At 44.8% G+C, this 57,671-nt stretch carries 49 protein-coding genes, 1 rRNA gene and 2 riboswitches (1 of these 52 running past the window's edge); of the genes, 39 read left to right on the top strand and 11 right to left on the bottom strand.

Annotated elements, in window-relative coordinates:
• Window positions 1-121 carry the 5' portion of a CPBP family intramembrane glutamic endopeptidase gene (locus tag B1A98_RS16605; RefSeq protein ID WP_063384122.1) on the bottom strand. Its footprint begins 617 nt before the window's first position, so the window shows 121 of its 738 coding nt (coding positions 1-121); the start codon lies at window positions 119-121; its stop codon lies off the left edge, out of view.
• Window positions 122-390: 269 nt separating this feature from the next.
• Here B1A98_RS16605 and groES point away from each other — a divergent pair, with 269 nt between their 5' ends.
• From groES to B1A98_RS16585, 3 genes are all read left to right on the top strand, one after another.
• Window positions 391-678, top strand: coding sequence for a co-chaperone GroES (gene groES / locus B1A98_RS16595; protein WP_063384120.1), 288 nt, complete (start codon window positions 391-393; stop codon window positions 676-678).
• Between the two features lie 54 nt (window positions 679-732).
• Window positions 733-2,361, top strand: coding sequence for a chaperonin GroEL (gene groL / locus B1A98_RS16590; RefSeq protein ID WP_063384119.1), 1,629 nt, complete (start codon window positions 733-735; stop codon window positions 2,359-2,361).
• A gap of 226 nt (window positions 2,362-2,587) precedes the next feature.
• Entirely contained in the window at window positions 2,588-2,929 is a 342-nt protein-coding gene (locus B1A98_RS16585; RefSeq protein ID WP_063384118.1) for a hypothetical protein, read from the top strand.
• 176 nt (window positions 2,930-3,105) lie between these two features.
• Here B1A98_RS16585 and B1A98_RS16580 read toward each other — a convergent pair whose 3' ends face one another.
• Entirely contained in the window at window positions 3,106-3,558 is a 453-nt protein-coding gene (locus tag B1A98_RS16580) for a hypothetical protein (RefSeq protein WP_063384117.1), read from the bottom strand.
• 434 nt (window positions 3,559-3,992) lie between these two features.
• Between B1A98_RS16580 and B1A98_RS16575 the strand changes: the two genes are divergently transcribed.
• Complete coding sequence (locus tag B1A98_RS16575) at window positions 3,993-5,207, top strand: MFS transporter (protein ID WP_063384135.1); 1,215 nt, start codon at window positions 3,993-3,995, stop codon at window positions 5,205-5,207.
• 113 nt (window positions 5,208-5,320) lie between these two features.
• On the opposite strand, the gene B1A98_RS16570 is transcribed toward B1A98_RS16575, so the two are convergent.
• Window positions 5,321-6,016 (bottom strand): hypothetical protein, encoded by a 696-nt coding sequence (locus B1A98_RS16570; protein WP_240492425.1) that lies wholly within the window; start codon window positions 6,014-6,016, stop codon window positions 5,321-5,323.
• A gap of 219 nt (window positions 6,017-6,235) precedes the next feature.
• Between B1A98_RS16570 and B1A98_RS16565 the strand changes: the two genes are divergently transcribed.
• The 12 genes from B1A98_RS16565 to B1A98_RS16510 all read left to right on the top strand — a co-directional run bounded on the left by B1A98_RS16565 (window position 6,236) and on the right by B1A98_RS16510 (window position 15,255).
• Window positions 6,236-6,937, top strand: coding sequence for a hypothetical protein (locus B1A98_RS16565; RefSeq protein ID WP_063384116.1), 702 nt, complete (start codon window positions 6,236-6,238; stop codon window positions 6,935-6,937).
• Window positions 6,938-6,963: 26 nt separating this feature from the next.
• Window positions 6,964-7,569 carry a hypothetical protein gene (locus B1A98_RS16560; RefSeq protein ID WP_063384115.1) on the top strand — a complete coding sequence of 202 codons (606 nt, stop codon included), beginning with the start codon at window positions 6,964-6,966 and terminating at the stop codon, window positions 7,567-7,569.
• A 319-nt stretch (window positions 7,570-7,888) separates the two neighbouring features.
• Entirely contained in the window at window positions 7,889-8,227 is a 339-nt protein-coding gene (locus tag B1A98_RS16555; RefSeq protein WP_063384114.1) for a YmaF family protein, read from the top strand.
• A gap of 209 nt (window positions 8,228-8,436) precedes the next feature.
• A complete protein-coding gene (locus B1A98_RS16550) occupies window positions 8,437-8,697 on the top strand; it encodes a FeoA family protein (protein WP_041101376.1) in 261 nt (86 codons plus the stop codon).
• On the top strand, window positions 8,694-9,419 hold the full coding sequence (locus tag B1A98_RS16545) for a FeoB small GTPase domain-containing protein (protein ID WP_063384113.1): 726 nt from the start codon (window positions 8,694-8,696) through the stop codon (window positions 9,417-9,419). Before B1A98_RS16550 ends, B1A98_RS16545 begins: the two co-directional genes overlap by 4 nt.
• Window positions 9,391-10,788, top strand: coding sequence for a nucleoside recognition domain-containing protein (locus B1A98_RS16540; RefSeq protein WP_063384112.1), 1,398 nt, complete (start codon window positions 9,391-9,393; stop codon window positions 10,786-10,788). The genes B1A98_RS16545 and B1A98_RS16540 overlap by 29 nt, the downstream gene beginning before the upstream one ends.
• Window positions 10,789-10,915: 127 nt before the next feature.
• The gene (locus B1A98_RS16535; RefSeq protein ID WP_063384111.1) at window positions 10,916-11,647 is read left to right on the top strand and encodes a ZIP family metal transporter; all 732 of its coding nucleotides are present in this window, start codon (window positions 10,916-10,918) and stop codon (window positions 11,645-11,647) included.
• A 193-nt stretch (window positions 11,648-11,840) separates the two neighbouring features.
• Entirely contained in the window at window positions 11,841-12,389 is a 549-nt protein-coding gene (locus B1A98_RS16530) for a GNAT family N-acetyltransferase (protein ID WP_063384110.1), read from the top strand.
• A gap of 59 nt (window positions 12,390-12,448) precedes the next feature.
• Window positions 12,449-12,997, top strand: coding sequence for a flavodoxin family protein (locus B1A98_RS16525; RefSeq protein WP_063384109.1), 549 nt, complete (start codon window positions 12,449-12,451; stop codon window positions 12,995-12,997).
• Between the two features lie 85 nt (window positions 12,998-13,082).
• The gene (locus tag B1A98_RS16520) at window positions 13,083-13,505 is read left to right on the top strand and encodes a YugN family protein (RefSeq protein WP_041101364.1); all 423 of its coding nucleotides are present in this window, start codon (window positions 13,083-13,085) and stop codon (window positions 13,503-13,505) included.
• Window positions 13,506-13,843: 338 nt separating this feature from the next.
• Window positions 13,844-14,026, top strand: a complete 183-nt coding sequence (locus B1A98_RS16515) for a hypothetical protein (protein ID WP_063384108.1) — start codon at window positions 13,844-13,846, stop codon at window positions 14,024-14,026.
• Window positions 14,027-14,220: 194 nt separating this feature from the next.
• Window positions 14,221-15,255, top strand: a complete 1,035-nt coding sequence (locus B1A98_RS16510) for a YdcF family protein (RefSeq protein ID WP_063384107.1) — start codon at window positions 14,221-14,223, stop codon at window positions 15,253-15,255.
• 249 nt (window positions 15,256-15,504) lie between these two features.
• Here B1A98_RS16510 and B1A98_RS16505 read toward each other — a convergent pair whose 3' ends face one another.
• The gene (locus tag B1A98_RS16505) at window positions 15,505-16,623 is read right to left on the bottom strand and encodes a VanZ family protein (RefSeq protein ID WP_241536575.1); all 1,119 of its coding nucleotides are present in this window, start codon (window positions 16,621-16,623) and stop codon (window positions 15,505-15,507) included.
• A gap of 753 nt (window positions 16,624-17,376) precedes the next feature.
• Between B1A98_RS16505 and B1A98_RS16495 the strand changes: the two genes are divergently transcribed.
• Genes B1A98_RS16495 through B1A98_RS16485 form a run of 3 tightly spaced genes read left to right on the top strand, consistent with a single transcriptional unit; the run spans window position 17,377 to window position 18,545 of the window.
• Window positions 17,377-17,649, top strand: a complete 273-nt coding sequence (locus B1A98_RS16495) for a hypothetical protein (protein ID WP_063384105.1) — start codon at window positions 17,377-17,379, stop codon at window positions 17,647-17,649.
• A gap of 30 nt (window positions 17,650-17,679) precedes the next feature.
• Window positions 17,680-18,321 carry a hypothetical protein gene (locus B1A98_RS16490; RefSeq protein WP_240492424.1) on the top strand — a complete coding sequence of 214 codons (642 nt, stop codon included), beginning with the start codon at window positions 17,680-17,682 and terminating at the stop codon, window positions 18,319-18,321.
• A gap of 20 nt (window positions 18,322-18,341) precedes the next feature.
• Window positions 18,342-18,545 carry a hypothetical protein gene (locus B1A98_RS16485; RefSeq protein ID WP_063384104.1) on the top strand — a complete coding sequence of 68 codons (204 nt, stop codon included), beginning with the start codon at window positions 18,342-18,344 and terminating at the stop codon, window positions 18,543-18,545.
• Between the two features lie 123 nt (window positions 18,546-18,668).
• Here the strand turns inward: B1A98_RS16485 and B1A98_RS16480 are convergent, their stop codons facing one another.
• The 4 genes from B1A98_RS16480 to ccsB all read right to left on the bottom strand — a co-directional run bounded on the left by B1A98_RS16480 (window position 18,669) and on the right by ccsB (window position 23,169).
• On the bottom strand, window positions 18,669-19,550 hold the full coding sequence (locus B1A98_RS16480) for a DMT family transporter (RefSeq protein WP_063384103.1): 882 nt from the start codon (window positions 19,548-19,550) through the stop codon (window positions 18,669-18,671).
• A gap of 77 nt (window positions 19,551-19,627) precedes the next feature.
• Window positions 19,628-20,818, bottom strand: coding sequence for a PucR family transcriptional regulator (locus tag B1A98_RS16475; protein WP_240492422.1), 1,191 nt, complete (start codon window positions 20,816-20,818; stop codon window positions 19,628-19,630).
• 200 nt (window positions 20,819-21,018) lie between these two features.
• Complete coding sequence (locus tag B1A98_RS16470; RefSeq protein WP_063384102.1) at window positions 21,019-21,798, bottom strand: sulfite exporter TauE/SafE family protein; 780 nt, start codon at window positions 21,796-21,798, stop codon at window positions 21,019-21,021.
• A gap of 177 nt (window positions 21,799-21,975) precedes the next feature.
• Window positions 21,976-23,169, bottom strand: a complete 1,194-nt coding sequence (ccsB, locus tag B1A98_RS16465) for a c-type cytochrome biogenesis protein CcsB (RefSeq protein ID WP_063384101.1) — start codon at window positions 23,167-23,169, stop codon at window positions 21,976-21,978.
• A gap of 386 nt (window positions 23,170-23,555) precedes the next feature.
• Between ccsB and B1A98_RS16460 the strand changes: the two genes are divergently transcribed.
• On the top strand, window positions 23,556-24,845 hold the full coding sequence (locus B1A98_RS16460) for an MFS transporter (RefSeq protein WP_063384100.1): 1,290 nt from the start codon (window positions 23,556-23,558) through the stop codon (window positions 24,843-24,845).
• A 197-nt stretch (window positions 24,846-25,042) separates the two neighbouring features.
• On the opposite strand, the gene B1A98_RS16455 is transcribed toward B1A98_RS16460, so the two are convergent.
• The gene (locus B1A98_RS16455; RefSeq protein WP_063384099.1) at window positions 25,043-26,395 is read right to left on the bottom strand and encodes an APC family permease; all 1,353 of its coding nucleotides are present in this window, start codon (window positions 26,393-26,395) and stop codon (window positions 25,043-25,045) included.
• Between the two features lie 485 nt (window positions 26,396-26,880).
• Between B1A98_RS16455 and B1A98_RS16450 the strand changes: the two genes are divergently transcribed.
• From B1A98_RS16450 to B1A98_RS20545, 10 genes are all read left to right on the top strand, one after another.
• On the top strand, window positions 26,881-27,147 hold the full coding sequence (locus B1A98_RS16450) for a hypothetical protein (protein WP_063384098.1): 267 nt from the start codon (window positions 26,881-26,883) through the stop codon (window positions 27,145-27,147).
• Window positions 27,148-27,393: 246 nt separating this feature from the next.
• Window positions 27,394-28,842 carry a Na+/H+ antiporter NhaC gene (gene nhaC / locus B1A98_RS16445; protein ID WP_063384097.1) on the top strand — a complete coding sequence of 483 codons (1,449 nt, stop codon included), beginning with the start codon at window positions 27,394-27,396 and terminating at the stop codon, window positions 28,840-28,842.
• Window positions 28,843-28,913: 71 nt separating this feature from the next.
• Window positions 28,914-30,002, top strand: a complete 1,089-nt coding sequence (locus B1A98_RS16440) for a C45 family autoproteolytic acyltransferase/hydrolase (protein ID WP_082821655.1) — start codon at window positions 28,914-28,916, stop codon at window positions 30,000-30,002.
• A gap of 24 nt (window positions 30,003-30,026) precedes the next feature.
• Window positions 30,027-31,304, top strand: a complete 1,278-nt coding sequence (locus B1A98_RS16435; protein ID WP_063384096.1) for an NAD(P)/FAD-dependent oxidoreductase — start codon at window positions 30,027-30,029, stop codon at window positions 31,302-31,304.
• Between the two features lie 264 nt (window positions 31,305-31,568).
• A complete protein-coding gene (locus B1A98_RS16430) occupies window positions 31,569-32,939 on the top strand; it encodes a putrescine aminotransferase (protein ID WP_205632190.1) in 1,371 nt (456 codons plus the stop codon).
• Window positions 32,940-33,100: 161 nt separating this feature from the next.
• Window positions 33,101-34,582 carry an aldehyde dehydrogenase family protein gene (locus B1A98_RS16425; RefSeq protein WP_063384130.1) on the top strand — a complete coding sequence of 494 codons (1,482 nt, stop codon included), beginning with the start codon at window positions 33,101-33,103 and terminating at the stop codon, window positions 34,580-34,582.
• Window positions 34,583-34,885: 303 nt separating this feature from the next.
• Complete coding sequence (locus B1A98_RS16420; protein WP_063384094.1) at window positions 34,886-36,448, top strand: bifunctional GNAT family N-acetyltransferase/carbon-nitrogen hydrolase family protein; 1,563 nt, start codon at window positions 34,886-34,888, stop codon at window positions 36,446-36,448.
• 175 nt (window positions 36,449-36,623) lie between these two features.
• Complete coding sequence (locus B1A98_RS16415; protein WP_082821654.1) at window positions 36,624-38,450, top strand: sigma-54-dependent Fis family transcriptional regulator; 1,827 nt, start codon at window positions 36,624-36,626, stop codon at window positions 38,448-38,450.
• A gap of 153 nt (window positions 38,451-38,603) precedes the next feature.
• Entirely contained in the window at window positions 38,604-40,556 is a 1,953-nt protein-coding gene (locus B1A98_RS16410) for an aconitate hydratase (protein ID WP_063384093.1), read from the top strand.
• A gap of 43 nt (window positions 40,557-40,599) precedes the next feature.
• Window positions 40,600-40,776 (top strand): hypothetical protein, encoded by a 177-nt coding sequence (locus B1A98_RS20545; RefSeq protein WP_169713116.1) that lies wholly within the window; start codon window positions 40,600-40,602, stop codon window positions 40,774-40,776.
• 677 nt (window positions 40,777-41,453) lie between these two features.
• Here the strand turns inward: B1A98_RS20545 and shc are convergent.
• On the bottom strand, window positions 41,454-43,334 hold the full coding sequence (gene shc / locus B1A98_RS16395; protein ID WP_063384091.1) for a squalene--hopene cyclase: 1,881 nt from the start codon (window positions 43,332-43,334) through the stop codon (window positions 41,454-41,456).
• A gap of 92 nt (window positions 43,335-43,426) precedes the next feature.
• Here shc and B1A98_RS16390 point away from each other — a divergent pair, with 92 nt between their 5' ends.
• Window positions 43,427-44,584, top strand: coding sequence for a DUF2515 family protein (locus B1A98_RS16390; RefSeq protein WP_063384090.1), 1,158 nt, complete (start codon window positions 43,427-43,429; stop codon window positions 44,582-44,584).
• A 249-nt stretch (window positions 44,585-44,833) separates the two neighbouring features.
• Window positions 44,834-46,792 carry a lipoteichoic acid synthase gene (gene ltaS, locus B1A98_RS16385; protein WP_063384089.1) on the top strand — a complete coding sequence of 653 codons (1,959 nt, stop codon included), beginning with the start codon at window positions 44,834-44,836 and terminating at the stop codon, window positions 46,790-46,792.
• A 94-nt stretch (window positions 46,793-46,886) separates the two neighbouring features.
• Here ltaS and B1A98_RS16380 read toward each other — a convergent pair whose 3' ends face one another.
• The gene (locus B1A98_RS16380) at window positions 46,887-47,339 is read right to left on the bottom strand and encodes a hypothetical protein (protein WP_063384088.1); all 453 of its coding nucleotides are present in this window, start codon (window positions 47,337-47,339) and stop codon (window positions 46,887-46,889) included.
• Window positions 47,340-47,613: 274 nt separating this feature from the next.
• On the opposite strand from B1A98_RS16380, the gene B1A98_RS16375 reads away from it, so the two are divergent.
• The 7 genes from B1A98_RS16375 to B1A98_RS16345 all read left to right on the top strand — a co-directional run.
• On the top strand, window positions 47,614-49,050 hold the full coding sequence (locus B1A98_RS16375) for a nicotinate phosphoribosyltransferase (protein WP_370511076.1): 1,437 nt from the start codon (window positions 47,614-47,616) through the stop codon (window positions 49,048-49,050).
• Window positions 49,047-49,874: an ammonia-dependent NAD(+) synthetase gene (gene nadE / locus B1A98_RS16370; RefSeq protein WP_063384086.1), complete on the top strand. Its 828-nt coding sequence runs from the start codon at window positions 49,047-49,049 to the stop codon at window positions 49,872-49,874. The genes B1A98_RS16375 and nadE overlap by 4 nt, the downstream gene beginning before the upstream one ends.
• 320 nt (window positions 49,875-50,194) lie before the next feature.
• Window positions 50,195-51,586 (top strand): alanine/glycine:cation symporter family protein, encoded by a 1,392-nt coding sequence (locus B1A98_RS16365; protein ID WP_041101318.1) that lies wholly within the window; start codon window positions 50,195-50,197, stop codon window positions 51,584-51,586.
• 67 nt (window positions 51,587-51,653) lie between these two features.
• Window positions 51,654-53,330 carry a M20/M25/M40 family metallo-hydrolase gene (locus B1A98_RS16360; RefSeq protein ID WP_063384085.1) on the top strand — a complete coding sequence of 559 codons (1,677 nt, stop codon included), beginning with the start codon at window positions 51,654-51,656 and terminating at the stop codon, window positions 53,328-53,330.
• A gap of 308 nt (window positions 53,331-53,638) precedes the next feature.
• Window positions 53,639-53,740, top strand: a riboswitch (purine riboswitch).
• Window positions 53,741-53,837: 97 nt separating this feature from the next.
• Window positions 53,838-55,391, top strand: a complete 1,554-nt coding sequence (guaA, locus tag B1A98_RS16355) for a glutamine-hydrolyzing GMP synthase (RefSeq protein WP_063384084.1) — start codon at window positions 53,838-53,840, stop codon at window positions 55,389-55,391.
• Window positions 55,392-55,473: 82 nt separating this feature from the next.
• Window positions 55,474-55,575, top strand: a riboswitch (purine riboswitch).
• Between the two features lie 210 nt (window positions 55,576-55,785).
• Entirely contained in the window at window positions 55,786-57,120 is a 1,335-nt protein-coding gene (locus tag B1A98_RS16350) for an NCS2 family permease (RefSeq protein WP_063384083.1), read from the top strand.
• Between the two features lie 460 nt (window positions 57,121-57,580).
• Window positions 57,581-57,671 (top strand): 16S ribosomal RNA (locus tag B1A98_RS16345); the annotation flags it as partial.

Genomic DNA, 57,671 nt, shown 5'->3' with positions numbered 1-57,671 from the left:
GAAGTGTTTGCGGGTCCATGTCCAGCGAAAGCCCGACCTCAAATAAGAGGCGGGGAGCAACCAGTCCCAATAGCTGCATGGAAATATAAATAATTAAGATATAGCCATATACCTTCTTCAAAATGAAAAGAGCTCCTTTATCCTCAAAATGAAAAGCGCTGACACTAGCGCCCAGTGCTTAAAGAATATTTTACTAATAAACCGTTCATCATTCAAACGGAAGGGATTCAGCTTGTTCTCCATGATCAATAAAATGATTTGCAAAAAAAAGATAGCTTCACTCTTGCAAAAAAAAATCATTTTATTTATTATATTAATTGGGTTAGCACTCTTCATGTTAGAGTGCTAATGATTAAAAACATTACATATATTCCAAGGAGGTTGTTTCACTTGTTAAAACCACTAGGTGATCGCGTAGTAATTGAACTGGTTGAATCAGAGGAAAAAACAGCCAGCGGCATTGTGTTGCCGGATTCAGCGAAAGAAAAACCACAAGAAGGAAAAATCGTGGCAGTTGGCAGCGGCCGTATGCTGGAGAGCGGCGAACGTGTTGCTCCTGAAGTAGCTGTCGGCGATCGTATCATCTTCTCTAAATATGCTGGTACAGAGGTGAAATACGAAGGCAAAGAATTATTAATCCTTCGTGAAAGCGACATCCTTGCTGTAACAGGTGAATAATAAACGACACTTTTATCGATTAAAATAATTTAACTAATCAGGGAGGTTTTTCATATGGCTAAAGAGATTAAATTTAGTGAAGAAGCACGCCGCGCGATGCTTCGCGGGGTAGACCAATTAGCTGATGCTGTAAAAGTCACTCTTGGACCTAAAGGACGCAACGTGGTTCTTGAGAAAAAATTCGGTTCACCGCTTATCACAAATGACGGCGTAACTATTGCGAAGGAAATCGAGCTGGAAGATGCCTTTGAAAACATGGGTGCAAAGCTGGTAGCTGAAGTCGCAAGCAAAACAAACGATGTAGCCGGTGACGGTACAACAACTGCCACTGTTCTTGCCCAAGCGATGATCAGCGAAGGCTTGAAAAACGTGACAGCAGGCGCAAATCCTGTTGGCGTGCGTAAAGGAATGGACCTTGCTGTTCAAACAGCTATTGAAGGATTAAAAGAAATCTCCAAGCCGATCGAAGGCAAAGAGTCGATTGCCCAAGTAGCTGCCATTTCATCAGCTGACGAAGAAGTCGGCCAATTGATTGCGGAAGCAATGGAGCGCGTTGGCAACGACGGCGTTATTACAATCGAAGAATCTAAAGGATTCACTACGGAGCTTGATGTAGTAGAAGGTATGCAATTTGACCGCGGCTACGCTTCTCCATACATGGTAACAGACTCTGACAAAATGGAAGCGATCCTTGACAATCCATATATCTTAATCACAGATAAGAAGATTGCAAGCATTCAAGAAGTGCTTCCTGTACTTGAGCAAGTTGTACAACAAAGCAAGCCGCTTTTAATCATCGCTGAAGATGTAGAAGGCGAAGCACTTGCTACACTTGTCGTTAACAAATTGCGCGGTACATTCAACGCTGTAGCTGTGAAAGCACCTGGATTCGGCGATCGCCGCAAAGCGATGCTTGAAGATATCGCTGTATTAACTGGCGGTGAAGTGATCACTGAAGACCTGGGCTTAGACCTGAAATCTGCGAACATCACTCAGCTTGGACGCGCAGCAAAAGTTGTCGTTTCTAAAGAAAACACAACAATCGTTGAAGGGGCAGGAGATTCTGCTCAAATCGAAGCGCGCGTAAACCAAATCCGCGTTCAATTGGAAGAAACAACATCTGAATTTGACCGCGAGAAATTACAAGAGCGCTTAGCTAAATTAGCTGGCGGCGTAGCAGTAATCAAAGTAGGAGCTGCGACAGAAACAGAATTGAAAGAACGCAAGCTTCGCATTGAAGATGCATTGAACGCTACTCGTGCAGCTGTCGAGGAAGGAATCGTTTCCGGCGGCGGTACAGCACTTGTGAACGTATATAACAAAGTCGCTTCATTAGAAGCAGAAGGCGATGTAGCAACAGGTATCAAAATCGTTCTTCGTGCATTGGAAGAACCAATTCGCCAAATCGCTTTCAACGCAGGCCTTGAAGGATCTGTTGTTGTAGATCGCTTAAAGCGCGAAGAAGTCGGCATCGGCTTCAACGCAGCAACTGGCGAGTGGGTAAACATGATCGAAACAGGTATCGTGGACCCAACCAAAGTAACTCGCTACGCTCTTCAAAATGCAGCATCTGTTGCTTCTATGTTCTTAACAACTGAAGCAGTCGTTGCTGACAAGCCAGAAGAAAACGCTGGCGGAATGCCTGATATGAGCGGCATGGGTGGAATGGGCGGTATGATGTAATAAGCCGCTTTAAAAAGAGCGCCAAATCTTGATGTATCAAGGTTTGGCGCTCTTTTGTTTTCGATTGAAAGCCCACAAGCGATTTTTGGCCTTGCAGAGAGGGGGTCCGATAATAACAGCCCGTTTATCAACACTGGCTAAACTTCTCGGAAACATTTTCTTTCATGATAGGAAGTACGGTAAGATAGGCAAGAAAGATAGTTAATTATGTTTGGAGGATGTAATGATGACGTTTGAAGAGCTTATCCAAAGCAAGCCGACAATAGCATGGAAGCAAAGAATGGATGAAGGAGATGATCTTTTCACTGGTGAGAATATCCAGGCTGTTGATGAGGTTCTTGATGCTTACATCAGCGGACTGAAAGAACTTGGAGAGAGGCCGACAGCGGAAGCTATACTGAAACAGGTTGAAGAGGCGGTTAGTCGATTGAATGAATGGAACGACGAATACGATTACTTTATTGAAACCATGGAGAGAGAAGAGTTGGCTGAGTTTATTGGGGAGGGAGCAAAAATAGCCGGGTTAGAATCTGAGGAAGATATAACCGAGGAATGGAGAGAATGGTAAATAACAAGGGGGATAACCAATGATCCTATTACCTTTTTTATAGCTAAAAAGACGGTCGAAGCAAAATAGAGCGCCCTTATCCGTGCATAGAGAATAAAAAGAGGAACCCCTTGTTGGATAAGGGGCTTTTCGGTCTGCTTGCGGGGGATGTTCAGGTGCATAGGGTGTATAAAGAATTACTCTTCAATGGGTTGCTTTGATCCGCCTTCGTCGTGCTGCGGTTCTACATTGGCAGCTTCTACATTATCACCAGATAGCATGAACAGATAGACTTGTTTTATACGGCTGTCTTTAACCGTGTATTCGTACACTATCGTTGGCTCGCTTTTGAATACGACATGCAAGGAGACCGCAGGACGTATGTCTATGACGTCTCTGCCGGAAATCTGCCATTGGTCATTTGGATATTTTTTGATTAAGTGTTTGTTTAATTCCTCGATCGCCTTATTTGTTTGGTGCTGTACAATCAATGGCCTCGCGCTGTAAAAGGCTATTCCTCCAATCAGCAATAAACCTGCAACGATCCATATAAATGTTCGTCTTTTCTTAGGAAACAAGAAGGCTAATAAACTGAGTCCGAGGGCAGCGCTAGTTAATATACCTAATTCAATGAGTGTAGTTGGAGACATATCTTGTCACTCCTTTAGTACTCTATTATATTTCTAACGTACATAACTTCGTTTTTAGTACTCTTAAGGAAATAACAGCCAAAAGGAGGGCGCTGTTCATGTATAAAGGTTATTAACTGGTTGGTTTTACGGACATCGGAGACGGCGCAAAGATCACTGCTTCCTGAATGGAAGGTGAATCAATCAACAGCTACCTGCCATCCTGTCTTTGAACAGATCCTCTGCCTGATGATGCCGCTTTTTATTTGTACATAGCCGTATAAGCCATCTGTTGTATTTATTTATTGATTCTACTTCTGTATCCTTGTTAATAGAAGGATAAAAGGGAGTCTTGAAAATGAAACTTGCTACAGTAAGATCTTTTGCCAAGGAATGGTGCAAAGGGCAGGAGGCATTCTCTTGTCGGATGGCAGGGAAAAGAAGCCGTGAGCGGGATGAGTAAGGAACAAGGAAGCAGCAAGAGATATATTCAACAGGGGACACCGGCTTTTAAGAAAGCGAATTTCGCTCTGTTCGCTGCGGCTTTTATTACGTTTGCCAATTTGTATGTAACCCAGCCGTTATTGCCGGTTTTTGCGGCGGAGTTTGACGTTACTCCGGCAATGGCGAGTTTGTCGCTGTCACTCACTACGCTTTCACTGGCCTTCGGACTGCTTATTTTCGGTTCACTTTCTGAAGCCTGGGGAAGAAAAAACATCATGTCCATTTGTATTGTGGCCGCGTCCGTGTTAACGGTAGTGATTGCCTTATCGCCGTCCTTTGAACTGCTGCTTGCGCTCCGCATTGTGCAGGGGGTTGCGTTTGCGGGCATCCCTTCTATAGCGATGGCGTATTTAGGAGAGGAGATCGAAGGAAAGAGCTTAGGCATAGCGATGGGGCTCTACATAAGCGGAAATACGATTGGCGGGCTTTCTGGCAGGGTGCTCATGGGAACGATGACGGACTTGCTTTCCTGGAAGGCGGGCTTGGTCTTCTTAGGAAGCATCAGTTTAATCGCTTGTATCTATTTTGTTTGGGCGCTGCCGCCGTCCAAGCATTTTCAGCCCCAGCCGTTAGCCTTAAAACCACTTTTTCGGTCGCTCATTTCCCACTTGAAAGATGCGGTACTCGTGCCTTTATTTTTAATTGCTTTTTTCTCCATGGGGAGCTTTGTGACCGTTTTTAATTATCTTGGCTTTAAGCTGGCTGCGCCGCCTTACGAGCTGAGCCTGACCATTATAGGCTGGATTTTTCTCGTTTATTTAGTTGGCACCTTCAGCTCCGCCTGGTTCGGCATGCTGGCTGATAAGCATGGGCGTCCTGTGCTTTTAATCATCGGCATGCTGCTCATGATAGCAGGTGTGTTAGTGACATTGCCTGTGCCGATCGTCTATCAGCTTCTTGGGCTTGTCATTTTTACGTTTGGGTTTTTCGGGGCCCATTCTGTGGCCAGCGGATCGGTCAGCCAGCAGGCCACGCATGACATGGCTCAGGCCTCTTCTTTGTATTTATTTGCCTATTATTTAGGATCGAGTATAGGCGGATCAGCCGGCGGTGTCTTTTGGTCGCTGTTTGGCTGGCATGGAATCGTGGGCTTTGCTGTCGGTTTATTGGTGGTTTCTATGCTTTTAGCGTTAAGGGTTAAACGATTATCGAAGACGCCAGCCTGATGAACAGGAACTGCTTTTTTATAGAGACGGGGCCCAGAGCGCACAGCATTTTACAGGCAAGCTCCCTGCCCTCGCTTTGCTTGAATAAGACGGCGGCAGGGAACTTGCTTTTCCTATTTAAACACAAATCGTCTTTCGCCCTGATGGTTTTGCAGCTGAAAGAATGAAGGGGTGCTGACAAAGCGCTGAAGCAAGCCATATGCCTCGTCATCTGTTAATTCAGCCGGGATGGCGATGCCGCTGAATGATGCTGCGGCGATAGAGGCATGAAAATCATACTTGAACTCATAATCGCCGACATAGGCAAGGGCCAGTTTGCCTTTCCAATCAATTTGGTACACAGCGCCTGCTTTTTTAGCGAAGGCAATCGTATGAAAGGCGGCGGCATCATGGCCGAGCAAGTACACATCAAAGGCAGTCTGGTCAAAGTCAATCAGCGCCTGCTCTTCTTGGGACAGGAAATCAACAGCAAATTCTCTCCCGTCTAACGTTTCCGGGTCAAAAGGAGCTTGGTCGCTGCCGACGAGAAAGCCTTTATCTCCCCACTCTTCAGAAGACAATGTACAGCTATGGTAATTTCCCCAAACAATTTTTGCCTGCCAATCACTTAGTGCCTCTTCTTCCTCGTCCTCTTCATCGATATCTTCCTCATAATAATCAGCCGTTTCTACATGTAAATCAAAATACAATCCGGCTCGGCCGGCTAATTCGGCTTCTTCGCCATATTTAAAATGCGCTCCCCATTTGAAAGCGGCAATTCGGTGACCGTTGGGCCACGGGTTGTCTGCGAAATAGATTCGATCCATCATCCTAAAGTCTCCTTTTATGCTATTATACAACAAAAATACCATATAACTTCAATTTATCTGCGCACGTTGAGAAGCGGCCAGCATGGCGAAGGAGAAGGGCTGGATTTGGCAGCTTGGCCTATAACCGCTCTTCTCCTTCGCCATTTTTAGTGGTTTTGATTGTATAATAGAAAGATGAAAAGCAGTAGCTGCATTGGAAAAACGGGGGAGGTGAGAGACATGAGCGATATGTATGCGCTGATTTTGGCGAGCCCAGGCATGGCCGGGTATCCATTATTTCAAGATTATTGCAGGCTCAAAGATCAAGGGCTTCGTCAAGCGTCCTTTCAAAAGCTGGATGCTTTCTTGCAGAAAACAAGAGAGTGGGAGCAGGCAGAGAAGAGAGTTTTTGTCAGCCGGCTATTCTCCTTATGTGAAACAGCAGAGAATAGCCGAGATCTGATTGTCTATCCATTAGAGCAAAGGCTGTTGAAGCCAGTGCTGGAGGGATGGATGGAAGAGAAGGACTGCGATGCCCGCCCGTTCAAATGGCACGGTTTATTTTTAAGCTCGGAAAGCCGGCTGGAATATTTAGAAGCAGCCCTTGAAAAAAGCGGAAAGAAGGACCAGCAGGTGCTGGAGGCGCTCATGGACTTTTATTCTCACTGCGTTTGGTACTCTTTTCACCACATTGCAGAAGATGCTTACTTAGGGGAGATCGAAGAGGACCGCCAAATGATCCAGCGGCTGAAAGCTTTGCACAAGTATATAACAGATGAAGAGCGGCAAAACGGGTGGAAAAAGGCAATTGCCGGGCACGAGGCGCTCCTGAATGACTGGACAGCGTTTATTAGCAGCGGTCAAACAGAAGGCTTCGCCGAATGGTGTGAAGAGAAGGGCAAAGCGTATAGCTTTACACAGGCGTTTTATTATGATGCTTAAAGCATCAAGAAGGGGAGGCGGGAAAGATGCCGGTTAGAAAATTATTTCAGAAAAAAGACCAAGCAGCGCTTTTTTGGCAATGGTTTGCGGAGGTGCAGCAGGACTACTATGAGCTTCCGGAGAGTGAACTGGAAAGACTGTTTGACCAGCTGGACAAGAGGCTGGGAAAAGTGAATAAGCAGCTTGTTTTTGAGTTTAGCGCAGAGCCTGTCGATGGAAAGCGGGAGTTTGTTATTAGTGCGGATGGGTTGGAGGAAGCGTTCCCCGCCGTTATAGAACTGGTGGATAAGGCCCCGCAGCTCGACGGCTTTCGTGTGACCGCCTTTCGCCAGCCATCTGATGAAGAGTATGAGGTGGCCCTTGGCGGGATAACGGTATCCAGCGAAGATGTGTACTTTGATTATCTGTATGATCCGGAAAGTGGTTTAGTGGACGTACGGCTGTTTATTAAGAACTTTGATCCAGAAAATGAAGCTTACGATGACGCTGCATTTATTATGCTGGACTCTGTGCTGGGTGAATATGACGCCGTGACGAAACTCGCTGCTGTAGAATTGCGGAAGCTTCATGAGACAGAGGGGCTGTATCCGATCCGGGAATTAAGAAGAAAGGTCATACAGTCAAGCAAATGAAAAAAATCCCGTTTGTATTCGCCAGCCTATTTTGATCTTGACGCTCGGCGCTTGCTTCCTTCCTGCAGCAGAGAGTCGGCTTCCCGGTTTTCCCTGCCTTCAAAAAGCAGTTAAGGAATAGGCTGTTTCTTGCAGGCAAACAACATAATCTTCTCTTTTGCGCCGTATAAATTAACAGGAAGGCGAATGACACGGAGGTGAAAGGGAAATCAGCCGGCCGCAGCTTTTTGAATATGCAAGCAGGCAGTTGTTTTTGAGAAGCGAGGCTCCAATAAGCAGCAACCTGGTCGTGAATATGTTCATAAGGAGTGAGTAGCTGATGCCGAAGATAAGCAGGGAGGATTTTGTCAAAGGCTTTGTGCCGCATCATAATCATGGTTCAGTTGATTACACGTCTGTTGAGGCTGGGCATGTTCATCAGTGTTTAGATGTGACTTCTCCGCCGATACAGACGCAAAACCATGGCCATATTCATTATACAGAGGGATACGTTGTTTTTGAAGACGGCCATACACATCACTATAAAGCCTATTCCGGACCCGCGATTCCAGTAGGGGATGGCATGCATGTTCATTATTATGATTTTTATACAACAGAGGATAGCGGACATCGGCACCGCGTGCGGGGAGTAGACCAGCCGGCTCCGGGGGATAAATAAACGAACGGGCCATCTGTGCCAGTCAGATTTGTTAGCGGGGCCTTCCATCCATGTGCTAAATGGGTGGAAGGCTTTTTTGTGTTTATTTTTAAAGCCCAATATGAATTTTCGTTGACAATTGTGTTTGCTTGCGCATATGATTAAACATAAAGTTGCATCAAGGAAACATTTAAAAATGGAGTAAACATTATTTTATGGGGGAATAAAATATGCCCGTTTCTAAAAAAATAGTGCCGCTTTCCGAATGTCAGCCTGGGGATTGCTTTTTGCTCCGAGAATTGAAAGTAGAAGGTGTGATGAGGAGGAGGCTGTTAGATTTAGGTTTCGTTGCAGGGGCTGAAATCTTAGTGCTTCAGAAAAGCCCTCTGGGTGATCCGGTTGCTTTCCGTGTGAGCCATACAACGATTGCTCTTCGCGAAGAAGAAAGCTCGTTGATTTTCGGAGAAATCATAAGGAGGGGGCCCGCATGAGCGCAATTAAAGTGGCGTTAGCAGGAAATCCTAACACTGGAAAAAGCACATTGTTTAATACATTAACAGGCTTAAAGCAGCATACGGGGAATTGGCCGGGAAAGACAGTGATCCGGGCAGAAGGCTCCTTTGAACATAAAGGTGAAGAATATGTGCTTGTGGATCTGCCGGGAACTTATTCATTGTTTTCTAATTCCGCCGATGAAGAAGTCGCCCGGGATTACATTGTCTTTGAACAGCCGGATGCGACCATTGTTGTGCTGGATGCCACATCGTTGGAGCGGAATTTAAATTTGGCTTTTCAGGTGCTGGAGATGACCGACCGGGTGATCGTTTGTATTAACTTAATCGATGAGGCAGACAAGAAAGGCATTGTCATTGATGAGAAAAAACTGGCAGCGAAGCTCGGCGTTCCTGTCGTAAAGATGTCTGCACGAAATAAAATCGGCATTGACCTTTTATTGAACACCCTGGATCATTTGGTGAAAGAAAAAATAACTCCCTCTCCTTACCGCATGACTTATTCAGAAGAGATTGAAAGAAAGATTTCACAGATTGAAGCGCAAATTACCGGCCTTTTCGGTGCGGAGCTGCCATCAAGGTGGATCGCTCTCCGTTTATTAGATGGGGACGACGCCCTTGTGGCCAAATTGAAGGAGTATATCGATAAGAAGAAGGATGGGGTGACAGCTAATGAGCTTCCAATCAGCGCCAACTCCTAGATTGCTAGAGCAAATCGCCAACGAAGCAAAATCGGCCTCGAGCCATGAAATTCGCGATCAGATTGTCAGCAATATTTATCAAACGAGCAGGGCTGTTTGTGAAGAGGTGGTTCATTACAAACAGCCGCCGCAAGCACAGACAGAAAAGCTCGACCGGATTTTCACCTCCCGCATTTGGGGATTTCCGATTATGCTATGTCTGCTTGGCGCGGTCTTCTATTTAACGATTGCCGGCGCTAATGTGCCTTCTAGTATGCTGGCTTCAGCCTTTGGATGGGCAGAAGGGAAGCTGACCTTGTTGTTTCAGGCAATCAATGCGCCTGCATGGCTGCATGGCGTATTAGTGCTGGGCTTGTTTCGCGGAACAGGCTGGGTGATCAGTGTCATGCTGCCCCCCATGGCGATCTTTTTCCCGATATTCGCCCTCTTGGAGAATTACGGATACCTTCCGCGTGTAGCTTTCAATATGGACCGCTTATTTAAAAAAGCCGGCGCGCATGGAAAGCAATCGCTGACCATGGCAATGGGATTTGGCTGCAATGCCGCAGCCATCATGTCTACAAGGATTATTGAATCCCCTCGTGAACGGATGCTTGCCATTTTAACGAATAACTTTGTTCCTTGTAACGGAAGATGGCCGACACTAATTTTATTAGCGTCCTTGTTTATGGCTGTCGGTTACACCGGCGCCGCCGGAACACTTGTTACAGCTGCTGTATTAATGGGTATGGTGTTATTTGGAATTATTGTGACTTTGACTGTCTCATGGGTGTTATCAAAAACCGCCTTAAGAGGCGTGCCTACTCATTACACATTGGAACTGCCGCCCTTCCGCAAGCCGAAGTTTTGGAACACCATTTTGCGGGCGAGCCTTGATAAAGCATGGTATGTATTAAAGCGTGCCGTCATGGTGGCCGCACCGGCATCTATTTTAACGTGGGTGTTTGCAAACATTTATGTGGGTGATACGAGTATATTAATGCATTTTATCCAGTTGTTGGAACCGTTCGGGCAAGCTTTGGGAATGGATGGATTCATTCTCGCTGCCTTTATCCTCGGCCTGCCGGCTAATGAAATCGTTATTCCAATTTTGATTATGGCTTATTTATCGCAAGGAGCGATGCTTGAGCTTGACGATCTGTCAGAATTGAAGCAGGTATTCCTCAACCACGGATGGACGTGGCTGACTGCGCTGAATATGATGCTGTTTTCCTTGCTTCATTATCCTTGCGGCACAACACTTTTTAATATTTATAAAGAAACGAAAAGCCCCAAATGGACATTTATGGCCTTTGCCATACCTACGGCCATTGCCATTGCCGTCACTTTCTTGACCGCTTCCATAGCAAGAGGCTTGGGCTGGGCCTAATCGAAAGCGTCCCCTTTATTGTCAGCGAGTGCTGATCGTGAAGAGGGCGTTTTTTGTATTCCTGCTTTTCTGTACTGTTATGAAAGGGTTGTACATACATTGGTAGTAGTAAACGCAGGGGGTATATATGGAACTTCTCTATATGACGAGCATTATTTATTCCTCTCTTTGCACATCATTAGGCGCTCTTCCGATTTTGTTTATCCGGAGAATGACCCACAGGGGGAAGGATAATTTACTTGCTTTCACCGCGGGAGTCATGGTGGCTGCTTCCACTTACGGATTAATTCCATCGGCTATTAAATTATCAAATGTGATTGTATTAACCATTGGCATATTAGTCGGCACCTTGTTTCTTACTATATTGGAAAAAAGCTTGCCCCATGTCGATCTGGAACATCGCTCGGGAGCACAAGTAACAGCCAGTGCTTATCTGTTAATGATTACGATGATTTTGCATAATTTGCCCGAGGGGTTATCCGTAGGTGTCAGCTATGCAAGCGAATATAAAGACCTTGGTCCGTTGGTGTCTTTTGCTATCGGCCTGCAGAATATCCCCGAGGGCTTTTTGATGGCCTTGTTTTTAGTCACTCAAGGGGCAGGCCGGTTGAAAGCGATTGTTTACACAACACTGGCAGGCTTCACTGAGCTTTTGGCTGCCTTATTTGGACTGGCATTTGGAGAAAAAATAGCAGGAGTGGTTCCTTACGGGTTAGCCTTTGCTGCCGGTGCGATGTTATTTATTGTCTACAAGGAGCTGATTCCGGAAAGTCACGGAGACGGCAACGAGCGCTCATCAACGCTTTCCTTTATCCTTGGTCTGCTCACAATGATTTTATTGACCAGCTATCTTCGGTAAGAGTCGGGAGATATACTCTCGCTCTTTCTTTTTTTAGAGGAAATGCGGAAGGATGTATAGAAGTTCCAACAGAGAGCGCAGGTGGTTTTGGCTGGGAAACGAGCCAGGGCCGTCATGTTTTTGAAAGCTGGTGTCCTCGTGGGAAAGTATCCTTCCTAATTTTTATGATAAATAGAGAGCTTGGTGAGAGAAAATGGTTTGTACAGACAAGGAAGTAATGATTCGGCCAATCGGAGAGCGGGATATGCCGCGGCTTTGGGAGCTGATGCATAAAGAGGAAGAGCCTGAATGGAAACAGTGGGATGCTCCTTACTTTCCTCATAGGCGCCTCACTTATGAAGAATTTCTCACTAAAAAAGAAGAGATGGTCAAGCAGGCACATCGCTGGGCGATAGAAGTCAATGAAGAGGTTGTTGGAACGGTCAATTATTACTGGGAACACAAGCCGTCAAAGTGGCTTGAGATGGGGATTGCTCTCTATGATCCGGCCTATTGGAATGGCGGATATGGCACAAGAGCTTTTCAACTATGGATCAATCATTTATTTGAGGATATGCCATTGGTTCGGGTGGGCTATACTACTTGGTCCGGGAATGGGCGGATGATAAAGCTGGGGGAGAAGCTTGGAATGAAAATGGAGGGCAGGATCAGAAATGTACGCTACTATAATGGTGAATATTTCGATTCGATCCGTATGGGGATGCTGAGAGAGGAGTGGGAAGCTGCCCCGTGGTCCCCTTAAAAAGAAATGCACATGCTCTCTAGCCGTATGAGCAGACAATAAGGAAAGGAATGAACTGAATGAAGATCACTACATTTATCGGCAGCTCCAGAGCAGAAAGCAATAGTGAGCTGCTGGCGGATTTGGTGACGAAAGAGGTCAAGCATCGCAAACTCTATTTGCGAGATTTAGCGATTCAGCCGATCCATGATTTGCGCCATAAGGAAGGCGGCTTTCAGCCTGTAGAGGATGAGTATGACACAATTATTCACGCCTTTCTTGAAAGTGATGTTCTTATTTTTTCTACGCCCATTTACTGGTACAGCATGTCCGGCAGCATGAAAATCATGATTGACCGGCTCAGTCAAGCGATCCGGGATGAACGGTTTCCTCAATTGACAGAGCGTATCCAATCGGCAGAGGCGATCGTGCTTGCCGTCGGCGGGGATGAGCCAAAAATCAAAGGGCTGCCGCTCATTCAGCAATTTCGTTATACATTTGATTTCTTGAAGCTGCCCTTTTCTGCTTATATATTGGGGGAAGGGAACCGGCCTGGCGATATTTTGCAGGACCGGGAAGCGTTAATGCAGGCTGACCTTCTCAATCAGCGGCTCAAAGGGGCCAACTAGCTGGATGGCCTCTCTTCTCTGACTAGTTGTTTAGAAGCTTTCCATGCGGGTAAATGGAAAGCAATAACAGCAGAGGAGAGATAACATGATTAAGCTTGATACGGAGCTCGAAGGAAAGCGCGCACTATATGGAGAAGTCTGCCGGCTATTTGGAGATCACGGATTAGTCATTGGAGGGAACTGGGATTTTGATCAAGGAATGTTTGATACGACATTGTACAGCGATGGCGGAGAAAGCATTTACCTGCGGCTGCCATTCGATGTCGAATCGGGCATGCTGGACGAAGAGGATGCTTTACTTGTCTTTAAAACTCCTTTTGTGATCAAGCATATTGCCAATATTGGTTTGGATGATGAAGAAAGCCCGGCGCTTGCCACAACAGGGCTCGATCAATTCCAAAGCCCGGAAGACAAAGATGCGCCGATTCATCAAAAAACAAACTGGGCAGTAGAAGGTGAACAGAAAGTAGCTGCCTTGATGGACGACATGCAATTCAGCCAGCTGTAAAGAATGGGGATTAGCAATCGGCTCGGTTGGTTGAACAGTCGATTCTTTTATATACACGTATGTCTATAGTTACCGGATTACGTAAACGATAGGAAACAAAGAGGACACTAACACTCTGGAAGAGCTTTGCAGGAGCTACTGAGTGTAGTGTCTTTTTTTATTGTAAATCCTGTGAAAAAAATAGAAGAAACGATCGTGAAAAACAGATGATATAGCTGAATTTGGTAAGAATAAATATATTTTTTTCTAAAAGCTTTCAATAAAATCCTAAGCAAGGGATTTCATATACCGATCGTAATCGTGCGATAGAATACATCTGAATCTGCTAGAGGGATATCATGTTAAACATTCAGTCTTTAAGTAAGCAAGGAGCATGGAGAGACGGGAAAAACATGAACAAATTAGGTGATCAGCTGATTACGGAATTTCAAATGGCCGATGTTTCCGATGCGGACTCAGCTTATCAGGCGGCATTACGTGCCAAGGAAGAATGGGCTAAGGTGAACCCTTACAAAATATGACGTAAAGCATAAAATTTCCGTTTGGAAACTTTATGCATGATTTCTATAAATAAAAAGGGAAATTTGCTTTTTCTAGGTTACAAATATTGCCTTTTCCCATCTGACCACTTTCAAATGATAAGAAAAGCTTTATAAACTGATCCCGCTATCATGTATAATGAACTGGACAATCTTTTAAGAAATTGAGGTATAAAATGGTTATTCTTGGACTTATTACTCTGGCTTTATTTGTTGTTTTCCTGGGATTTTATTTAACAGATCCTAGACGAATGATAAACGGTTTTCTATTTAACCTGTTTTTCTGTTCATTCCTTGCTTTTTGTGGTTATGTAGGGCTCACCTCAGGTAATCGGATTTTTATGATAATCGCTATTATTCCATTTGTATTTCTGCTCTTTATCTCAACATTTGGATTATTCGCTTTAAGTATAGGGTTATTTTTAAATGGCCGAATCCTGATGAAAAAAGAAAGCAGGCGATTCTCCAACAGTTTAACCCTCATTTCAGGGATCTTTCTTTTAGTATTGTTCTTATTAAGAACCATAAATCCTGAGCGTTTTTTATCTGCTGAATTTCGATCTTTATACGCTGGGGCTTCTTTAATAATAGTTTATTTCTTTTTACACTTAACCAATTTTTTAACTGCTTATTTTTTGTATCAATTTAACAAGCCAAAATATAACCAGGACTTTATCATTGTGCTTGGCAGCGGTTTAATTAACGATAAAGTGCCGCCGCTTTTGGCCAGTCGAATTAATAAGGCAATTGATTTTTATTGGAAACAAGCGAATGCCGCCTTCCCGCCTATTCTGCTTTTTTCAGGCGGACAAGGGCCGGATGAAAATCTTCCCGAAGCGGAGGCCATGCAAAAGTATGCTATAGAGAAAGGAATTCCTTCTGAGCATACATTAACAGAAACACGTTCAGTTAATACATTTCAGAATATGCTTTTCTCAAAACAAATAATGGACTCAGTAAAAGGTAGCGAATACAACAGCATCTTTACTACAAACAATTTTCACCTATTTAGGGCCAGCCTATATGCAAAAATGGCAGGCCTCAAGAGTCAAGGAATCGGTTCAAAAACTGCATTCTACTATTGGCCAAATGCCATGATTCGCGAATATATCGCCATTGTCGTGATGCAACGCAAACGCCATACCATTGTAGTAGGAACGATTGTAGGATTTTCAGTCCTGCTAACCGTTATTTCTTTATTAGTTTTATAACCGATATAAAAAGCCATTCATCTCTTGTGAATGGCTTTTCTAATAGTAGTTAATTAAATTTAAAGACGCGCCATCGATCGAATTTGAATGTCAATCGTTATTCCATAGCCAACCTCACCATGAATAGTGATTCTTCCAGCGCATACTTTCATCATGTCATTGGCTATGGCCAGGCTCAGTCGGGATCCTCTATGTGCGGATCCAATGTTGGTTCCGCGAATAAACCTTAAAAATGAAGCACATCCTGTTTTAAGAATTTTCCTCATTTTTTATTGGGACAATATCTGCAACATGGTCAAAGTAGAAGGTACGTTTCCCTTTTTTTAATATGACGAAAACGGCATGAATGCATAAAGTCAGCCACATGATGCTAACAAACGTGAAGACAGCCGTTGTTACCCATACATGAATAGCGTAAAAGTGAGATTCTATTTCTAATTTAATGTGAGTAAGAAGGTTAAATAACATAGATGCCAGCCAAGGCAAATATAAGGCAATGGTTCTTTTTAGCACAGCTTGCCATGAAGGGACATCCCCCTCCAAATTCGAAAGTTTGAATCTCATTATACTCGTTCCGATTGTTTTTCCTCCCCATCGAAGAGGCAAAACAAAGTACAGCGCCACAAAGCCCGCTGTTGTATACATCATTTCTGCCAATCCACTCGATGTGAGCAGTCCGACTGTGAAAGTAAACGTCAATTTAATGAAAATATAATCTATAAGTACGGCAAGTAATTGCGACAACGGCGGCACTAGACGGCTCTTCTTCATTTTTTCCGCTTTCGCCAATAGTTTTTCCTTAGAAGGGAATAAAGCCAATATGACTGGAGCTACAAGGAAACCAAAGAGCGCACCTGTACTATTTAACATCAGATCGTCAACATCAAATAAACGATAAGGGCATTTGTAAATTCCGTAAATTCCTGTAATCTGCGTTACTTCGTAAAAGAGAGACAGGGCAAATCCTAAAGCTAATGTCCTTTTCCAATATCGTTTTTCTTTGAAAAAGTATCTCAAATATACGCCAAAAGGAAGTAATAACAGAAAATTAAATGCTGCCTGCCAAAAGGCGCTTTGATTGAATATCTGAATATACGACCTCGGTTGTGACCAAATAATTGAACCGCTTTTAAAAATATCTTCTATAAAAGTGAATGGCTTTAATGAATAATAAATGGTATCTGGTGATTGAAAAGCACAAGTATTCCTAGTTGTCGGAAGCGGCAAGAGAACTAAAAATAGTGCTGATAGCATATAGAAAATAAACGAGTAAACAACGATGGAAGCCCAAAAACTAAAATATCCATACTTTCTATAGCTATATACCAGCCAAGGGATGACAAGCAGATAACCCAATACACCAAACATAATAAAGGCGGTCAGTATCGGTTGGATATATATAGACATCACTACACCTCTTTTTGATTAGTATACTTTGAATCAATTTAAAAAGCACACAAAAGATGGTAATTTACGCATCTTATCTACCTTATTATTGTTTAATTGAATACAAGACATTCATAGCGTAATTACTTCCTAACGGATGCTGTATTTCTGCCATACGTCATAAATCGCCATACTTTTTCTAATGGCCCCACCTTAAAGAGTGTAAACCCAATGACGCTTGGTTTCTAAGATTACAACTATGCTTGATAAGTATAAATAGGTTGTCGGTATTGTACCTAAAGCAATGATTTCTTGAATATGTTGATCATTACCTTGTGATGCGAACCAGATCCAAATAGAAAAACCGATAAACACCGGTATCCACCACTTAACGGGTACACAGGCTGCCGCTATACAAGAATTTTCGGCCACCATCCAAGAAGTCAGCAGAAGTGCTCAAAACTTAGCCAAAATGGCTGAAAGGTTACTAAAGGCAGCTGATTAATTTTTCACTCTTGAACGAGCGAGGTTTCAATAGCTGTCATTCACACAAGCCATCCCGGAAGAAAGGTTTTCTTCTCCAGGGGCGGCTTGTTATTTAGTGAAAATATGTCTGCCAGATGACAGGCTGAGGAATTCGCTGAAATAAAATAAGATCATAGATTTGGTTAAAATCATCTAGCCAATCAAGTATGATAGAACTATACGCACATGAATTGAAGGGCGGAGGATCTTATGCTGGAGTGGGCAGCAGAACTATTATTTTCCATAATCATTCCGCAGGATGATGCATTAGACACGAAAAAGATCGACCGTCATATAGCGAGGCTAAATCAATTTGATTGGTTTAAACAGATTTACACGGATGAAAGCTATCATCGTTCTTTTTTTGTTAACCGGAAGGTAAGATGGTATTTGCAAAGCTCTCTTCGCGTGAACAGGATGATCAAAAAGGAAAAAGCTCAAAGACGCTTCCTCGCTTTTTTAGACCGGCAAGTGAATCGTTAAGGCGTTTTGGCTTTGGAGGAGGCATGTCAGTTGAATAAATGGATGAAGGGGATTCTTGGTGCTGCTGCTATAGTTTTCCTGGGAATGATTGTACTCTATGTTTCTTTTGTTATTAGCATGAGGCCGGATAAGGAAAAGGAAGAAGAAGTCAGAAGCCAAGCGGCTCACTATTTGAAAGCCAATTTTCCCGATCACTTTCAAGTGTACGATACGCTGTATGATAATATGGGAAACTTTGAATTCGACTATGCTGCTAAGGTGAGAGATGAAGCAAACGGCATAGAGTTCTTAGTTTATTATGACAGCGAGGCTGAACAAATGACAGACACGTATGTTGCCAAAAGCTGGACGCAAGAGTTAGAAAGCAACATCCTTCCTTATGTGAAAAAGACATTCGGGGAGCGGGCAAGAGCGACTGTCTTTTTTGACGACCAGATCGGGAAAACATTAAAGCTTTCACCCGATCATCCGGGAAGCTATAAGGATTATCAGGCATCTCCCATGGTACGCTTGACCTTGCCGCGCAAAAAGAAGGATGGGGATGAACGGCTTGTCGAGGAGTTTATTTCCTTCCTGAAGACGGAAGCGGCAGTGAAGCAAGGGACAGTTGCGGTGGAGTATATCGCTGAAAACGGCGAAATACTAGGGGAAGAATGGAGCAAAGAGTGGTAAACAGAACTGGGGGGATAAGGATGAACAAACGGGCGAGAATGATCGTCGGCTTAATCGGTAATCTATTGCTATGTACGTTCGGTGTGTACCGGCTTATGACCGAAACGTCGGGATCGATTTTTATACCGGCATTGTTCGCTGTTGCGGGTTTGGTTGGCTGTATCGGAAGCCTGATGGAGTTCAGGAAAGTCCGCCTTTCCGGAATAGAAGGCAAAAGAAAATAAAGGCTTGGAATATTTTTATCATGAAAAAAGGAGGTGTATCGCTCTTTGTTGATACAGGCATGTTCAAAAAGAGCGATACACCTCCCCGCTATTCTGTGTGCGGCAGAAGCCGCCGGCTTCAAATTAGCGCACATTCTTCGCCAATTGTTTTTTCGGAAACGCCGGCTTTGCTTCCGCAATCAAGATGGCCGCCATAATAAGTGTCGCCCCAATCGCCATCCGGGCCGTCAGCACTTCGTTCAAAAATAAAACGGACAGCAGCATGCCGAAAAATGATTCCATCGATAGGATAATGGCCGCCTTGGTGGCTGTTGTATACTGGTGGGCAATATTTTGAAAAAGGTAGGCCAGCGTTGTTGAGAACACAGCCAAATAAGCAATAGAGTAAAGAGCCTCTTTCTCCACTGTGTGAGGTATATCGCCGCGAATCAGCACGACGATAACGCTAATAAGAGAGGCTGTAAAGAACTGCATAATGGTTAGGGAAATAGCATCTTCTTTTTGAACAAACCGGTTCGTATAAAAAATGTCAAAGGCAAAGGCGACCGCGCAAGCAAGAGACAGGGCATCGCCGATATTGATTGTCAAGGGACCTTGCAATGACAAAAAGCCAATCCCTGTAATGGCGATGAATGAGCCGGCCACTTCATAGCGGTCGAGCCGGCGTTTATAAACGAGATATGCAATGAGCGGCACAATCACCACATTGACGGCTGTTAAAAAAGCGTTTTTAGACGGTGTCGTATACTCCAAGCCAACGGTCTGTAAGGCAAAGGCGATATATAAAATGGTGCCTAAGACCGCGCCTTTCCAAATGACCGGCTTTGAGAATGTCCTGAATTTATATCCAAACAGCACGATCAGTATGAGTGTAGCCAAAACAAAGCGCCCGGCCATCACTTGATAAGCATTTAAATAGTCAAGTGCAATGGCAGTGACAACGAAGCCGCTGCCCCACACAATGGCTGTAATCAGCAGCATTCCATCCCCTATATATTGTTTCATTTTTTCTCCTCCTGACTACTACCACCATATCACGAGAAACAGCCTAATGATTTAAGTGATTTTCTAAATTTTTCGTTTTATTTTTGTGCAGATTCCAACACTGCAGGAGATTCCTCCATAGCTTGCTGCAGCAAATACAACTTAACAGCTGCCGATAAATGCTCATAAAAAATGAGTTCGCTGCTCAAAGGCTCAATGAGCTGGCGTATCTTCATCATGCGGTAGCGAATCGTGTTCGGATGGCAGTGCTGGATGGCGGCCGTTTCTTTTACATTGCCTTTTTTCAGTACAAATGTTACCGCTGTATCGAGCAGGTCGCGATCAGCCTTTCCTTCCAACAGCCTTCCCAGGTATGTATGTACATAGTTATTAGCAAATGGCGCATCTTTTCGGTAGAGCTCGATCAGCAGCTGATCAGAAGCAAGCTGTTCATAGTGACAGACAGGGCTCCTGCCGATTTCAGCCATGATGCGCGCGTAATAAGCCTCCCTAACAGAAAGGTGGAGGCTGGTGTGCGTGGAGTGAACCTGGCTGTAGCCAATCGTTAATGAATCGATGGGCAGGGAACAAAGAGCGAGCTGCTCCTTTACCTTTTTTTCGAAGGCCAGCTGTTTGTGATTGCCCGTGAAAAGGATGAAAAGGCTGTTTTTAAATGGAGCCGCCATGCCGGGTTCCAAGAGAGGAGCCAATCGGGATAAAGCAGGCATCCGCTCTATGCTTGCTGTTCCATTCATTTGAATATTGGCTGCACATACATACTTTCCAAACGGCTGATTTATTTTTTGAAGGAAGGCTTGGATGTCACTCTCTGATAGCTCCTCTTCGATAGAGCGTTGCATCATACGCTCCAAAAAGAGAGAATGATCCTTTTTCTTTATATGGCTCATTACCTCCATAATAATGTCTTCAAAAAACTCATCTCCGCCAAAGCGCAAAATAGGGAAGCCCTGTTCATTGGCAAAAGTGAGGACGTTATCGGGCAACTCTTTAAAAATAACAGGCTTATAGGCTAGAGCACTTACTTTTAACTCTATCAGTTTTTTCATCATATCAATTAAACGTTCGGGAGCCTGGCTCGCAAATAATAGGCTGCTCAGGACAAGGCTGCCGGGGTTGAACACAGTATCCCTTACTTGCTCGATACCGGGAGCAAATTCAAAATCTAAAATTTCAACACGTTGGACTCGATTATTTAATGCCTGGCTGCCCGCTGCTACCGAGAAGTCTTTAGTAATAGGCAGCTGCAGCAACTCCTTTACTGTCATCATGACCGATCACCCTTTCCAACCATACAGATATCATGATTATAAAGCATTATGCAAGGAGATAGACGATATATTCGCAATGGCCGGAGCCGCTTGTTTTTTCTGCTGTACAGAACAAAAGGAAGAGGGGCCGAAAGATCGTTTGGCTGAAACGCTTCAAGCTGCCGGGAAGTGCAGCAGCTTGGAAGATCACTGGTTTTGATTTAAGAAAACAGGCGGGTCTGCATATAATCCCAGAAGCTTTTTCCGATGAGGAGGACCGTTATCATAATAAACAGTACTTTTACATAAGAGGCACCGCTTTTTATCGCTACTCTAGACCCTGCCAGAGCGCCCAGCACCATCGCTAGCCCCATGGGAATTCCGTAAAAGAAGTTCACTGAACCAAACGCAATAAATGTAAGGAGTGCGGCTAAATTGCTGCCGAAATTTAACGCTTTTGCATTGCCGGCCGCTTGAACGAAATCAAAGCCCAGCAGCAAAAAAGCAAAAAGCAGAAACGAGCCGGTTCCGGCCCCTAAAAAGCCGTCATAAAATCCGATCACGAAGGCGGCACTAATAATGAACAGCGCCATTTTAAAGGACAGCTGCCTAAAGGTAGATTCCATTCCCCAATCTTTTTTCAGCAGTGTATAGACGGTCACAAGAATAAGAAGAACCAGAATGAGCGGTTTTAAAAATTCAGACGGTATGAGTTGTACGATGTAAACCCCTATGGCAGATCCAATAATGGAAAGAGGAAGCAATTTTAATACAAGCTTCATATGAAGCTTTCCCGAGCGAAGAAAAGAAATCGTGCTTGTCAGGGCTCCCATCGTGGCTGCCAGCTTATTCGTTCCTAATGCGACAGCGGGAGAGAGACCGGTAAACAACAAGGCAGGGATAGAGATTAGTCCGCCGCCGCCTACCACCGCATCAATAAAAGCCGCCGCAAAACCAGCTGCCATCAAAAAAGCTAATAAACCAAAATGAATTTCTTCCATACCATTCCCCTCCAATACGTGTATATTTTAACAGAAAATAACAAGGGGGAGGCAGGTTTTTATGGGTTTTCCGAGGAGAAACAAGGAGCAAATAGGCCTTCTTATGGTTATTTCGCATTTTATCCGGAGGCAAAAGAAAAAGCCCCGTCTCATTGATTTGACGGAGGCCAGATAGGATTACGCATAAGAATGCAATCCTGAAATGATCAAATTGACGAACACTTGATTAAAGATAATAATTCCGAAACCGATCAAGGCCATCCAAGCGGTTCTTTCGCCTTCCCAGCCTTTGCCAATCCTGAGGTGCAGCAAGGCTGCATAAAACAAGAACGTAATAAGTGCCCAAACTTCTTTCGGGTCCCAGCCCCAAAATCGGCTCCAGGCCATTTGCGCCCAAATCATAGCGAATATTAAGCCGCCAAGAGCAAATAAAGGAAATCCGATGACCACTGATCTGTATGTGACCTCATCCATTAAGTCGGCATTTACCTTTTGCGAAAAAGGCTTGATTAAAGAGATCATTTTCCGCTTGGTTATGAGGCGAATGAGCGCATAAACGAGGGAGCCGGTTAGAAATGCCCAAATAATCGTGTTTAGTTTTTTAGCGTCTATGATGACAGGGATTTCAACCAGACCGTTTTTATCGCGCAAAGCCTCTGTGCTGGCCGGTGACTTGACAATAACGGAATCTTTCGGGACAGTAATGGCCGGCAACTGATAGTCATAGACTTCTATTTTTTGCTGGCGGTTTTCAAACATCACATATTTCTTATATCCCGTCACATTAAATGAAGTCGTAATGATGATGAAGCCTAATACAACAGTTAAAAAGTACATCGTTAATTCCAGGAAAAAAGCTTGTTTGCTTTTTTGGCTCACATCAATCGTTTTTAATAAAAATATGAATCCGGTAACGAAGGATATAGATAAAATAGCGCTTGAAAAAGCGACAGTCATCACATGGATAGTCAGCCATTTACTCTGTAAAGCAGGAATAAGCGGAGAAATTTCTTTGGAAAAAGCGTTGGCGTAACCAAGAATGAGCAGAGCTATTGGAAGAACAAAAAGCCCCATGACACGTTGGCGGTAAAGATAGTACATAATCAAGAAGCTGCCCACCAGCATGATTCCAAAGAAGGTCATAAATTCATAAAGATTACTTACAGGGGCATGCCCTGAAACATACCATCTGCTTATAAAGTAAAATAATTGCAAGACAAAGCCTGCTATGGTTAAGGCAAGCCCGATTCTGGCAAAAGCTTTCTTTTTTGATTTTACTGATAAACCCCAAGGGACAATAGCAATTAAATAAATGAAAAAAGAAATATACAGTGCGGTGCTGCTTAATTCAATGAACGAAACGCCGGACATTTAAATCCCTCCCCAAGCCTTTGGCAAGGCGGCAGATAGCTTGGTATCTGCTAATTTCCTTCACACATTTTTGAATATAAAACCAGTATATCTTTCATTGTTCCATTTTTGTAAATATATGTGTGAAAGTTGTGTGTCTCTCATTAGGGCAGATTAACCGTATATACTTTTGTAAGGGAAGCAGCCATATTCGGTGGATCTCAGCAAGGCTGCCGCTCTTGATTTTTTTCATATTTACCCTGGTGGGTTTATAGAGTAGAATGAAACAGAGCATCATTTAGTGGCAGTATTCTGCTATTAATGTAATAGAATGACAGTGTTAAAAAAACAGTAGGATCAAACAAAGTAAAAGCATAAAAGAAAAGGGTTAGAAGGAAGGGACAGGGATGGAGTACAAAAGTAGGGATTCAGCTGCAGTCCAAGAGCAACCGGCTTGGCTGCAAAGTTATATACATTCTCCGGAGAAGCAGAACAAGCTGTACCGGCGGACGTTAATGATCGTCGTGCTGTCGCAAATTTTTGGAGGAGCCGGGCTTGCTGCCGGCATTACGGTTGGCGCTCTGCTCGCCCGCAGCATGTTAGGCACAGAGGGCTTTGCGGGGGTTCCAACAGCTCTGTTTACTCTTGGCTCTGCTGGAGCTGCGCTGTTAGTCGGAAGGCTGTCCCAGCGTTTTGGTCGTCGTCTCGGCTTAGCTGCCGGTTTTTTGGCTGGCGGTTTGGGAGCCATTGGGGTAGTTCTTGCCGCAGTCACAGATAACCTTATCCTGCTTTTTGCTTCCTTGCTGATTTATGGTTCCGGCACGGCGACCAATTTGCAGGCGCGCTATGCAGGAACCGATTTAGCAGCTTCTACCAAAAGGGCAACGGCTGTCAGCATCGCCATGGTATCTACGACGCTTGGTGCGGTTGCCGGTCCCAATCTCGTCGGTATTATGGGCGAGTTTGCCATGTCTATAGGTGTTCCTGCTTTAGCCGGGCCCTTTATTTTGGCCGCTGCTGCTTATACGCTCGCAGGTTTGGTGATTTTCTTTTTGCTTCGTCCAGATCCTTTGATCGTCGCAAAAGCAGTTGGAGAAGAACAAAAAGCCTTCTCGTCTGCAGAGGCGGGGCAACTGGCCACCGACCGCCGAGGCGTTGTTGTCGGTGCCGCAATTATGATTCTGACTCAACTCGTGATGGTGGCGATTATGACGATGACCCCTGTTCATATGGGACATCATGGCCACCATTTGAACGAGGTGGGGCTCGTCATTGGCATCCATGTCGGCGCCATGTACCTTCCTTCGCTCGTAACTGGCCTTCTTGTTGATAAGGCGGGACGTACAGCGATGGCTGTTGCTTCTGGGGTTACATTGCTTGCTGCCGGTCTTTTAGCGGCTTTCGCTCCTGCGGATTCGCTGTTCTTGCTGATTGCCGCACTTGCCTTGCTCGGGCTCGGCTGGAACTTTGGGCTGATTAGCGGAACCACATTAATCGTTGATGCCACTCTGCCGTCTGACCGTGCGAAGGTTCAAGGGACAGTCGATGTGCTGGTTGCTTTGTCTGGAGCGACCGGCGGAGTGCTTTCCGGCATAATAGCTGCTTATTCAAGCTATGCTGCCCTTTCGCTTCTTGGCGGCTTGCTGTCGCTGTTGCTTGTTCCTGTTGTTATCTGGGCGCGGAGAAATCCTTCCTGAAATGGATTGGAAGCTGCCGCTCGGCCATCAAAACTGCCTGAACGTTTTTATTTCAAGAAGAAGGCAGTCAAAGAGACCGTCCCAAAAAGATCCTCTCTCATGATCTTTTGGGGCGGTCTCTTTGTTCTTCTTCAAAACAGGCGGAGAACAATCCGCCTGCTTTGATTTCAGAGACGTATGGACAGCTCCTTCATCTGTTATAAGGAAGCCGATTTTTCTTCCTCCATATGAATGTCAGACAGTTTGGTTTTAGAAAACTTCATCAGGAACAGCATGTACACCACACCAATACTGACCCAAACGAGTCCGGCTATCAGCGCATCCATGTGCAGGTGATACCATAAGATGCCGGTTAAGCCTGCCCCGATAAGAGGCATAATCAAGTAAGAGAAAATATCTTTTGGTGTTTTGTATTTCTTTTGCTTGAATACAAAGTAAGCGATAACAGATAGATTCACGAATGTGAAAGCAATCAGCGCGCCAAAGTTAATGACCGCTGAGATTAATTCCAAGCTTGGAGCAATGGCAAGCAATGAAACAACTCCGACAAATATGACGTTGAAGGCAGGTGTCCGGAATCGCGGATGAATGTAACCGAACATCTTGCGAGGCAGCACGCCGTTTCGGCCCATTACATAAAGCAGGCGGGAGACGCTGGCATGAGAGGCAAGCCCCGATGCCACAGTGGCCGCAAAAGCTCCCGACAGGAAAAAGAGCTTAAAGATCGATCCGCCGACGAATAAGCCGATTTCCGGCAATGTATCGTCTGTTACTTTAAAGCCCGACAAGTCCGGGAACAGAGCTTGGGCAAAGTAACTGCAAACAAAGAAAATTCCTCCGCCAATCAGTACTGTAAGCATAATGGCTTTGGGCATAATCTTCTGATCAACAGCTTCTTCGGTGTACATCGTCACCGCATCAAACCCGATAAAGGAGAAACACACGACAGTCGCTCCTGTTAAAATGGCCGTCAGATGAATGTCGGCATGGAATAACGGCTGAGTCGTAAAAATCGTTCCTTGCCCCATTCCGCTCGATAACTGTTTGAAGGCAAGCACTAAAAAAGCTCCGATTAAGACGACCTCAAAAACGACGAGAAGGGAATTCAGCCCGGATGTTTTCCCCATTCCCCACATATTAATGGCGGTAATGATGACTACATAGACAACCACCCAGATCCATGAAGGAATATCAGGAAAAACAGATTCCATATAAAGACGGATAATAAGGGCATTAATCATGGGAAGCAGCAAATAATCCAATAAGGAAGCCCAGCCGACTAAAAAGCCGAGCAGAGGGTTCATTGTTTCTCTCGTATACGTATAGGCAGATCCTGCGCTTGGAAATACCTGAACCATTTTTCCATAACTAATAGCTGTAAATAACATAACGATTAAAGCGGCGATGTAGGCGAGGGGGACCACTCCGTTTGTTTCTTTGGAAACGATTCCAAATGTGTCAAACACAACAGTAGGCGTCATGTAGCCCAGCCCGAGACCGACAATAGCCCAAAGTCCAAGGGAACGTTTCAGTGTATGGTTTTCTGACATGTATTCACTCTCCTTTTTATTCCTAAGTTGTTCAAATCATTATTTAAAGAGTCATATTTCTTGAAAATTCAGAAATATGGAGAGGTTTTAAGGCGATGGTCCAGTCCTGTATACGTCCTCCCTCCTTTGGTTTCTGCCTTAAAAGTTCCTTTGTTGTATACTGTTGCAATTTTTGCGCCAATTGATCTCATCCGTCTGTGAAAACCGTTTATTTATTTAAATAAGCACTAAAGTTGTCAAACGTTGAAGAAAATATAGGAAAAAGAACGCTCTTTTTCTATGAAATATTGCATAATTTAGTTTATTTTGCATAAAAACAGCTGGCTGCGCGTTTATTATTGGCAAATACAGGTAAAAAGCTCTATGGTCGAGAAGAGGTAGGGCTTCTTCATCCGTGTGCAAGAAGGTGACCTGACCCGCTGCTCTTATGGTGCAATCTTTGCATAGGTGCTGTTCGTTTTGATTTTTTATAGGAAAGGTACTCTTTGGCAAATGAAACAAATTGCTTGATAGCTAATCATGCGTGCCTTTCTTTCTCATCCTTCCGCTTTAAACAGGCGGTTGGACATCCGGGGATATCTATTCAAGCACTTGCGGAAAAAGTTGTGCCCGCCGAAAGCGTCTGTTTTCACCCCTATCAGCCTGTTTTAGAGAAGAAAGCAGAGGGGCCGACCTGCAATGGTCCGCAGACGAGCCATCATCAAAACAATAATCAGCGGCAAGAACTTCTCATTGTTAAGAAATCGTTATAAAAATTGCGAAAGGAGTGTGCAGACAGCTGAGGGCTGAGAAAACAGCCTGCATTTGCCACGGAAGGATCCGTTCATTGTTTAGGCTTCTTATAAATGAGAAACATGGAGCCGTTAGTCGAGGAAAATAGCGGTTTTTTATTGGTATGTATTTTGCATTTATATGTAAGCGCTTTACTGATCTCGATAAAGCCGGTTTTAGCTTAGTCAAATGCCGATTGCGAAACAAATGAAGAGAGGGGTAACGATATGAAAGAAAACGTTAAGAAAAAGGTGAAAAAGCCTTCTATATGGCTGGCTTTAGTGCCGGTTTTATTTATGGTCGTTTCTTTATCTGTATCTGTTATCAAGTTTGAAGCAGAACCGCACATTCCGCTGTTTCTAAGCACGATTGTCGCTGCGGTGATTGCGGTACGGCTAGGGCACAGCTGGACAGACATTGAAAAAAGCATTTTAAAAACGATCATGCTGTCGCTTCAAGCGATTCTTATTTTAATGATTATTGGAACGCTGATGGGCACCTGGCTGGCAGGAGGCATTGTGCCGACCATGATCTATTATGGCTTGGAAATCATTTCACCGGCTTATTATTTGCTTGCCGCCTGCTTAATTTGCTGCATTGTCAGCATGGCAGCTGGAAATGCATGGTCAGCTGCAGGAACAGTCGGCATTGCGCTCATGGGAATTGGACAAGGGTTGGGTGTTCCTCTGCCAATGGTGGCAGGGGCGATTGTTTCCGGTGTTTACTTTGGAGATAAGATGTCCCCTTTGTCTGAAACCACCAATTTGGCCCCGGCGGTTGTCGGCATCGGCTTGTTTGATCATATTCGGAATATGATTTATACAACGGGCCCGGCATTGGTGATTGCTCTCATTTTATATGGAATTCTTGGCATTAAATATTTTGGAGAAGGGTCCCGTGTCAATGATGTCGAGCTTATTCAAAGCATTCTGACCGATCAATTTATTATTTCTCCGTTACTGCTGATTCCGCCTCTCTTTATTATTGTCATACTTGTGCTTAAGATTCCTGCGATACCTGGGCTGACAATCGGGTCCATTGCAGGCGCTTTGTGCGCACTATTCGTGCAAGGAGCCGGACTGAACGATGTCATCGCTGCTATGCACACCGGTTTTGCGGCTGATACTGGCAATGTGATTACAGATGAGCTGCTTAACCAAGGCGGAATTGAAAATATGATGAGCATGATTGCGCTTGTACTGATCGCTATGAGTTTTGGAGGCGTGCTTGAGAAAGCGCAGATTCTAGAAACCATTGTGCAGGCGTTAGTGAGCAGAATAAAAAGAACCGGCAGCTTAATTGCTACTACAGTGGTTACTTGCTTTTCAGCTAACGCTGTCGGGTGTGAACAATACATGTCAATTATTATTCCAGGACGCATGTACTTATCGGAATATAAAAAAAGAGGCCTTCATCCGAAGGTATTGGCCCGTACACTGGAAGATGCAGGCACGATGAGCTCGCCGCTCATTCCTTGGACAACATGCGGGGTCTTTATGCTCGGTGTGCTCGGCGTAAGTGCCTTTGAATATGCACCCTATGCATTCCTTGCTTGGATTAGCCCGATCATCGCTGTTATTTATGGCTATTTCAATATTAAGATTGATCGGATTCCAGCTGAAAGCGGACAGAAGAGTGAAGGGCTTGTAAGAACGATGGATAAAATGGCTCCTTGATTCATCTAATAAATAGTAAGCGGCAAGATGATGGATTCTAATTTTTAGAATATTTAGTTAGTGGTGATGAGATGATTAAAAAAATTTATTTGCAGGGCTCTTATCGGGAAATAGGAAGAAAACATGGGTTAGAAGGGAAAAGAGAAGTGCTGAACAGTCTGGAAACCTACGAAACGCTTTTCTATGACTACAGCCAGATCCGCTGGAAAGAAGCAAGGGAGCTGGCGCTAAAGCACATCGAGGCAATTTCCCGGCATGACAGTGATTTAATTGAAGAGATGGAAGGGGTGGCTGCGGGAGCTGGCGTGGATTTTGAAGATATTTTAGCTTTAAATGCCCGGAGTGAAATCGCATTATCCGGCCAATATACCCGGTTTGCGGATGGCTGCACAGCTATCGGGGTAATGCCTCCGGTTTCTTCTGACATTATCATCGGGCAAAACTGGGATTGGAAGCCGGTCCAGTCGAAAAGTCTTCTGTACACGGAAATAGAACAGAAAGGCAAGCCGGCGATCCGCATGATAACAGAAGGCGGGATGATCGGAAAAATAGGCTGCAATTCCGCTGGCATTGGTGTTTGTTTGAATGCGCTGTTAACGGATAGAAAGTCGGACCGTCTTCCGGTGCATGTAGGCTTAAGAAGTGTGCTGAATTCTTTTACTTATTCGGAAGCCCTTTTAAAAATAGACAAAGGCGCTATCGCTTCTGCCGCAAATTTTTTAATCGGGTCAGCTGAAAACGAAAACGGTCTCGTGATGAACGTGGAGGTAAGTCCTGCTGGGATGGACGTAGAGGAAAGCGCGGACGGCTCTATTGTACACACCAACCATATTTGTTCCCCGTTGATCCAATCATATATCACCGATCTGAATGATTCGATTGAGACCGATTCTATGATAAGGATGAAACGGGCACAGGACCTGATACGGCTGCACAGGGGCCAAAATAAAAAAGTGAAAGAGGCCAGCTTTAAAGAATGGCTGGCAGATCAATATAATTCTCCGGATTCTATCAATCACTTTAGCAATGAGAAACTTCCTCCTCACAGACGAATGGAAACTGTTTTTTCAATTATTATGAATCTCTCATCAAAAAAGATGTATGTTTGTGCCGGGAAGCCTTCACAGGAGCCGTATATAGAAATGCAGGCGGAACGGTAAGCGGAAAGAAGGAAGGGGAAGCGCGTGAAGCAACTGTCGTTATGGGAAGCGACTGAAAAAGGGAGAAAGCATCGGGAAAAGCTGGCAGGTGACCGGACATGTGACGTGGTAATCGTTGGCGGGGGGTTTTCGGGGTTATCGGCAGCGTATCATTTACAGAAGCAGGGATGCGAAACGGCTGTTCTTGAAAGAGGAAGGATTGGCAGCGGGGCCAGCGGAAAAAATGGGGGACAAATACTGACTGGCTATGTGCTTTCTATGAGCAAGCTGATAAAAAAATACGGGCTGCCGACGGCCAAACAAATGCTGCAACTGACATTGGATTCGATTGATTTAATTGAGGAGATTATTAAAAAGAATAATATTTCATGCGGCTTTCATCGAGAAGGGCATTTTCAAGCGGCCTATAAGCCGGCGCATGTAGAGTGGTTAAAAAGGGAACAAGATGTTCTGCAGCGCGATTTCGGCTACGAAGTGAAAATCATCGGGAAACAAGAGATGCAGCAGGAATTAGACAGCTCTTTTTATACAGGAGGCAGCATTGATGACAAGAGCGCGATTTTTCATCCGCTGAATTATGCGCTCGCTTTAGCTAATCTGGCAGAGGAGCAGGGAGGCATCATTTATGAAGAAACAGAAGCTCTTCAACTTGCCAGGCATTCCAATGGAAAAATTAAGGTAACCACAACTGAAGGCAGCCTAACAGCCGACCAAATTGTCCTTGTGACAAATGCTTATTCTGGCAATTTGCATCCAGCAATCAGCCGATCAGTGATCCCGGTGGAAAGCATTATGATTGCGACGGAGCCGCTGCCTCCTGATTTGTTAAAGCGGTTAATTAAGAAAAACCGAGGGATATATGACACGAAAAACCTGCTGTATTATTTTCGAAAAACTGACGATCACCGTTTGGCGTTTGGCGGCTCAGGAAGAACGGCCGGCCGGCGGGAGGCCAAACAGCTGTTTTCGCAGCTGCATGACGGAATGATCCGGGTATTTCCGGATTTAAAAGAGTTTCGTATTGAGTATCAATGGAGCGGAAAAGTGGCGTTTACTAAAGAAAAGGTGCCTTATATCGGCCAGCTGGCCGATGGCACTCACTTCGCCTTTGGGTATGCCGGGCATGGAGCAGCCATGTCAACGCTGATGGGAAAATTAATTGCCGCTAATGTCATGAAGACGGGGGAAGGAAAAAATCCGCTGGAGAAAACAGCTTTAACTCCTATTCCTTTTTATCATCAGCACGCCAAAGCTGTTAGCGTAATGAAGTACTATTACCGGCTGCTCGATAAACTTTTTTAATGTAACCTAAACTGTCCGCATAGGGGCAGTTTTTTTGTTAATGAATGAAGCAACTTATCAATTTTGATAAATATTTATCAATAATGAGAAAAGAGAAGAAATCGTCATAAAAGCGATCTACTTTTCGGCTGTTGTCATTAAAAATACGGCAGGTTTCTCAAATATGAGAAAGAAGGGAGAAGAAAAACGCTGGTTTTATCCGCTTTGAAGGTTGGCACAGCAGTTGCATTAATAGAGAGGAAGGTATGAACATATCATGAGGGGATGAAAAAGATGAGAAAATCAAATGAAGAAGCACTTCAGATTGCGACCGAAATTTTAGAACTGATTGAAAGTGATTCACTTAGCGAGGAGCAAAAAGAGCAGATTATCGAGGACTCCATTTATAACTTCACCCATTTTGTCAACAAGGCGATCCTGAATCACCGGAAAGCGGCTTCTACGGATTTTTCATTTGTTGAGTGGGAGGATGAGAAAGCCATCTTCCGCGATACGAAAAACAGGGAGTTTATCGATTGCCTTGGAGGCTATGGGGTTTACTTGCTCGGGCATCGCCATCCGAAGGTCGTCAAGGCGGTGGAGGCCCAATTAAAACGATATGCTCTTCACAGCCAGGAATTGGTAGATCCGCTGCGCGGCTATTTATCGAAGCTTGTAGCCGCCATTACCCCAGGAGACATGCAGTACACCTACTTCACGAACTCAGGTGCCGAGGCGAATGAGATGGCTCTTAAATTAGCCCGGCTTTCCACAGGCAAAACGCATTTTATTTCCACTGTCAATGGATTCCACGGAAAAACATTTGGCGCTCTTTCTTCATCCGGCAAGGCAGTATTCAGGGAGCCGTATTTGCCGCTTGTTCCAGGATTTCACCATGTGCCGTTTGGTGACGCAGAGGCGATGGAACAAGCGATTAAACAATTGGAAGCAACAGGAGAAAAGGTAGCCGGCATCATCGTAGAGCCGATTCAGGGAGAAGGAGGCATCAACATTCCGCCGGAGGATTATTTTCCGAGATTAAGAGACATATGTGATGCACATGGCTGTTTATTGATTGTCGATGAGATTCAAACCGGAATGGGGAGAACAGGTACATTATTCGGCATTGATCACTGGAAGGTTGTACCCGATATCATGACACTTGGCAAGGCCTTCGGCGGCGGAGTCATGCCGATTACCGCCATGGTCGCCCGTCCTCATGTCTGGAAGAAGATGGAGGAAAATCCATTCCTGCTCGGCTCTTCGACATTTGGCGGAAATCCTCTTTGCTGCGCCGGAGCCATTGCTGGAATTAAGACGATCTTAGAAGAGAATATTGTTGAACAAGCCCGGGAAAAAGGCGACTATATTTTAGAAAAATTAGCTGAGATTCAACAGCGCTATCCAGAGGTCATGGTTGCTGTCCGCGGAAAAGGATTGTTAATTGGAATGGAATTTGCGACGAATGAAATCGGCTTTGAGCTGGCGAAACGATTATTTAATGATCAGATCCTTGTGGGAGGCACGCTAAATAATGCAACGGTGATCCGCATTGAGCCACCTGCTGTTATTACGTACGAACAGATGGATACCGTGATCGATGCAATTGACAAGCATGTGGCTCACCTTGCCAAAAAGCCGGCGGTTACCAGTTAATTTACCGCTCTTATTTGGAACATAGAACTTGCTATCAGGCTGATTGCGAAGGTTTCCTGGCGAGGCAAGCAGCACAGCCTGAGGCTTTGTTTTAAATAAAGGAGGAAGGAGACAGATAGGCAATGAGCCAAATCGAAAAAGCTATAAAAATCGGGGCGTGGATGGATGAGGAGAATGTCAGGAAGTTATATATAAACGGCGAATGGATCAAGCCGGTTAATGGGGAAACCATGCCTGTTATTAATCCAGCTACCGGCGAGACGATTGCGGTAGCAGCGGCAGCCACGGAAAAAGATACTGAAAAAGCGATTCGTGCGGCGCGAACTGCCTTTGATCAAGGCAGCTGGCGCTCTGCCTCTGCCCATCAGCGGGCGGCCCTGCTGATGGAATTAGCCGCTAAAATTGAAGAGCATCAAGAAGAGCTTGCCCAAATGGAAACAGCCAACAACGGCAAAACATTAAAGGAGGCCCGGGGGGATGTGGCAGAGGCAGTCAAAACATTCCGGTATTATTCGGGATTGGCGACGAAGCCTTCGGGAGAAACCTTTGAGACCGAAGCGCCCCTCGTTTCCCGGGTGGTGAGAGAGCCGATCGGAGTGTGCGGACAAATTATTCCGTGGAATTATCCGCTGTTGATGGCCGCTTGGAAGCTGGCGCCGGCGCTTGCTGCCGGCAACACGTGTATCTTAAAACCTTCGGAACTCACGCCGCTTACTGCTATCCGCCTATTTGAGCTTATAGATGAAACCGGCTTTCCGAAGGGAGTCGTGAATTTGATCAATGGGACCGGTCCGAGCGCCGGACATTCGCTTGTGACCAGCCCCCTGGTAGACAAGATTGCTTTTACAGGCGGTACCGTTACCGGAAAAAGAATAATGAAGGAAGCAGTAAGCAACTTGAAAAAGGTGTCCCTTGAATTGGGCGGAAAATCACCAAATATCATTTTTGCCGACGCTGATTATGAAAGCGCTTTAGATTATGCCGCATTCGCCATTTTTAACAATTCCGGGCAGGTGTGTTCAGCCGGCTCCCGTTTGCTGGTAGAAAGGAGCATTTATGATCGGTTCGTGCAGGATTTAACAGAAGCGGCTCAAAAAATCCGGGTCGGCAACGGTGCCGATCCTGCCTCGCAAATGGGACCGGTCATTAGCAAGCAGCACATGGAAAAAATAGAAAAGTATATCGCCATTGGCCGCCAAGAAGGGGCCAAGCTTGCCTGTGGAGGACGCCGCCTGCTGGATCAGGGACGTGACAGAGGCTATTTTATCGAGCCGACTATATTTATAGATGTGGATCCGCAGGCAACTGTCGCCCGGGAAGAAATTTTTGGTCCTGTTCTCTGCGTCCTTCCTTTTGAGACAGAAGAAGAGGCGCTGGGCCTCGCCAATGATTCTCCTTATGGTTTAGCCGCAGGAATTTTCACATCGGATAGCGCCAAGGCTGAGCGGATGGCCAAATCCATCCGGGCTGGAGTGACATGGATTAATACGTATGAACAAAATCTGGTGGAGGGGCCTTGGGGCGGTTATAAAGAAAGCGGGCTCGGACGGGAGCTCGGCACGTACGGATTCGAGGAATATACGGAGGTCAAGCAAATTATTAACACATTAAAGGTCGAGCCGACAGGCTGGTTTGCCGACTAATGGAGATTGAAAGAATATAAGAGATAAGAAGGGGCTCTTTTTGCAGCAGATATCTGTAAAAGGAGCCTCTTCTTTCCTCGTCCGCCTGGCAAGAGCACGCCCGTGTGCTAAAAAAGCTGGAATAAAGTCAAACAGTGAGGCATACGCATTGAATGAGGAAGTGTAGGCAAAACCGCTGTTCCGTTCAATTCACAATGGGACAGGCTCTGCAAATGCAAATAAAAACTCATTCATAAGGAGGCAGCCGGGTGCGGGCTGAAGCACCAGCCTTATCTCCCGGTTTAAAAAGAAAGGGCGGTTTCTATGCCAGGTAAAAAACCATCAAACTTTGATAAGAAAATCATTGTCCGCAACATTCGATCAGATGACTTTCCTGAAATTATCGAGTTATCCAAGATTGCTTTTCCGCAAATGGAGCCTTGGGAAGTGCAGCATTTAGAGAGCCATCTGAAAATATTCCCAGAAGGGCAGTTTTGTGTGGAGTATGGCGGACGAATTATCGGTTCGTGTTCAAGTTTGATTGTGGATTTTGAAGAGTATGATGACGATCATAGTTTTGATGAGATCACAGACGATGGATTTATAAGAAATCATGATCCGAACGGCTTGCATTTATATGGGATTGATGTGGCTGTGCATCCGGATTTTCGGGGGATGAAAATAGGTCAGCGGCTGTATGAGGCAAGGAAGCAGCTGTGCAGGGAAAGAAATTTAAAAAGCATTATCATCGGCGGAAGAATTCCTAATTACAGCAAGCATGCGGATCGGTTAACGGCCAGGGAGTATGTAGACGAAGTAATGAAACAAAACCTGTACGATCCCGTTCTCACCTTTCAGATGATGAATGGCTTTGTACTGAAAAGGGTGAACGCTAATTATTTATTGGATGATCAAGCGTCGTTGAAAAACGCCACCTTAATGGAATGGTACAATGTCGACTATTTGCCGAAAGCTCAGCATCATTATAAAAGGTCTTTCCCGGTAAGAATTTCCGTCGTGCAATATATGATGAAGCAAATCCATTCCTTTGAGGATTTTGCGAGCCAGTGTGAATACTTTATTGACGCCAGTGCCAATTTTCGATCGGATTTTGCTGTTTTTCCAGAGGCTTTTACGATGCAGCTTTTATCCTTTCTCGGAGAGGATATTCCCAGCTTGCAGGTAAAGAAGCTCACCAGTTTTACAGAACAATATATCCGGACATTTACGGACCTTGCGATTAAGTATAACGTCAATATTGTTGGCGGCTCTCATTTTGTAGAGGAGAATCATTCGATTTACAACATTGCTTATTTGTTCCGGCGTGATGGTACGGTGGACAGGCAGCGCCAAATTCATATCCCAGCCGATGACCGCAAATGGTGGGGCATCCAGCCGGGCAATGATATCCATGTGTTCGATACTGATTGCGGGAAAATCTCAATGTTAGTCAGCTATGATATTTTATTTCCCGAGCTGGCGCGCATCGCTGCTGATAAGGGAGCCCAAATTATTTTCACTCCCTTCTCAACAGAGGATCAGCAAGGCTATTTAAGAATCAGGTATTGCTCGCAGGCGCGGGCCATTGAGAACCAAGTGTACACGGTTATTGCGGGTACGGCCGGAAATTTAACACATGTGCCTCATATGGACGTACAGTACGCGCAATCCGGCATTTTTTCGCCATGTGATTTCACTTTTCCGGAAAAGGGCGTGGTCGGTGAGTGCAACCCGAACATTGAAACCATCATCGTCGGGGAAGTAGATCTGGAAACGCTGCGAAGAAGCCGGAATATCGGTACGGTTACACCCGTGAAAGACAGGAGAAGAGAGCTTTATGATCTGGAAAGCAAAAAGCTGGAAGTCATGGAAACAGAGCAAGCATAGCTGATTGCGCCTATCTGTAAAAAGGAGCCGAATCCAGAGATTGTGTTTCATGCCCTTTGGAGACAGCTCCTTTTTGAGGGAAGGCCATACATATTCCGGTTAGGCCCTTAAGAGGATTTTTTCATTGAAAAGAGAAGTTAGTCAGTATGAATTCCTAATGAACAGGAGTGAGGGCGTGACTTTTTTACAAGGGATACAGGAGCTGGTTCAACAGGTGGCTGACGCTATATCAGCTGCATTGAAGGTGGAAGCGGAAATAGTGGATGAAACGATGACTGTCATGGCCGGCACAGGAGAATGCCGAAAGCGGGTCAACACCATCGAAGAAGGCGGAAAAAAGGAAGCCGGCTATGTATATGGGCGCGTACTCATTACAAAACAGGCTTTTGTCGTCGAAGATGCCCGCAATGATCCGATGTATGATCCGCTCGTTGACACGGGGGAGCTGGAGGAAGTGGCGGAAATTTGCTGCCCAATTCTGTATAAAGAGAAGGCAATTGGAGTCATTGGGTTATTGGCGTTTAACCAGGAGCAGCATAGCCGCCTCATTAAGAATAAACAGCAAATGTTAAACTTTTTGTGGCGCATGTCTGAACTGATAACTGGGAAAGTAGCTGAAAAAGAAGCGGCCAATCAACTGCTCTTAACAAAGAATAAATTAAACACTATTTTAGAATCCATTCAGGACGGCATTCTTGCGATTGATCATTGCGGAACGGTCACCCATTGCAATTCTACCGTCGAACTGCTTCTGGATACTCCGAAAGATCAAATGGTGGGCAAGCCGCTGAAATGGGTTTTGCCAGAATCGCCGATGCTGTCTGTTTTAGAATCCGGCAGGGGATACACGGAAAAAGAAGAGATTTATCAAACAGCTAAACAACATTTCCATTTTGTTGTCACAGCCACCCCCATTTTCAATCAGAATCATATTTATGGAGTTGTCGCTTCCATTCGCAAAATGTCAGATGTCAGAAAGCTGGCCTATTCGTTGACCGCAGGGGAGCTCGATTTATCCTTTGCTGAAGTAAAGGGGAAAAGCAATGTGATCAAAAGCTTAAAGCAGCAAGCGATGAAAGTGAGCAATAGCCATTCTAATATTTTACTCACGGGCGAGAGCGGCACAGGAAAAGGGGTATTTGCCATGGCTATTCACAATGCCAGCAATAGAGCCTCGGGCCCTTTTATCTCTGTTAATTGCGGCTCTATCCCGGAAACCTTGCTTGAGAGCGAATTGTTCGGCTATGCCAAAGGAGCGTTTACCGGCGCCAATAAGGAAGGGAAAATCGGCAAGTTCGAGATGGCCGATGGCGGCACCATTTTTCTAGACGAAATTGGCGACCTTCCCTTGCATTTGCAGGTCAAGCTTTTGCATGTGCTTCAGCATAAAAAGGTAGAACGGGTAGGCGGGGGGCAGCCTCTGCCAGTTGACATTAAAGTAATTGCCGCCACGAATCAAAACCTGGAGAAAATGGTGAAGGAAGGGGAGTTTCGAGCGGATTTATATTTCCGGTTAAACGTCATTCCGCTTTATCTGCCGCCGCTGCGCGAGAGGAAAGTGGATATTCCTATTTTAATGAATCATTTTCTGTCTAAGCACACGGCTTCTTTGCGAAAGAATATTTATGGATTTGATCCGCATGTGATTGAGTTGTTTCAAAATTATAATTGGCCCGGGAATGTACGAGAGTTGGAAAACGCCGTGGAATATGCAGTGAATATGGAACAGTCTAACCGTATTACGGTTCAGAGTGTGCCGGGACGGATACTTGAACAAAAAAATATCCCTTCTGAGCCTTCTTCCCTGAAAGCGATGCTGAGCCTTCATGAAAAGGAAATTCTGCAGGATATGCTAAGAAAGTACGGCCATTCAGTAAAGGCAAAAAAGCAGATTGCTGCCCGGTTAAATATCAGCCTTGCCACCTTGTATCGGAAGCTGGAAGAGAGCGGCTTGCAAAGCGCTTCTTTTCCGGCGGGCTACTCTCCTTTCACACATACTTAAAGAGACAGAATAACAAGACCGCAAAACCGCCAGCGGTCTTGTTTTGTTGTCTTCGTTTCCAGCGTATATTTTCCTGCAGGCGGATTACCCTATATAAAGGAGGATAGAAAGCATACATAGCAGCTGAGAAGCTAATGAACAGGAGAGAACAACATGCCGTTAAATATAACTCAAAAATTGATAAAAGGGCATCTTCTATCCGGCGAGATGGTTCCCGGAACAGAGATTGGACTGAAAATTGACCAAACACTTACTCAGGATGCTACGGGTACGATGGTGATGCTGGAGTTGGAAGCGATGGGATTAGAACGGGCAAAAACAGAGGCGTCGGCTCAGTATGTAGATCATAATTTAATCCAGGCGGACAGCAAAAATCCGGATGACCATTTATTTTTGCAAAGTGCTACCCGCCGTTTTGGATTATACTACAGCCGGCCGGGAAACGGAGTCAGTCATCCTGTGCATATGCAGAGGCTGGCAAAGCCGGGAAAGACATTGCTCGGTTCAGATAGTCATACGTGCGCAAACGGATGCATGGGAATGCTGGCGATGGGAGCCGGCGGGCTTGATGTCGCTTTGGCTATAGCCGGGGAGCCTTTTTATGTGAAAATGCCTCAAGTATGGGGAATTAAGCTGACTGGAAAGCTTAGTGATTGGGTAAGCGCCAAGGATGTGATTCTGGAGCTGCTGCGCCGGCACGGCGTAAAAGGCGGCGTTGGAAGGGTGATTGAATATTATGGGCCGGGAGTCGAAACACTGAGCGCGATGGATCGCCATGTGATCGCCAACATGGGGGCAGAATTAGGTGCCACGGGTACGGTTTTTCCATCTGATGAGGAGATCAAACGATTTTTAAGAGAACAGGATCGGGAAGCGGACTGGATGGAGTTACATGCAGATCAAGGGGCTGTATACGATGTGAACGAGGAAATAAATTTGGCGCAAATTGAACCGCTCATTGCCAAGCCATCCAGTCCAGGCAATGTTGTACCAGTGACAGAAGTGGCTGGCACACCGATTTATCAGTCCTACATCGGGTCATCAGCCAATCCGGGGTTTCGTGATTTTGCAGTCGCAGCCGAAATAGTTAAAGGCCGGGAAGTGGCAGAAGGGATTTCTTTTGATATTAACCCGACTTCAAGACAAATGCTGACAGACTTAGTGAAGGAAAGCCATATCGCCAGTTTGCTGCAATCAGGCGCGCGTTTGCACCAGGCAGGCTGCAATGGCTGTATCGGAATGGGCCAAGCGCCTGCAACAGGACGCAACAGCTTGCGCACAACGCCCCGCAATTTTCCAGGGCGGTCCGGAACGAGGGAGGACAGCGTGTATTTATGCAGCCCTGAAACAGCGGCGGCTTCCGCTTTAACGGGTGAGATTACTGATCCCAGAACACTTGGTTTTCCTTATCCGCAAATTAAGGAGCCAGAAAGGCCAACAGTGGATGTAAATTTGCTGGAAAAGCCGCTGCCTTATGAGGAGGCCAAGACTATCCAGCTCCATAAAGGGCCAAACATTGCTTCTATTCCAGAAATGGACGCCATGCCTGATGAGATGGAACTTCCGATTTTGTTGAAAATGGGCGACAACATTTCTACTGATGAAATTTTAGCGGGCGGAGCGCGTGTGCTCCCGTACCGAAGCAATCTGCCGGAAATTAGTAAGTTTTCGTTTGAGATTATTGACAAGACTTACTATACGCGCGGAAAGGAAAGCATCGCCAGCGGCGGCCATGCGATCGTCGGCGGCATGAATTACGGTCAAGGTTCCAGCCGGGAGCATGCGGCGCTGGCCCCTCGTTATTTAGGCTTAAGGGTGGCCTTGGTAAAAGACTTCGCCCGGATTCATTGGCAAAACCTTGTGAACTTCGGCATTCTGCCACTTACTTTTGTGCAGACGGAAGACTATGACCGTTTAAACCAGGGGGATATATTACAGCTGTCTAATTTGAGAAACAGTATTCAGCAAGGAGACGAATTCACGATTCATGTGAAAGGAAGTTCACAGCCGATCCAAGTTAAGCATTCTCTGTCTAAGCGCCAGGTTGAAGTGATGCTAAAGGGAGGAATGATTAACTGGGTGAAGGACAAACAAAAAAATGCTTAATGTAAGACAAGATCATATTCATAAACCGGATGGAGGAATAGAAATGGTAGATAGAGAAAGCACCTGCAGAGCGTGTGAAGGAACAGGCATGCTTTCCGATGATGAAGGCTGGCAATATAACTGCAGTGTTTGCCGAGGAACAGGGCATATTAGCGCAGAGAACAGCTTTGATTCCGCAAGAATCATGTCGGTAGATGAAAATAACCGCTTGCTGGATTAATCATGAAGAAAGAAGCTGTCCCCTTTAAGAGACAGCTTCAGACTGTAGACCAACTCAATGAAAATTGAAGTTGGTCTGCAGTCTTTTTATTTTGCTTGTAGATGAGGGCTGTTGATGTCCATTCCAGGCTGCTTCGCTTTCCGCGGGGCGGGCGGTGAGCCTCCTCGGTGCCAAAGCACCTGCGGGGTCTCGCCTGTCCCGCTGATCCCGCAGGAGTCTTCGCGCCTTTCATTCCCATCAACAGGGGACACAAAAAGAGGCCAGCCGCCTAGCCATCCTATATGAAAATGGAATCATCATGCCTTCATTTAGCTGCTGAGTGAAAAATCAGCCGTCCTTTTTATTTGGTGTGCGAAAATGGTTAATGTCCATTCCAGGCGCTTCGCTTTCCGCGGGGCGGGCGGCGAGCCTCCTCGGTGCCAAAGCACCTGCGGGGTCTCGCCTGTCCCGCTGATCCCGCAGGAGTCTTCGCGCCTTTCATTCCCATCAATAGGGGGCACATTCTCTTGCTTTGCTGCGGGAGCCGCTGTCTGGAATTTTAAGAAAATGGCTAATTGAACGTAGAGAGGTCTATCTTTTTCAGATAACCTTGCGCCAGCGAAAGATTAAAAAAGATTGGAGCTAAGGCGATTTTGAATCTCGTTGATGGCCGCTTTTATTAGCGAGCAGGACAGGCATTATCCGCCGAATTTCCTTTTGTAATGGGCCAAGGCGAGAAGAGGAAAGATATAGCGGTAGCTGTGATAGTGAATATAAAAGCTGCCAGCCATTCCTTGGCCTGCAGGATAATCTATCGTCCAATCGTTTTTATGGAAGGAGCGGAGCAAGTAAGAAAGACCAGCCCGGATTTCCTTAGTCGGCTTATCAGCAGCTGCAATCAGGGCATCGAGCGCCCACGATGTATGGATTAAGGTGCTGGAGCCAAGCGGGATATACGTGCGCTTGATGTCACTTGTACAAGATTCTCCCCAGCCGCCATCTTCATTTTGAATTCGGCATAGCCAGTGAACTGCTCGTTGGATCACTGGTGCTTGTGTGCCTGTTCCAGTTGCTGTTAAACCTGTCACCGCTGCCCATGTCCCGTAAATATAGCAGATGCCCCATCGGCCGTACCAGGAACCATCTGTTTCCTGATTCTCTATCAGCCAGTCAGTTCCTTTTTTAAGGAGGCTGTGTTTTTTCTGCATGTTGGTATAGCTGCCAAAAAACTCAAGTGTTCTTCCTGTTAAGTCTGCGCTGCTCGGATCCGTCAGTAAAAATCGCGCGCCTTCAATAGGGAGGAAGTTAAATAGTTTCTTATTGCTGTTTTTTTCGAAAGCCGGCCAGCCGCCGTCTGTATTTTGCATGGACATGGTCCAGCCAACCCCTTTTTTCCATGATTGATAGACGGTCGAAGAACTGTTGACCAGAGAGGCGAGCGACCTTAGAGAGGCCGTTGTATCATCCACATCCGGATTCATTGTATTGATATTGGAGAAGCCCCAGCCGCCGGGAAAGGCCTTTGGATTGTGAAACACCCAGTCTCCATATTTATATTGCTGTCTTCTTAGCAAATACCGGCTTGCTGTTTGAATGACGGGATCAGATGGAGAAACCTCGGCTTCTTGCAGAGCGTAGCTAATTAAAGCTGTGTTCCAGACAGAAGCTGTTGTGTACTGGATATGCGGATGGCCGCCGATTGTGCATTTCATGGATTTTAAGCCGGCCACCGCCTCCAGAATGACCGGGTCACTTTTGGCATAGCCGAGTGACAGAAGGGCAAAGATCATCAAGAAAGTAGAGCTGAAATAGCTGTAAAGCGTGCCATCGGGCTCGATATGATCAAGCATGTATTGTTTCGCCCGCTGCATCGCCGCTGAATGGATAGAGTAGGGCAGTCGCGGCAAATGCTTGATTTCGTTCTCCATAGCTGCACGAAGCTTTTGGGTTTCCTGGTTGTTCGGCCAGTGAAAGCTGTCGTCAGATCTGGAGATGAACAAGTCAGAGAGGTCAGGGCTTTTCTTTGTTTTCTTTTTGTATTTTTTAGCAGCCACAACCAGGATAGGAATCAGATTGGCCCTGCCGAACACGGACAAGTCGTAGAGATTGACTGGGAACGAAAGAGGCAAAAGAACGGCTTCAATCGGAATGGGGAAACAAGGAGGCCAGCGGTATTGGCCGGTCAAAGCAAACATGATTTTCGCCAGCATATGAGTGTTTTCGATTCCGCCCTTGGCGCGGATGAATGTTTTGGCGGCCTGCAAGCGTGCGTCTCCTTTGGCAACATAGCCAGAATAAAGAAGAGCATAATAGGCCTCTGCTGTTGCGGTCACATTGCCACCCTTCTCATCCTGAAAAAGCTTCCATGCACCGTTTGTGGCCTGTCTGCTCAAGATTCTTTCTGCTAATCCGCGAATCAACTCTTCATCATTTATCCCTAAGGTCCTTAATAGAATAATCATATAAGCATCTGTGGAAATGCCCGTTTCGAATGGATAAGCCCACGAACCATCCGCTGTCTGCGATCGTTTGAGCTGTTCAGTTATTTGAGCAATCAGATCGTTTACACGCAACTTCATCGATGCATCATCCCCTCAGGTAAACACATTTTTTCTATACATATTCCTTTCGGGAAAAAGAATTCTTTCAAGTTGAAGGCTGGCGGAGGTGAATGGTCATTTTTTTTCCAAAAAAGAAGAACAAAAATCGGCTGACGGCCGCTCTTGCGGAGATTAAAGAGGATTGCAAGAAAAGACTTCAAGCTGTACCCATGCCGGGAGAGAAAAGCCTTTCAAGAGAAGAACAGAAGCTGCTTCGGAACATCCGCTCGGAAACAGAACGGCTTAATGCAAATAACATCACGCGGACAAAAGCCTATTTAGACTTTTATTGGATGTACCCGGAAATTCACTGGGCGTTTCTTGCCCATATGATCTCCCGGAATGGGGGATGGAATATGACTGACTTAAGAGGAGAGCTTCATTCGCGCCTTTTAAATGAAGAGAAGCGGCAAGCTTTTTTCAGTTTTCTGGAACGGGGCAACTGGCTCATCTTTCAAGATGCTTATCCGCAGCTGTTATTATTTATGGAAAGCAAGAGGAGGAGCAAAAGCTTATTTTACTTATTGCCTTATTTGAATGTGTCAACATTTATGGAAGTAATATGGAACCATTATTGGCGAAAGGGCGGCTCTGTTCTTCTCACCTGTGCCCTCATTATTAACGAACAAAGCTATTTGGAACAAAGAGTGATTCAAAATCCGCTGTTCAAGGAGCGAGTTTTTCAGACGTTAGAATTCGTTTTTCAGGATCTTCTGTCCGCCAGCCATCTGCTCTTTCCGTTTGATGCCGGCCCTCAGACAGAAAGGACGGGGCTGATCGGGCTGACGCTGCATCACTTTTCCTCCCTGCATGAACGGATTAAATTGGGAAAGCAGCTGTACCGCTTGCTTTTCCAAGACAAAAGCCAGCTAGGGAAGGTGGTCAATTGGGCAGCCTGCCATCGCCATACCGGATCACGAAAAGATTATTGGCCGCATCTGTTTAACGATGTTAATGAAGGTCTTCCGGGTTCAGTCTTTACAAAAAGACTTCAGGCTTGCCAGCTAAGGGAAGGGGCCGCCCGGCTGTACAGCCCTAGTCTGGGATTCGCCTGGGCCAATGCCAGACACTCTCCGGCGGAGCCTGGGGATTGGTTTGAGCATTTAGCAGTGATTGATTATTTGCAAGAAGAACATGAGGAGATCAATGGAGAGATTACTTATGAATACTGTAAAACGCTTGAAACGCTCCAGCTTGCCGCAGCTGCCAAAAAAGCGATTTTCAGCTGATGGGGATATTTTTAAATCGGATGAATAAATTGAAGAGGCAGGAGAGGCCGCTGTTCATGTTAGCAGTGGGCCTTGCTATGCCAGTTGCGGAAAAAGAAGGTGATTTCGTTTTTAAGCATATTATAGTTGACTTTTTTTCCCACGCTCCCTATTATGTATTATGTTCATTTTTATTTCGGGAATCAAAGTTTTGACGAATAGCAGATTTCCATCTTAATAGTATTTAGATAGAACAGGGGTGAAAAGAAAGTGAAGAAAGCAATGAATAAGGAATTGTTTTCTCTTAGCAAGCCGATGGGGTTCTTTTCATTGGCTGTCGTTCTCCTTTGGCTTAAAACATACGCAGCTTATCAAATAGAATTTGATCTTGGCATCGATAACGTCATGCAGAAATTTTTGCTGTTTATTAACCCGATCAGCTCTGCAGTCCTTTTCCTCGCCTTCGCTCTTTTTGCCAAGGGAAGAAGATCGTTTATATGGATGATTATTATTGATTTTCTATTATCTTTCTTGCTATATGCGAATATCGTGTATTATCGCTTTTTTACCGATTTCATTACATTGCCGACGCTTACCCAAACGGATAATGCAGGTGATTTAGGAAAAAGCATTGGTGCTTTGCTGCATCCATATGATTTCATTTATTTTCTTGATACGGTCCTTTTAATCGGGCTGCTGCTTTCTAAGTATGTGAAGCCGGAGCCGATCAAATTAAAAGGGCGTCAAGTAGGAGCGGTTTTCTTAACAGCTATTATTCTCTTTGCTGTCAACTTGGGACTGGCAGAAACAGACCGTCCGCAGCTGTTAACGAGAACATTTGACCGCAACTACTTGGTGAAGTATTTAGGAATGTACAATTACACCATTTATGATGCTGTCCAAAGCTCAAAAGCTTCTACGCAGAGAGCGCTGGCAGACAGCAGCGACATCACGGAAGTGGTCAACTTCACTAATTCGCTTTATGCTCAGCCGAACCCGGAGTATTTCGGGAAAGCGAAAGGGAAAAATGTCATTTATATTCATCTGGAATCGCTGCAAAACTTCATTATTGATTACAAGCTGAATGGAGAAGAAGTAACGCCGTTTTTGAATTCATTGGCGCATGATCAGAATACCTTTTATTTTGATAACTTTTTCCATCAAACCGGCCAGGGGAAAACATCAGATGCTGAATTTATGCTGGAAAACTCCTTGTTCGGCTTGCCGCAAGGCTCCGCTTTTTCAATGAAGGGACATAACACCTATCAGGCGGCACCAGCTATTTTAGGGCAGCAAGGATATACGTCCGCTGTATTTCACGGCAACAAAAAATCCTTCTGGAACCGCGATGAAATTTACAAGTCATTAGGCTTCAATCAATTTTTTGATTCCAGCTACTACGATATGAATGAAAAAGACGTCTTGAACTACGGGTTGAAGGACAAGCCGTTCTTTAAAGAATCAACCTCATTGCTTGAAACAGTCAAGCAGCCGTTTTATGCGAAGTTTATTACACTGTCGAACCATTTTCCCTTCCCGATGAGCCAAGAGGAAGCAACGATTGAACCTCATCATACGGGCGATAAATCAGTAGATGGTTATTTCCAAACCGCCAGATATTTGGATGAAGCGGTGGAGGAGTTTGTTGCTTACCTGAAGAAATCGGGGCTGTATGACAACTCAGTGATTATTATGTACGGAGACCATTACGGCATTTCCGATAATCACAACAAAGCCATGTCTGTGGTAACAGGCAAGGAAGTAGGCAAGTTTGAAAATGCCCAGCTTCAGCGGGTGCCGCTGTTTATTCATGTGCCTGGCGTCAAAGGCGGGGTGCAGCACCAATACGGCGGACAAATAGACTTGTTGCCAACGGTTCTTCATTTATTAGGAATTGATACGAAGCCGTATGTGCAGATGGGGACGGATTTATTGTCGCCGCAGCATAACGAAGTCGTGCCGTTCCGCAATGGAGATTTTATCAGCAAGGACGTAACAGCTATCAATGATAAGTATTACAGCACAGAAACCGGCGAAGAAATAGAAGAAACAGAAGAGCTGAAGAAGCAAGCAGAAATCGTTGGGAAAAAGCTCCGTCTGTCAGACAAAGTGCTGAACGAAGACTTGCTGCGCTTCTATACGCCGCAGGGCTTTACACCGGTCGATCCGTCAGACTATGACTATACGCACCGCCAAGATAACGAAAATAAGGCGGCAGAAATTAAATAATTGACCTCTTGAGAACGATCAGCAGCTGGTTTGAAAATAAAGCCGGATATCTTCTCATTAAAAATAAAACGATTCCGGTGAGACCGGAATCGTTTTATTTTTTCTTTCTTGAATATAAAAAGACTTCTTCCGCCAGGTCATTAATAAATCTTGTGCCTACTTCCCTATTCAGGTATTTAAGCTCTGCCGCAATTTTAATAATGAAAATACACTTTTCCGAAGATGGGTGGATAAGAGACAACACCGTATTGACGGCAATCAGGAATTCTTTGTAATCGTTGCCCTTCCCTTCGTAAATAACAAAGCCTTCTGTTTCAACCGGCTGGAAATCGGAATCTTTGTCCATCGGGACATCGGCATGGATAACAGAAAACGAATAGGCTGGCGGCTGCAGTTCAGGTCTATCGATTTTATAAAGAGCTTTGGCCTGCTTAATTAATTGTTTTATTTTTTTATCTTTAAACGATTGTTTTAGCTGTTCAATATAGAGTTCGTCTGAAAGGCTTTCATCCGGGCTATTCCAGCATATCAATAGCTTTTCATTCATATTGATTTCTTCTCCCTTTACTTTTTCTACTAGTCTTATACCCACTTTTTCTTGGGAGAGACCTGTTCAGGTAAAGCTGAATAAAAAAGTATAAACCACTGCTTAAAAGAATACCAATGTTTGGGACAACTGACAAATGAAAGGGTAAAAACAGCTGTATAAAGATTGAAGAAGCGGGAATCGTGGTAACATAACCGATAAAGGGGCGATGAAGGTGACGCGTTTATTTACAGATGACAGTCTATCGTTGCATACAGACTTGTATCAAATTAATATGGCCTATACGTATTGGAAAGATGGCATCCATGAAAGGAAGGCTTTGTTTGATCTGTTTTTTCGAAAAATGCCCTTTGAAAATGGCTATGCCGTATTTGCAGGGCTGGAAAGAGCTGTCCATTATCTAAGGAACCTCCAATTTACAGAGAGTGATATTAGCTATTTGCGCAGTATCGGTGAGTATGACGAGGCCTTTCTGCAATATTTGGGGAAGTTAGAATTTACAGGAAGCCTTCGTTCGATGAGAGAGGGAGAGCTTGTCTTTGCCAACGAACCCCTCATTCGGGTAGAAGCGCCGCTTATTGAAGCACAATTAATTGAAACAGCCCTGCTTAATATCATTAATTTTCAAACGTTAATTGCCACAAAAGCCGCCCGCATCAAGACGGTGTGCGGAGAAGATACAGTCATGGAATTTGGGACAAGGCGGGCCCAGGAAATGGACGCTGCGATCTGGGGCACGCGCGCCGCTTACATTGCCGGTTTTGACGCTACGAGCAATGTTCGTGCCGGGAAGCTGTTTGGCATTCCGCCAGCAGGCACACATGCTCATGCGATGGTTCAAGCGTATCGGGATGAATATACAGCGTTCCGCAAGTATGCGGAGTCGCACAAGAATTGTGTTTTCCTGGTGGATACGTACGATACCTTAAAATCAGGTGTTCCAAATGCCATCCAAGTTGCTAAGGAAATGGGCAGTCAAATTCGTTTTATGGGGATTCGCCTTGACAGCGGCGACCTTGCTTATTTGTCTAAGGAAGCGAGAAAGCAGCTTGATGAGGCGGGCTTCCATGAGGCAAAAATCGTTGCCTCCAATGATCTTGATGAATACACCATTTTAAACTTAAAGGCGCAAGGGGCCAAGATCGATACATGGGGCATAGGCACCAAAGTGATCACAGCCTTCGATCAGCCGGCTTTAGGCGCGGTTTACAAGCTGGTCTCCATTGAAAATGAACGGGGCGAACTTGAGGATACGATTAAAATTTCCGGTAATCCCGAAAAGGTGTCTACGCCCGGCAAGAAGCGCGTCTACCGGATTATCAGCCGGGCAAGCGGCAAGTCTGAAGGCGACTATATTGTGTTGGACGACGAAAAACCGGAGGAACAGGAGAAAATTAAAATGTTTCATCCCGTCCATACGTATATCTCCAAGTTTGTCACAAATTTTGAAGCGCGTGATCTGCATGAAGACATTTTCGTTGCAGGTGAATTTGTGTATGAATTGCCGTCATTAACAGCTATCCGTGAATATTTAAAGAGCAGCCTTGGGCTGTTGTGGGATGAGTATAAACGAATTTTGAATCCGGAGGCCTATCCAGTCGACTTAAGCGAAAAATGCTGGAATAATAAAATGGAGCTTATTCAGAAAGTAAAAGAGCAAACAGAGAAAAGATTAAAGCAGCGACAGCTTGAGGAGGAGAATAATGAATGACAGATTTACAGCAGCAGATCATTGAGGAACTGAAAGCAAAGCCAGTGATTGACCCGCAGGAAGAAATCAGAAAGAGCATTGATTTCATGAAAGACTACGTAAAAAAACATTCTTTTCTTAAAGGATTTGTTCTCGGGATATCCGGAGGCCAAGACTCTACTCTTGCCGGGAAGCTGGCACAGCTGGCGGCCGATGAGCTGAAGGCTGAAACTGGATCAGAAGACTACAAGTTCTATGCGGTCCGACTTCCAAATGGCGTGCAAAAGGACGAAGAGGATTGCCAGGATGCTCTCGATTTTATCCAGCCTGACGAAACGCTTACTGTGAATATCAAGGCGGCCGTAGATGCAAGCGAACAAGCATTAAAGGCAGCGGGCATCACACTTTCCGATTTTGCTAAAGGAAATGAAAAAGCGCGGGAACGAATGAAAGCTCAATACAGCATTGCCGCGATGAAAAATTGCGTGGTTCTGGGAACGGATCATGCAGCGGAAGCAATCACCGGCTTTTTCACAAAGTACGGAGACGGAGGCTCCGACCTGGTTCCGCTTTACCGCTTAAATAAGCGGCAAGGCCGTCAAATGCTGAAAGCTCTCGATTGTCCCGAGCATTTATATACAAAAGTGCCTACGGCTGATTTGGAAGAGGACCGGCCCATGCTTCCTGATGAAGCGGCTCTTGGGGTGTCTTATGAATATATTGATGACTATCTTGAGGGAAAAGAAGTGCCGGAAGCTGCAAACGAGCGCATTGAACAATTATATTTAAATTCGCGTCACAAACGGCACTTGCCAATTAGCATTTTTGATGACTTTTGGAAATAAAGCAGGGCTGGAAAAGGCATCAGGGAAATTTATTTCCCCTGATGCCTTTTTATGTCGTCCGCTTTCAGAGAAGGGGGAGGTCCTTTTTTACTGGGCAGCCGTTATGTTATTTACTGTAAAATAATTATGCTTTTTTTGTTTCTATCCGCAAGTATATTTTGCGCAAAAAATAAAAGCGCTTTCTTTATGCGCAAAATATTCTATAATTGGAGGTGTAATTATAAGTTTGTTCTTTTTTTCCTGCAATTTTTACGAAATTCTAAGGAATGGGTGGAATAGACAAAGTATTTCCACAAAGATGAACAATGAGGGGGAACGATATGAAGAACTTTGAAGAATTAGTGGCTTCAGTAACGAATTGGATTTGGGGACCTCCCATGATGCTGCTGTTGTTAGGCGGCGGTCTTTTTTTAACGGTCCGTTTAGGCTTTTTCCAATTTCGTTATTTGCCGCATGTGATGAAAGAAACATTTGGCAAAATTTTTGTGAAAGATGATGCGCCAGGTTCAGTCACGCCTTTCCAAGCGACGACCTCTGCGCTTGCCTCTACGATAGGCGCTGCCAATATAGTTGGGGTTCCGGTGGCCATCGCTCTAGGAGGACCAGGAGCTATCTTCTGGATGTGGGTCGTTGCGATGATCGGGATGGCTTCTAAGTATTCTGAGGTTGTGCTTGGTGTTAAGTACCGTACAAAAAATGAAGAAGGAGAATGGGTAGGCGGCCCGATGCATTATATTGAAAAGGGTCTTGGCTGGAAACCGGTAGCTGTCTTTTTCGCATTTTTCTTAATGATTGAAATTGTGGCAAGTACGATGGTTCAATCCAATTCTCTCTCCCAAACAGTGGAATCTTCATTTAATATTCCGCCGCTTGCGACGGGGATCATTGTTCTTGTATTAGTAGCTTTAGTGACGCTGGGCGGCATTCAGCGCATTGGTTCTGTCACAGAAAAATTCATTCCATTAATGGTGGGTATTTATCTAGTAAGCGCTCTCATTGTTTTAGGTGCTAACGTAACTGAAATTCCTGCTGCTTTTGCCTTGATTTTCAAATCGGCATTCGCTCCGATTTCAGCTGCTGGAGGGTTCGCCGGCGCCGGCGTCGCAGCTGCGATTCGCTGGGGACTGGCACGCGGCATCTATTCGAACGAGGCTGGGATGGGAACAGCACCAATCGCTCATGCGGCTGCTAAAACAGAGCATCCGGCGAAGCAAGGATTGTGGGGGATTTTCGAGGTAATTGTTGATACGCTTGTTGTTTGTACGATGACGGCTCTGGTCGTTCTCACATCAGGAGCTTGGCAAGATGTAACGGCAGACAAAGCATCCACTATGGTCGTAACCGCTTTATCGAATGTCGTAGGTACAGGAATAGCTGGAACACTGATTTCAATCTGTTTATTCTTCTTTGTTTTATCAACGGTTGTTGTGATTGTGTTTTACGGAGAGAAACAGGCGGAGTATTTATTCGGCCTGAAATTTTCCAAAATTATGCGATTTGTGTATTTAGCGGCTATTATTGCCGGAGCGGTTGGCGGATTGCAATTCATCTGGCAGTTCCTTGATTTAATGCTTGCTATGATCGTTTTGCCAAACGTGATCGCTTTACTATTCTTGAACGGAGAAGTAAGAGAGCTTACCAAAGATTATATTAACCGCTATATTAAAAAAGAGAACAAAGAACAAGAACAAACACATAGTGTAGGAAAATAACAAGATCCGTCTTGTAACGATTAAAAAGAATTCGGGCTTTGAAAACATCATGGAAAGGTTGATCGTTATGTATGATGAATTAAAACATTTATCTGTGCAGGAGCAAGTAGAGAAATTAACAAGAACATTGGTTGGCATCCCAAGCATTAACGCTTCAGAGGGCGGCGAGGTAGCGGTAGCAGATGCTATTTTAGATATTTTGCGTTCTTACCCGTATTTTCAAGAGAATCCAGCGCTTGTTTGGGAGCAAACGGCCATCAATGATGCTTTAAACAGAAAAAATGTTTTTGCATTTGTCAAAGGCGGTATCAATGCAAAACAGACGATTGTTTACCATGCTCATATTGATACGGTCGGGATTGAAGATTTTGGTGCGTTGCGTCCTCATGCGTTTGATCCCGATTATCTCCAAAGCTTCTTTAAAGGGTTTGAGCAGGATGCGGATGTTCAAGCGGATGCGCAGTCTGGTGACTGGTTGTTCGGACGCGGTTCGGTTGATATGCAAAGCGGCGCGGCGGTTCATTTAGCTAACCTTCTTTATTTCACAGAGCATCGCGACGAACTGCCAGGCAATTTACTCGTCATGTTTAACCCGGATGAGGAAAGCCAGCACGCTGGAGTGAAAAGTGCGGTATTCGAATTGGAGCGCTTAAAAAATGAATGGGGCTTAGAATATGTAGCAGCCATTAATAATGATTTCATTACGCCGCAATATGATGGAGATACAACAAGATATATTTATACAGGAGCCGCTGGCAAAATCCTTCCGAGCTTTTATATTTATGGAAGGGAAGCTCACGTCGGAGACACATTGCAAGGGGTCGATCCGAATTTCATCGCAGCTGAACTAACAAGAAGAATTCACAATAACGTGGAGCTATGTGAAAACATTCCAGATGAAATGGTGCTGCCGCCGACATGTTTGTTCCAGCGGGATAATAAATTCACCTACAACGTCCAAACAGCAACGAGCAGTTATCTATACTTTAACTATTTCCTCTACCGTGATTCTGCGGCTGATGTTATGCAAAAGCTGCGCCAGATTACTGCTGAAGCTTGCCAGGAAATCACACAGTATTTATCAAGCCAGTATGAGCAGTACCTGCACCGCTCAGGTCTTCCTCGCAAACACTTGACTTGGGATATTGAAGTCGTATCTCTTGAAGAATACAGCAGAGACTTAAAGAACAGAGGAATTGATGTAGAGGCGGTATGCGCAAAGGTGACAGAAGAGCACAAAATGCTTGATGTCCGGATGATTGCCTTTAAAATTGTTGAAGTGCTGAATGAAATGGACCCAATTAAAAAACCGCGTGTCGTGTTATTCTTTGCTCCTCCATATTTGCCTCATAACTTCCTTCGGGAGGATAATCTGGCAGAGCAGGCGATTTTAACAACGATGAAGCAGGTGCTTGAACAAGCACAGCAAGAAAGCGGCGAAACATTTGAAGTGAAAAAGTTCTTCCCTTATCTGGCGGATGGCAGCTACTTGTCCATCCATGAAACGAATGAGGAGCTGCAAAGCTTGTTGAACAACTTGCCGAACGTGGGCAATCTTTATACGCTGCCAGTTGAAGAAATCCGCCGTTTAAATATTCCTTCTATCAATATGGGCGTATATGGGAAAGACGGCCATAAGTGGACGGAAAGGGTGTATAAGCCTTACTCCTTTGGCGTTTTGCCGGGTCTGATCCGTGAAACCACGATCAGCCTGCTGAATAATGTACCAGTCAAAGTCAATTAACGAATGCATAAAAAGCCAGGTTCCTCCTTTGCCGTTGTATACATAGCGGCAAAGGTTCCTGGCTTTTTATGATCATTTATGCATTTTGTGCTTAGAAATGGAATTGCGGGCATCCTAATGATGGACGCATCATCAAGATGTAGACATTCGGGAGAAATGCTTCTATGAAAAGCTATCCAAGACAGGCAAAATTGGAAGGACAGCAAAAAAACGGTTACACATCGAAATGGTTTTTTACTGAATATTTAATTAACAGCAGAACAGCTTGACCGCTGTGGTCGATAGATATAAAATGAGTTCAAATTAGCTCGAATAATCCATGTCTCCTTCATATATTTTCGATAATATGGTTCGAAAGTTTCTACTAAATCACCGTAAATGATTGGACTATGAGGGCAGATTCTTTTTGTAAACAACTAGAATTCTGCTTTCAGCGCTGAAAGGATTCTAGTTTTTATTTTATGTACATCGAGCAGTATCTTATTGCACAACAGAGGAGTGGAAAGAGTGACAGGAAAACCGGAATTACATAACCAGGAAATGATTCTAGTTTTAGACTTTGGCAGTCAGTACAATCAATTAATTACCCGCCGTATCCGGGAGTTTGGCGTGTACAGTGAACTTCATCCGCATACAATTACTGCAGAAGAAGTAAAAGAAATGAATCCGAAAGGCATCATTTTTTCCGGCGGACCAAATAGCGTTTATTCGGAAACGGCCTTTCATTGTGATGAAAAGATCTTTGAATTAAATATTCCTATTTTCGGCATTTGCTACGGCATGCAGCTGATGACGAAGCATTTTGGCGGGAAAGTCGAGCCTGCTTCACACCGTGAGTACGGAAAGGCCGCTATTCAAGTGAAAAACGAAACGGCTCTCTTTAAAGGACTGCCGGCTGAGCAAGTCGTTTGGATGAGTCATGGCGATTTAGTCACAGCTGCTCCTGAAGGTTTTTCTGTTGACGCTGTTAATCCTTCTTGTCCGATCGCTTCTATGAGCAACGAAGAAAAGAAGCTTTACGCGGTACAATTCCATCCGGAAGTAAAACACTCCGTCTATGGCCTTGAATTACTGAAAAACTTTGTGTTTGAGGTATGCGGCTGCAAAGGCGACTGGTCGATGGAAAACTTTATTGAAGTTGAAATGGAAAAAATCCGCCAAGTAGTCGGTGACAAAAAAGTGCTGTGCGCTTTAAGCGGCGGAGTGGACTCTTCTGTCGTGGCTGTACTGATTCACAAGGCGATTGGCAATCAGCTGACATGTATTTTTGTGGATCATGGGCTGCTGCGCAAAGGTGAAGCGGACAGTGTGATGGAAACCTTTGCTCAAGGGTTTAATATGAATGTTATCAAGGTAGATGCCAAGGATCGCTTCTTGAACAAATTAAAGGGTGTATCTGACCCTGAACAAAAACGTAAAATTATCGGCAATGAATTTATTTATGTGTTCGATGATGAAGCAACTAAGCTCGAAGGCATTGATTTCTTAGCTCAAGGAACGCTGTATACTGACATTATTGAGAGCGGCACAGCTACAGCTCAAACGATCAAATCCCACCATAATGTGGGCGGGCTCCCTGAAGATATGCAGTTTAAGTTAATCGAGCCTTTAAATACCCTGTTTAAAGATGAGGTTCGTGCTCTTGGCACAGAGCTTGGTATTCCTGATCATATCGTTTGGCGTCAGCCATTCCCAGGACCAGGCCTTGGCATTCGTGTATTGGGAGAGATCAGCGAAGAAAAGCTGGAAATTGTTCGTGAATCTGATGCGATCCTGCGCGAAGAAGTTCGTCTCAATGGTTTGGAAAGGGAGATTTGGCAATACTTCACTGTGCTGCCGGACATTCGCAGCGTAGGTGTGATGGGGGATGCCCGTACGTATGATTATACGATTGGCATTCGGGCAGTAACTTCTATTGACGGCATGACTTCTGATTGGGCACGTATCCCTTGGGATGTTCTTGAAAAAATTTCTACACGTATTGTTAATGAAGTGCCGCACGTAAACCGTGTAGTTTATGACGTTACAAGCAAGCCGCCTGCTACAATCGAGTGGGAGTAAAGACGAATAAAAAATAAAATAACGCAATAAATGTTCGTGTTCTTCTTGACCGATGGTAAGAAGACCGATAAAATGAGAGAGAATTAAATCTTTATGTTTTCTTCGTATAATCTTGGGGATATGGCCCAAAAGTTTCTACCGAGCTGCCGTAAATAGCTTGACTACGAGGTGCAAACAGATAGATATTTCTCTGTCGTTTCGTATCCTAGTCACGCTTCGGACGCTTTTGTCCGAAGCGTTTTTTCGTTTAACGGCAATTCTGAGAACAAAGCATGCTGATATCTATGGATTTATGCAAAGGAATGATTTTGCGGATTTCCAGTGAAGCTTAATGAATAAAGAAAGAAATCTGATGCTTGCACTTATTCTGAGGGAGAAGAGAAGGGAGATTATCATGAAAAAGTTTTTTCAGTTTGAAGAGCTGGGAACAAATTATCGCCGGGAATTTATCGGCGGCTTAACAACATTTTTGTCCATGGCTTATATTCTTATTGTGAATCCAGTAACGCTGTCGTTAAAGAATGTGCCGGATTTGCCAGATGCTATGAGAATGGATTATGGGGCTGTATTTGTAGCAACGGCGGTTGCAGCGGCGATCGGTTCTTTGCTCATGGGGCTGCTGGCAAAATATCCAGTTGCTCTGGCGCCGGGTGTGGGGTTAAATGCTTTTTTCGCCTATACGGTTGTTTTAACATACGGTGTTCCCTGGCAAACAGCATTGGCGGGTGTCTTATTTTCCGGACTGTTTTTTATTTTGCTCACGCTATCAGGCTTGCGTGAAAAAATTATTAACTCCATCCCAACGGAGTTGAAGCTTGCTGTAGGAGCGGGAATTGGACTGTTCATCACTTTTATCGGATTTCAAAACGCGGGAATTATTATTAATAACGATGCTGTGCTTGTAGGGCTCGGCGATTTAACCGCTGGCAATACATTGCTTGCTATCTTCGGGATCATTATTACAGTGGTGTTAATGACAAAAGGAGTCAATGGCGGTATTTTTATCGGAATGATTATTACTGCAGCAGTCGGGATGATGGCCGGACTGATTGAATGGCCAAAGCAGGTCATCGGAACTGTGCCAAGCATTGAACCGACTTTCGGTGTGGCGTTAGAAACAATTTTTCAATCTCCATCAGAGATTTTTACGATTCAAATGCTGGTCGTTGTCTTGACCTTTTTATTTGTAGACTTCTTTGATACAGCCGGAACGCTTGTAGCTGTGGCCAATCAAGCGGGCTTAATGAAAGGGAATAAATTGCCTCGTGCCGGAAAAGCGCTTTTTGCTGATTCATGTGCCACAGTGATCGGTGCTTTGCTTGGAACGTCGACAACCACTTCTTATATTGAATCTTCTGCCGGGGTGGCTGCTGGTGCCCGGACAGGTTTTGCTTCTGTTGTTACAGCTGGGTTTTTTCTATTATCATTGTTGTTCTTTCCTCTGCTTGAGGTAATTACGGCACCGGTAACCGCGCCCGCTTTAATCATTGTCGGTGTGTTGATGGTGTCAGCTCTTGGGCAAATTGACTGGTCAAGGTTTGAAATAGCCGTTCCGGCATTTTTAACTATTATTGCGATGCCGCTGACATACAGTATCGCAACTGGAATTGCTATTGGCTTCATTTTCTATCCGATTACAATGATCACAAAAGGGAGAGGGAAGGAAATCCACCCGATCATGTATCTATTGTTTATTATCTTTGTGCTGTATTTCGTTTTCTTAGTTTAGGCTTATTAGAGAGGCTGCCCTATGCAGGGCAGCCTCTTTTTTTCGCTTCGTTAAACGATAAAAGCTAACAAGAAAATTTCCCTTCAATAAACAGGCCGCAAGATCAAGGTAAGCAGATTGAGTGAATAAGAGGAGAAACCTCTCTGCTGCTTAGCATCCTTGTTAGTTTGGAAGCGAGAGAATGATGAGACATAACGGAAGGTTGAATTTTCTTTTCAAAAAAGAGTTGACGGTTTTGATAACACCTGATATAGTATTAAGAGTCGCTAAGGAAACAAGTTAGCGAAGCTGAAAAACACTTCCAAAAAGTTTTTCAAAAAAACTTTGACAAAAGAAAGTGGATGTGTTAAATTAATAGAGTCGCCATTGAGGCGAAGCTAAGAAATTGATCTTTGAAAACTGAACAAAAACATGCCAGTAAGTTAATTCTTATTTTTAAAACATGAGCAAGTCAAACATCTTTTTGGAGAGTTTGATCCTGGCTCAGGACGAACGCTGGCGGCGTGCCTAATACATGCAAGTCGAGCGGACTTGACGGAAGCTTGCTTCCG

Origin of the sequence: Pseudobacillus badius, from assembly GCF_002189605.1 — a bacterium.
In the GTDB taxonomy this organism is placed as follows: domain Bacteria; phylum Bacillota; class Bacilli; order Bacillales; family Domibacillaceae; genus Pseudobacillus; species Pseudobacillus badius.
This window is presented reverse-complemented; position numbering and strand designations above follow the sequence as displayed.

Excerpts from the sequence above, each read along its gene's own strand:
- groL (WP_063384119.1), top strand. The coding sequence starts at position 733 with ATGGCTAAAGAGATTAAATTTAGTGAAGAAGCACGCCGCGCGATGCTT.
- B1A98_RS16585 (WP_063384118.1), top strand. The coding sequence starts at position 2,588 with ATGACGTTTGAAGAGCTTATCCAAAGCAAGCCGACAATAGCATGGAAG.
- B1A98_RS16580 (WP_063384117.1), bottom strand. The coding sequence starts at position 3,558 with ATGTCTCCAACTACACTCATTGAATTAGGTATATTAACTAGCGCTGCC.
- B1A98_RS16575 (WP_063384135.1), top strand. The coding sequence starts at position 3,993 with ATGAGTAAGGAACAAGGAAGCAGCAAGAGATATATTCAACAGGGGACA.
- B1A98_RS16570 (WP_240492425.1), bottom strand. The coding sequence starts at position 6,016 with ATGATGGATCGAATCTATTTCGCAGACAACCCGTGGCCCAACGGTCAC.
- B1A98_RS16565 (WP_063384116.1), top strand. The coding sequence starts at position 6,236 with ATGAGCGATATGTATGCGCTGATTTTGGCGAGCCCAGGCATGGCCGGG.
- B1A98_RS16560 (WP_063384115.1), top strand. The coding sequence starts at position 6,964 with ATGCCGGTTAGAAAATTATTTCAGAAAAAAGACCAAGCAGCGCTTTTT.
- B1A98_RS16555 (WP_063384114.1), top strand. The coding sequence starts at position 7,889 with ATGCCGAAGATAAGCAGGGAGGATTTTGTCAAAGGCTTTGTGCCGCAT.
- B1A98_RS16550 (WP_041101376.1), top strand. The coding sequence starts at position 8,437 with ATGCCCGTTTCTAAAAAAATAGTGCCGCTTTCCGAATGTCAGCCTGGG.
- B1A98_RS16545 (WP_063384113.1), top strand. The coding sequence starts at position 8,694 with ATGAGCGCAATTAAAGTGGCGTTAGCAGGAAATCCTAACACTGGAAAA.
- B1A98_RS16540 (WP_063384112.1), top strand. The coding sequence starts at position 9,391 with ATGAGCTTCCAATCAGCGCCAACTCCTAGATTGCTAGAGCAAATCGCC.
- B1A98_RS16535 (WP_063384111.1), top strand. The coding sequence starts at position 10,916 with ATGGAACTTCTCTATATGACGAGCATTATTTATTCCTCTCTTTGCACA.
- B1A98_RS16530 (WP_063384110.1), top strand. The coding sequence starts at position 11,841 with ATGGTTTGTACAGACAAGGAAGTAATGATTCGGCCAATCGGAGAGCGG.
- B1A98_RS16525 (WP_063384109.1), top strand. The coding sequence starts at position 12,449 with ATGAAGATCACTACATTTATCGGCAGCTCCAGAGCAGAAAGCAATAGT.
- B1A98_RS16520 (WP_041101364.1), top strand. The coding sequence starts at position 13,083 with ATGATTAAGCTTGATACGGAGCTCGAAGGAAAGCGCGCACTATATGGA.
- B1A98_RS16515 (WP_063384108.1), top strand. The coding sequence starts at position 13,844 with ATGTTAAACATTCAGTCTTTAAGTAAGCAAGGAGCATGGAGAGACGGG.
- B1A98_RS16510 (WP_063384107.1), top strand. The coding sequence starts at position 14,221 with ATGGTTATTCTTGGACTTATTACTCTGGCTTTATTTGTTGTTTTCCTG.
- B1A98_RS16505 (WP_241536575.1), bottom strand. The coding sequence starts at position 16,623 with ATGTTTGGTGTATTGGGTTATCTGCTTGTCATCCCTTGGCTGGTATAT.
- B1A98_RS16495 (WP_063384105.1), top strand. The coding sequence starts at position 17,377 with ATGCTGGAGTGGGCAGCAGAACTATTATTTTCCATAATCATTCCGCAG.
- B1A98_RS16485 (WP_063384104.1), top strand. The coding sequence starts at position 18,342 with ATGAACAAACGGGCGAGAATGATCGTCGGCTTAATCGGTAATCTATTG.
- B1A98_RS16480 (WP_063384103.1), bottom strand. The coding sequence starts at position 19,550 with ATGAAACAATATATAGGGGATGGAATGCTGCTGATTACAGCCATTGTG.
- B1A98_RS16475 (WP_240492422.1), bottom strand. The coding sequence starts at position 20,818 with ATGATGACAGTAAAGGAGTTGCTGCAGCTGCCTATTACTAAAGACTTC.
- B1A98_RS16470 (WP_063384102.1), bottom strand. The coding sequence starts at position 21,798 with ATGGAAGAAATTCATTTTGGTTTATTAGCTTTTTTGATGGCAGCTGGT.
- ccsB (WP_063384101.1), bottom strand. The coding sequence starts at position 23,169 with ATGTCCGGCGTTTCGTTCATTGAATTAAGCAGCACCGCACTGTATATT.
- B1A98_RS16460 (WP_063384100.1), top strand. The coding sequence starts at position 23,556 with ATGGAGTACAAAAGTAGGGATTCAGCTGCAGTCCAAGAGCAACCGGCT.
- B1A98_RS16455 (WP_063384099.1), bottom strand. The coding sequence starts at position 26,395 with ATGTCAGAAAACCATACACTGAAACGTTCCCTTGGACTTTGGGCTATT.
- nhaC (WP_063384097.1), top strand. The coding sequence starts at position 27,394 with ATGAAAGAAAACGTTAAGAAAAAGGTGAAAAAGCCTTCTATATGGCTG.
- B1A98_RS16440 (WP_082821655.1), top strand. The coding sequence starts at position 28,914 with ATGATTAAAAAAATTTATTTGCAGGGCTCTTATCGGGAAATAGGAAGA.
- B1A98_RS16430 (WP_205632190.1), top strand. The coding sequence starts at position 31,569 with ATGAAAAAGATGAGAAAATCAAATGAAGAAGCACTTCAGATTGCGACC.
- B1A98_RS16425 (WP_063384130.1), top strand. The coding sequence starts at position 33,101 with ATGGATGAGGAGAATGTCAGGAAGTTATATATAAACGGCGAATGGATC.
- B1A98_RS16420 (WP_063384094.1), top strand. The coding sequence starts at position 34,886 with ATGCCAGGTAAAAAACCATCAAACTTTGATAAGAAAATCATTGTCCGC.
- B1A98_RS16410 (WP_063384093.1), top strand. The coding sequence starts at position 38,604 with ATGCCGTTAAATATAACTCAAAAATTGATAAAAGGGCATCTTCTATCC.
- B1A98_RS20545 (WP_169713116.1), top strand. The coding sequence starts at position 40,600 with ATGGTAGATAGAGAAAGCACCTGCAGAGCGTGTGAAGGAACAGGCATG.
- shc (WP_063384091.1), bottom strand. The coding sequence starts at position 43,334 with ATGAAGTTGCGTGTAAACGATCTGATTGCTCAAATAACTGAACAGCTC.
- B1A98_RS16390 (WP_063384090.1), top strand. The coding sequence starts at position 43,427 with ATGGTCATTTTTTTTCCAAAAAAGAAGAACAAAAATCGGCTGACGGCC.
- B1A98_RS16380 (WP_063384088.1), bottom strand. The coding sequence starts at position 47,339 with ATGAATGAAAAGCTATTGATATGCTGGAATAGCCCGGATGAAAGCCTT.
- B1A98_RS16375 (WP_370511076.1), top strand. The coding sequence starts at position 47,614 with ATGGCCTATACGTATTGGAAAGATGGCATCCATGAAAGGAAGGCTTTG.
- nadE (WP_063384086.1), top strand. The coding sequence starts at position 49,047 with ATGACAGATTTACAGCAGCAGATCATTGAGGAACTGAAAGCAAAGCCA.
- B1A98_RS16365 (WP_041101318.1), top strand. The coding sequence starts at position 50,195 with ATGAAGAACTTTGAAGAATTAGTGGCTTCAGTAACGAATTGGATTTGG.
- B1A98_RS16360 (WP_063384085.1), top strand. The coding sequence starts at position 51,654 with ATGTATGATGAATTAAAACATTTATCTGTGCAGGAGCAAGTAGAGAAA.
- B1A98_RS16350 (WP_063384083.1), top strand. The coding sequence starts at position 55,786 with ATGAAAAAGTTTTTTCAGTTTGAAGAGCTGGGAACAAATTATCGCCGG.